Below are 56,808 nucleotides of genomic sequence, written 5' to 3'. Positions count from 1 at the left end.
CGCGCGACTCGCGAACGCGCTGGCCGAGACGAGCGACGCCGAACAAGCGTTCGAGCGGTTCGAGGCCGAGCATCGCCCGCTCGTGCGGTCCAAGCAGCGGATGGTGCGCCTGGCCGCCGGCCTCATCGTGCCCGGCACGCGACTCGGGATCGGCGCGCGCAATGCCGGCGTTCGGCTCTCGTCGCTCGGCGCCGCCTGGATGCGACGGCTCCCGTCGGGCGACGCCATCGCCGGCTGACACCGCTCACCCCGAGAGGACAGTGCAGCGGTGGGAGCGGCTACTCGCGGCCGCGGTTGCGGCGCCGGATGACGCGCGGAGCACGGCCGCCGAGGAACGACTGCCCCGGGTCGACCACGAAGCCCTGCCGCAGCGCCTCGCGGCCGATGAGCATGCGGAAGCCCATCTGATCGCGGTTGCTGAGGCTGGTCTCGGCCGTGATCGTGCGACCGAACAGCTCGACCTCCAGCAGCACCACGATGCGCTCCTCGCTGTGGCCCGACGAGCTGCGCACGAGCCGCCGGTCATGAATCGGCAACTCGACCTCGACCACGTCGGTGTCGGCCTTCTGCCACGGACGAACCCGGAACCGCACGCGGTCGCCGCCGCCCGTGCCGTCATCGCCGAGCTCCTCGATGTCGAAGGCGTGGAGCGCCGAACTGCGCGCCCCGGTGTCGAGCTTCGCCTTGATCCACGGAACCCCGAGCCCGGGGAGCGCCACCCATTCGCGCCAGCCTGCGATGGTGCTTGAATGGAGGTCGTCTATCACTCCACCATCTTTGCAGGGGCACACCCATGAAACTGGCGATTCTTTCGCGCGCCCCGCAGGCGTATTCCACGCAACGGTTGCGAGCGGCGGCGGTGCAGCGCGGCCATCGGGTGAAGGTGCTCGACACGCTGCGCTTCGCCATCGACCTCTCCGGCCCCGAGCCCGACCTGCAGTACCGCGGAAAGCTGCTCTCGGACTACGACGCCATCCTGCCCAGGGTCGGCAGCTCGATCACCTATTTCGGCACCGCCGTGGTGCGCCAGTTCGAGCAGATGGATGTCTACACGCCGAACACCGCGAACGGCATCACGAACTCGCGCGACAAGCTGCGGGCGACGCAGATCCTGTCGCGCCACAACATCGGGATGCCGGCCACGGCCTTCGTGCACAGCCGCGCCGACGTGCGGCTGGCGATCGAGCGCGTCGGCGGCGCCCCGGTCGTCATCAAGCTGCTCGAGGGCACCCAGGGCATCGGCGTGATCCTCGCGCCCGAGGTCAAGATCGCCGAGGCGATCATCGAGACCCTGCACTCGACCAAGCAGAACGTGCTCATCCAGAGCTTCATCTCCGAGAGCCGCGGTCGCGACATCCGGGCCCTGGTGGTGGGCGACCGTGTCGTCGCGGCGATGCGCCGGCGCGCGAGCGGCGACGAGTTCCGGTCGAACGTGCACCGCGGGGGCACCGTCGAGCCGGTCGAGCTGACGCCCGAGTACGAGCAGGCGGCCGTGCGCTCCGCCCAGATCATGGGGCTGCGCGTCGCGGGCGTCGACATGCTCGAGGGCAACGACGGCCCACTGGTGATGGAGGTCAACTCCTCCCCCGGCCTGGAGGGCATCGAGACCGCGACCGGTCTCGACGTCGCCGGCGCGATCATCGACTACATCGACAACCAGGTCGCCTTCCCCGAGATCGATGTGCGTCAGCGGCTCAGCGTCTCGACCGGTTACGGCGTGGCCGAGCTGGTCGTCTACGCCAACGCCGATCTGGTCGGCAAGAAGATGCGCGAATCCGGGCTCGGTGAACGCGACATCACCGTGCTGACCCTGCACCGCGGAACGACGGTCATCCCGAACCCGCGCGGCGGCGTGGAGCTCGAGGCGGGCGACCGGCTGCTCTGCTTCGGCAAGCTCGAGGAGATGCGCTCGATGATCCCCGAGCGTCGGCGGCGGCGCGCGAAGGTGCGCAAGCTGCCGAAGGAGCCGATCCCGGAAGTGTGACGCGGCGGGTGACGCGGCGGGGTGACCCGACGCGCGCGCTCAGCGCTCGTCGCGCGAGGCCCCGAGTCCCACCGCGGGCAGCACGACGCCGTCGATCAGCGACACGAGGAAGTCGCGGTCGACAGGCTTGCGCAGGATGAGCGACCGGTACGCCGCCATCGACGGCGAGATGAGCGCCAGTGTCTCCACGTCGCAGTCGCTCGAGATCTCGCCCCTTTCGATCGCGCGGCGCATCAAGAACCGGTTCGCGGATGCCCGGGGCTCGACGATCGCGGCCGTCACGGCGTCGGAGAGGTCGGGGTCGCGCTCGATCAGGGACATCAGCCCGGCCATGATCTTGAGCTTGCGCTGGCCGTCTTCGATGCTGTGCGGTTTGATCATCGCCAGCAGGTCCCCGCGCAGCGTGCCCGTGTCGGGGAGGTGCTCCGCGTCGAGGTCCCCGGCCTTCATGCAGGCCACGGCGTCGATGACCAGCTCCGCCTTCGACGACCAGCGACGGTAGACCGTCGCCTTGCCCGCCTTGGCGCGGGCGGCGACCATGTCGATGGTCATGCCGTCGTAGCCGGTCTCGGCGAGCACGTCGACGGCGGCCGCCAGGATCTCGGGGTCGCGCGTGAGGTCGCGCCGTCGGCCGAGCTTCGTCGGTGCTGCGGCGACGGCCGGTTCGGATTCGAGCTGCGTCATTGCGGCGTTCTCCGTCTCTGTGGGTGACATCCCGACCATTCTACGGTTAATTCTGGAACTGGGTATATCCGAAACTCATAAGTCTCGTATATGCTGGCGCTCATGTCTCAGGCCTCCCCCACTTCTCCCCCCACCGGCGCACCCGCAGCGTCGGGCGTATCCTCGCTGCGCTGGTGGACCCTCGTCACCGTCGCGCTGGCCCAGTTGATGGTCGTGCTCGACTCCACCGTGGTCAACATCGCCCTCCCGTCCGCACAGGCCGACCTCGGCTTCTCCAACGGTGATCGCCAGTGGATCGTCACCGCCTACTCCCTCGCCTTCGGCAGCCTGCTGCTGCTCGGCGGGCGCCTCTCCGACCTCATCGGGCGCAAGCGCACGTTCATCATCGGGCTCATCGGCTTCGCCGGGGCCTCCGCCCTGGGCGGCGCGGCCGGCAGCTTCGGGATGCTCGTGGGCGCGCGGGCCCTGCAGGGCGCGTTCGGCGCACTTCTCGCCCCGACCGCCCTGGCCGTGCTCACCACGACCTTCACGGTGCCCAAGGAGCGTGGGCGCGCGTTCGGCATCTTCGGTGCGATCGCGGGCGCCGGCGGCGCCGTGGGCCTCCTGCTCGGCGGGTACCTGACCGAGACGCTCAACTGGCGCTGGAACCTCTACATCAACGTCATCATCGCGATCATCGGCGTCATCGGGGCGATCTTCTTCGTGCGCACGGTCGCCCGCACCGGCCCGCGGCCGAAGCTCGACATCCCCGGCACGATCCTCGTCTCCGGCGCGCTCTTCGCGCTCGTCTTCGGGTTCTCGAACGCCGAGACCGATGGCTGGGACTCCCCGCTCACGTGGGGGATGCTCACGGCATCCGGTGTGCTGCTGGTCGCCTTCGTGCTCTGGCAGCGACGCGCGGCGCATCCGCTGCTGCCACTCAAGATCGTGCTCGACCGCAACCGCGGCGCCTCGTACAGCTCTGTGCTGATCGCCGGCATCGGGATGTTCGCGATCTTCCTGTTCGTCACGTACTACATGCAGACCACGCTGCACTTCACGCCCATTCAGACCGGGCTCGCGTTCCTGCCGATGATCCTCATGCTGGTCACGGCGGCGCAGCTGTCGAGCAATATCTTCCTGGCGCGGTTCGGGCCGAAGGTGATGGTGCCGATCGGCATGACCATCGCGGCGAGCGCCATGCTCTACCTGACGCACCTCGGCGTGACGAGCGACTACGCGACCGACATCCTGCCCGCGCTGCTGCTCATGGGCGCCGGCATGGGGACGATCATGCCCGCCTCGATCCAGACCGCGACCCTCGGTATCGACCGTCAGTTCGCGGGTGTCGCATCCGCGATGGTGAACACGAGCCAGCAGGTCGGCGGATCCATCGGCACGGCACTGCTCAACACGCTCGCCGCGACCGCGGCCACCGGCTACGCCGCCTCGCACCTGCCACCGACGGCGAGCGTCGCCGCCGAAGCGGCCGTGCACGGCTACACCGTGGCCTACTGGTGGGGCGCCGGATTCTTCGCCTTCGGCGCCGTGTTCTCGGCGCTGGTCTTCCGCCGCAAGGGTGACGGGATCTCGGTCACCAACCGCGAAGCGCCGGCCGCGCAGCCGCTGTCCGAGCCTCGCGAGCCGGTCGCCGTGGGCGCCACGGACTGAGCAGGCCTGGTCAACGACCCGAAGAGACCTCCGCCGGTATCCGGACCGTGAGGCTCTTCGGGTCGACCCACGTGCGGATCGACGTCGCCTGCCCGAAGCTGTCGCCGTCGAGTTCGATCTCCTCTGGGCGACTCAGCTTGAGCACGAGCTCCTTGCCCTTCAGGTAGTTGAGGGCGCGCACCTCCTTGGTGAGCCCCATCAGCTTGCGGCCGGCGCTGGTGCGGCGGAGCACGCCGTTCTCCCAGAAGATCTTGACCATGATCTGCACCCAGCCGATCACGCCTTCCGGGCGCAGCACGACGATGTCGAACTCGCCGTCGTCCACGGCGGCCTCCGGCAGCAACAGGATGTTGGCCGGCAGTGATCCGCAGTTGCCGATCATGATCGTGTGGGCGCGCACGGTGCGGGTTCCACCGCCGTCGAGCTGGTACTTGAGGTGGAGCACGTTCTTGTCGCGGAGGGCGGCGGCGACCGCCTTCACATATGCCAGCCAGCCCGCCTTGGCCTTGAGCTCGTCGTCGGTGTTGGCGAGCATCTTGGCGTCGAGCCCGAGACCCGCCATCACGAGGTAGGAGTGCCGCTTGGTCGCCGCCTCGCCGTCGCGGATCTCGATCACGCCCATGTCGATCGCCCGATCACCACCGCCGAACGCGGTCTGCAGCGCATGCCCTGCATCGTCGAGCGTGAGGTCGAGGTTGCGGGCGAGCAGGTTGCCCGTGCCGGCCGGCAGCAGTGCGAGCGGGATGCCCGAGCCGCGCAGCTCCTCGGCCACCACTCGCACGGTGCCGTCGCCGCCGGCCGCGATCACGAGGTCGACCTTCTCCTTCAGCGCGTCGCGGGTCTGACCGCCGCCCGGCTCGTCCTCGGTGGTCTCGAACCACAGGGTCTCGCCCCAGCCGTGCTCCTGCTCGGCGGTCGTGACGAGCTCCTTGAGCTCGTCCGCCTCGAGTTTGATCGGGTTGTAGATGAGCGCAGCTCGCTTCACGTGACTCCTTCAGTCGTGCCGTTCACCGTACAGGAACCCCCTCACCGAGCAACCCCTTGCGCATCCGGCCCGTCACTTTTCGTTGAGGGGTGGCAAATCGGGCCGCGCTCGGCGTGTTTAGGCCGATTTGCCGCCCCTCAACGAAATCTGACTTCGCCGGCAACGAGATCAGGCTGCGGCGAAGGGGACCGTGCCGGCGCCGAGCATCCGGCCGTCGTCGGCGAGCGCCAGCACACCGGATGCGCCGTACCCGAGCGCCCAGGCGACGCCGGGCTCCCCCAGCGCGTAGGCGGCCGTCGCGAGCACGTCGGCCGTCGTCAGATCATCGGCGACCACCGTCGCCGACCGGAGTCCGCGTGCGGGAGCGCCGGTTCGCCCGTCGATGACGTGCTCGCCGCGCTCGTACGCGCCCGACGTGGCGACCGCGGCATCCGTCACCGCGAGCACCGCCAGCATCCTGTTCGCGTCGGACGGCGATCGCACGCCGACGTTCCAGGCGACCCCGCCACCGGGCGACCCCGCCGCGATCACGTCGCCGCCGGCGTTGAGGCAGAAGTCCCGGATGCCGTGGGCACGGAGTTGCCGCCCCGCGCGTTCCGCCGCCCAGCCCTTCACGACGCCGTCCGTATCGAGCGTCCCGTCGCTCGCGCGCACCGTGAACGCGCCGCCGGATGCCGCAGCCGCGGCCTGGCCGATCGCGAGCACCTCGCGCAGGTCGGGGCTGTAGTCCTGCGGTGACAAGATGCGCCGGTTCACCGCCTGCACCTCGCTGTCGTCGCGGAACCGGCTGAACCGCCGCTCTGCCGCCCCGAGCACCTCGAATGCTGCCGCGGCCGCCTCGGCAGCGACAAGGGGATCCGCCTCCCTGATGTCGATCGACATCGGGATGCCCATCGCCGTCTGAACGAACCTCACCACCGCACCGCCGTCACCACCGCGCCGCCTTCACAGCTGGTCGATCGCCGACTGGAGCGATTGCGTGTACCCGTCGGATGTGTACGTGGCACCCGAGACGGTGTCGATCGAGGCCGACTGCGAGGCCAGAGCCTCCTGCGCAAGGATCGGCAGCGCGTAGTCGTTGATCTGCACGGAGCGTCCGTCGCCGGTCGGCGACTGCAGGGTCTTGACGGCGGTGATCTTCTTTCCGGCGAAGGTCACCTCGACCTGCACGGGCCCGTACCGCGTGTCCTCGGTCGCACCGTCGATCACCCTCGTCGCCGTCGACGTCGTGGCGGAGGCAGACGGTGCGGGCGTCGGCGTCGCCGACGCACTCGCCGTGTCCGACGGGGTCGGCGCCGCGGAAGCGGTCGGGCTCGCGCTCGCCGACGGAGCCGACGCGGTCGTCGCCTGCGTCGACGCGACCGTCTCTGTCCCGACCCCGTAGAGCTTGAGCCCGGCGGTCGCCCCCAGCACGGTCAGAATCACGACGAACAGGATCGTTCCCCGCCAGCGTGCGCGTCTCATGACATGCTCAATTCTTCTCGGTGCACGAACCGCTTCGGTACGTGCAGTTGCCTCAGGGAGTCCTCGACGGTGTCGGCCATTCCCTCGGGACCGCAGACGAAGACCTCCCAGTTGTGCAGGTCGGGGATGAACGTGCGCAGCACGTCGGCCGAGAGCGGGTCGTAGCCAAGGTCCGAACGCCGCCCGACCACCGGGACCACGGCGACGGCCGGCATCGCCTGCAATTCCCCGAGGAGTGCCAGGTGCGCGTCCGAGTGCGCCCGGTACAGCACGACCGGTTGCGCTCCGCGAGCTTGCAGCTCCTCGGCGAGCGCCCGGATCGGGCCGACCCCCGCACCGCCGGCCACCAGCAGGATGCGCTGGCGGCTGGCCCGATCGGCGGTGAAGTGACCGAATGGGCCCTCCGCGAACACCCGCGTGCCGGGCCGGATGTTCCGCAGCAGCCGGGAATGGTCACCGAGGCCGCCGACCGTGATGCGCATCAGTCCATCGCGGGGCACGAACGACACCGAGTACGGATGCGCGGTCAGCAGGTGACCCCAGGTGAGGAAGCGGAAGTTCAGGAAGTTGCCTGCACGCACGCCGAGTCGCTCGAGGTTCTTCCCACGGAACCAGACGCTCGCGGTGTCGGCTGTCTCGTGCACGACACCCTCGACGCGCATCCGGTAGCGCCACGCATCGAGCGTCGGGAGCACGAAGCGCCAGGTGATGATCGCGGCGGCCGTTCCGAGGTAGAGCAGCAACCACAGCGCGCGGTTCAGCGGGTTCGAGACGAAGTGCGCGCCGCCGCTCAACTGGTGGAAGAAGGTCAGGAAGATCCCGACGTAGGCGGTCAGGTGGATCCAGTACCAGACCTCGTAGGAGAGCGCCCGGCGCAGCAGGCGCGCGCTGGTGAGCCCGACGAGCAGGAACAGGATCGTCCCGATCAGGGCGGTGAGCATGTCGGGGTAGTCCTGCAGCATCACGATGAACTCGGTCCACGGCAGCGATTTGTCGAGGATCTCGGCGCCGAGCACCATGAACGCGATGTGCGCGAGAACGAGGAAGACGACGGTCGCGCCGAGCGAGCGATGCCAGGCGACCAGCTTGTCGAGCCCGACAGCACGCTCGAACCAGGGAACCCGGGCGATGAGCAGCAACTGAGCGCAGACGAGGTAGGCGCCGACGAGCCCGGCGAGCTCGCCGAGCGTCGTCGCGAGATCGGCGGGCGTCGCGGCGTACCCGACAGGCACGCTGGTCCACCACACCCCGAGCACGGCGACCATGCCGGCCGCAATCACCACGCGCACGAGACGGGAGTGCCGGCGGTGGGCGGCGACGGACGCGGCATCACCGGCGTGGCGGGGTGCTGTCACCGCGCTCATGCTCGTCGTCCCATGGTCGTCCTGCGCTTCCCGTTCGGCGGTTCTTGTTCGTTGGGTCTCGTTCGTCTTGTGACAACGATGACGCGGAATTCTTTTGCGGAAACTTACGTCGCCTCCGAGGAAGCCCGGAGAAACCTATGGATCGCCAATGGACGCAGCCTGTGGGACCCTTCACATCGTGTGAACTATCCCGGCGCCCGAAATGGGCCTACCGTAAAATGCAAGTTTGTGATCGCAAACGCGTCGCGGGCCCACCGCGATGCGAGAGGAGTATGAGACCGAGTGACGCTGGACATCCCCGCCCTTCCCGAGATCACCGCGCGATTCCGCGGTGATTCGGGAGAGTTGAGCATCGATGGCGTCCGCGAGTCCTTCGCGGCCGACAGCACGGAAGAGCTGCGCGAGTCGATCCTCGCCCGCGTGAGCGCCCTCGCCGGCGAGCTCGGGCGCCCTGTGCGCATGGTGACCGAAGACGACGAGGGCCAGTGGCTCCTCGTCGTGCAGACCAACGGCGAGATCGGCGACGAAGAGCGGATCGGCACTGATCCGGCCGTCGAATCGGTCGAGCATCCGGGTCACGCGCACCACTCGGCCGACCAGCCGTTCGAGCCGATCGCCATCGACGACATCGACCAGACCAGCGACGACGACCAGACCAGCGACGACGCTGACGGCGGCGGTGACACGATCGACGCCGGCACTCAGGATGACGTCCCGGTCTCCGCCTGGGAGGCCGGCGGGATCGCATCCCTGCTCCCGTTCACCGACGAAGCGGTCGACGACGACGATGACGCGGTCGATCCGATCGACATCGCCGGCACGACGCCCGACGCCGAGCACCGCCCCGGCTTCATCGGGCCGCCGCCGGTCTCGGTGCGGCCGTACGACGACGAGGACGACGTGTTCGACGAGTTCCCCGCGGGAGAGGCTCCGTTCGAGCCCGCCCGGGTGACGGCATTCGACGAGATCCTCGGGGTGACGCGCGTCGAGCCGATCGAGCAGCCCGACGACGCGCTCGCCGCCCTCGTGGCGCACTCCGACCCCGCGCAGTCGGATGTCGCGCAGTCCGACCCAGCACACTCCGATGTCGCGCAGTCGGATGTCGCGCAGTCCGAGCCGGCCCCGACCGCATCGGCCCTCCATCTGCCGCCAGCGCCGACGACGTCGCCGGTGCCGCATCCGATGACCGCCCCGAACCCCGCTCTGCACATCGAGACCGAACCCGAGCCCGAGCCGTCCGCCGGCCGCGCCTCCTTCCTCATCGACGAGCGCAAGCCCGACCGGGCCGCCACGGGTTGGCGGGGACTCCTCGCCAAGGCAGGGCTCCCGATCCAGGCGTCCGCGAAGGAGCGGGTCGAACGGCAGGAGACGCACCTGGTGAGCCAGCACTGGGCCGGGCCGCGCACCATCGCGATCGTGAACGGCAAGGGCGGTGCGAACAAAACGCCGACCACGGCCATGCTCGCCGCCGTCTTCGCGCGCAACGGCGGCTCCGGTGTGCTCGCCTGGGACAACAACGAGACCCGCGGAACCCTCGGCTGGCGCACCGAGCAGGGCCTGCACGAAGCGACCGTGCAGACGTTGCTTCCCAACACGGACCACCTGCTCTCGCCGGGCGCACAGTCGTCGGACCTGTCGCACTTCGTGCACCACCAGACGGGCGACAAGTACGACGTGCTGCGCTCGAACCCCACGATGCTGGCGACTCAGCAGCGCATCACCACCGACGACTTCGACCGGCTGCACTCCGTCGCTGCCAAGTACTTCCGCCTGATCTTCATCGACAGCGGCAACGACGAGTCGGCCGAGCGCTGGCTCCGGATGATCGACCACACCGATCAGCTCGTGATCGCCACCACCGCGCTGGGCGAGCACGCGGAGGCCGGTGCCCTTCTGCTGGAGGCGTTGGCCCAGCGCGACGAACGCTCGGCGCAGCTGGCCGCGCAGGCCGTGGTCGTCGTATCGCAGTCGGAGAAGTCGGGCAGCCCCGCGGACGCCCGTCGCGTCGCATCCGGTTTCGAGACGATCGCCCGCCGGGCGGTGTCGGTTCCGTTCGACCCGGCGATGCACGGCGGCAGGCTCGAGTACGACGCGCTCTCGCCCGCCTCGCGTCGGGCCTGGCTGCACGCCGCTGCCGCGGTCGCCGAAGGGCTCTGACACCGCCACGCGCTCGGCCCCGGCGACCCGCCTCAGCGACCGGCCTCAGCGGCCCGCCCAGTCGAGAACGCGCATCGCTCGAAGCGTGTTCCAGCGGCTCGGTCGGCCGTCGCCGTCGTCGAGCTCGAAGTGGACGTCGCCCGGATGCGTGTTCTCGAGCATCCAGCGCCCGTCGGCCGCGCGTCGGTTCTCGACCAAGTCGAGCGCCTCCGTCCACCGCTCATCCGGCTGAGCGCCGGCCGAACGAAGATAGTCGAGCCCGCGCAGCACGTCGTAGTACCACCGCGTCGGATACGAGAACTGCAACCAGGTCTCCACCGGGATCTCGCCCGTCGAGAGCCGTCGCATCAGGTGGCGGTCGAGCAGGTACGCCTGCCCCCGCTCTCTCGCCATGGTCACCTCCGGCGAGGGACCGTTCGCCTTCTCATACTCGAGCAGTCCTTCAAGCACGGCGATGGTGCTGTTGAACGAGCCGCGCGTCGAACCCTGCTCCATCTCGCAGTTCCAGCCGCCGTCCTCCAGTTGATCCGTCAGCAGCCGGTCCACGATCACCCGCACGTCCTCGCCGAAGTACGCGCCGATCGCCGTCGCCATTCCGTTGATGCAGGGTTCAACCTCACCGTCGAAGAACGGCAGGTCGTCGTACTCCCAGCGACTGCCCTCCCGCACGAGCGCGATGGCGTGCCTCACGCGCGCATCCGTCGGGTCGGCTCCGAACTCGCGCAGCTGCTGGAGCTGAAAGGCGGTGGCCGTCCAGGGCTGCCCTTCCGGTTCGTGGTCGAGGTCGGGAAAGTAGGTGCCTCCGGCCCACTGCCCGTCATCGCCCTGCAGCGCGAGGAGACGCGCACCCCACCCCTCGACCGCGACGCGTGCGCGCTCGGCGGCGACCGCATCCGGTGAGGCGTCGGTGAGGTCGCGCATGACCTGCCAGCGCACGGCAGGATCCGAGTCGAGAAGCCATTCGACGACCGTCATGCTGCGAGGGTACGCGGCAGCGCGCACCGCCTCTACCCCGCTTGCACCCGTCACCGTCGCAGAATTCACCCGCGGTTCACCTGCGCCCGGCGCAGACGGCGTACTCAGTACGACGAGGGCGCCGCCGGCGCCCCGCTCAACTGGGAGGGACGAGCGTATGGACATGCTTCTGACCGTGGTGATGGTGATCGTGATCGCGCTGATCTTCGACTTCACCAACGGATTCCACGACACAGCCAACGCCATGGCGACATCGGTCGCCACGGGAGCTCTGAAACCCAAGGTCGCCGTCGCCATCTCGGCGGTGCTCAACCTCGTGGGCGCATTCCTGTCGACCCAGGTCGCGCAGACGATCTCGAACGGCATCATCAACGAGGGCCCGAACGGAGTGGAGATCACGCCGACGATGATCTTCGCCGGGCTCGTGGGCGCCGTGCTGTGGAACCTGGCCACCTGGTACCTCGGGCTCCCGTCCAGCTCGACGCACGCGCTGCTCGGCGGCCTCATCGGGGCGGCGATCATCGGCTCGGGATTCGACGCCGTCAACTTCTCAGCCGTGCTCACGAAGGTGGTCGTTCCGGCCATCCTGTCGCCGCTGGTGGCGGGTGGCGTCGCGATGCTCGCGACGTTCGCGGCGTACCGCATCACCCAGAACGCGCGCTCGCACGGAGCCGAAGCAGGCTTCCGGCACGGCCAGACCGTCTCTGCGTCGCTGGTCTCCCTCGCGCACGGCACGAACGACGCCCAGAAGACGATGGGCGTGATCACCCTCACCCTGATCGCGGCCGGCTACCAGGCGAGCGGCTCTGCCCCGCAGTTCTGGGTGATCGCGTCATGCGGCCTCGCGATCGCGCTCGGCACCTACCTCGGAGGCTGGCGCATCATGCGCACGGTGGGCAAGCGGATCACCGACGTCAAGGCTCCGCAGGGCTTCGCCGCGGAGACCAGTTCGGCAGCGACCATCCTGGTGTCGTCGCACCTCGGGTTCGCACTGTCGACGACGCAGGTGACGTCGGGTGCCGTGGTCGGCTCCGGCCTCGGCAAGAAGCTCGCCTCCGTCCATTGGGGCATCGTCGGGCGGATCGGGATCGCCTGGGCGGTCACGCTGCCGGCCGCAGCACTGGTCGGAGGCCTCGCCGCGTGGGCCGCATCGACGAGCGTGATCGGCCTGATCGCCGTCGCGGTGGTCGCGCTGGTGTGCGGCCTCGGCTTCTACTTTCTCGCGCGCAAGCATCCGGTCACGCGCGACAATGTCAATGATGTCGGCGAGGCGGAGGAGCGCACCGCGCAACCCGTCGGCGCCGCGGGCGGGGAGAACTGATCATGAACACGCGCATCCACTCTCTCGCCCAGCTCGCGTCCTCCCCCGGCGACGGGCAGTTCCTCGGCGTCGACTGGGGCTCGTTCGTGGTCGTGACGTTGGTGGCGCTCACGGCGACCGTTGTCATCGTGGTCTTCTACGCGATCGGCCTGCGCCTGCTCGCGATCGGGTCGCCGGCCGACGGTTCCGACGAGCGCGGCGAGCACACGGATGTCGGTGACTCCGTTGCACGCCCCCGCCCGCCCCTCGCCACGGCAGGAGCCGTCGTCTGCTTCGCGATCGGCGTGGCCGCCGTGCTCTACGGGATCTGGCTGCTCGTGCCGCAGTTCCACTGACAGCGCGCCTCGGCACCCCGTAGGCCCCCGGCGTTCCGGTGCTTGACACCGGCCAGCGTGCGCGCGGTACCGTGGCCGGGTAGCCGAACACGTCCGCGCCTCTCGGGAACATCCGGTCCGCCGCCCCCGGGCGGCCGACCCGCCGGTTCGCGCCGATCGGCCGTCTGGCGGCCAGCCCATCGACGACGCAGTGACCGAGTCCGCCGCACACCGACTCGGCCACGATTTCAGCGGTGTGCGGGTCCATACCGATGCACGGGCGGCCGCTGCGGCCTCCGCCCTGTCGGCGTCCGCTTTCACCCTCGGCCGGCACATCACGTTCGCTGCCGGCGCGTACCAGCCCTCCACCGAGGCCGGCCGTCGCCTCATCGAACACGAGCTCGTGCACGTGCTTCAGCAACGGGATGCTTCGCCGGCCTCCGATCCCGTGGTCGGTGCGGCCGACACCGAAGCGGAACACGAGGCGAACGATCATGCCCGCGCGCTCGGTCAGGGCCTCGGCCGTCTCGCCGTCGGCCGACGGCTGCCCACTGTTCTCGTGCAGCGCCAGACCGCGGCCGATTCCGCCCGCGTCGGCGCACCCACTCGTCTCGACGAGGTGGCGATGCAGACGATACCCGACCTCGACCCGAAGACGGCCGGCGACCTCTTCGACGCGGTCTCGGCACGTTCGCCGACCCTCGCCCTGTTCGGTCCCCAGCGTGTGCTGCTCGACCTCCTCGCGGAGATCATCGACGACGGCGAGAGCGTCTCGCGGGCGGAACTCATCGCCCGCACCGAGTGGTATCGCGCCCTCGTGCTCGTGCGACCGGATGGCTACTTCGTGCGAGCCCTCTCCGGCGAGGCGATCGATCGCGCCCCGTCGATCGCCGAAGGAGCGGACGGACGGCTCATGGCTGGTCCGTACGAAGTCGGCCGGTTCTATCACTCGTCGACGGGAATCGTCCGTGCGGTCGACAGCGAGCACCAGCCCACCGGCCCCTCGATCGGCGAGCTGGGTCTGCAGCACAATCTTGCCGACAAGGCCCTCGACGGAGCTCAGGCTGCGCTCGGCGGCGTGCTCTCTTCGCTGCGACAGCTGATCACGCACCCTATCAAGACAGTGAGCGACCTCGCGAAGCTGCCTCGAGCGCTCGCCGATCTCATCCGGTACTCGCCCGAGTTCTGGGAGCAGTTCCAGGCGATGCCGCTCGGCGATCAGGTGCAGAAAGTGTCCGAGATCACGACCACGCTGCTCGTGACGTTCGGAACGGCCGGCGGCACGACCACCCGCATCGCGGCCGCGGGTGCGGACATTCCGACGGTCATGGTCAACGTGCTCCGCCTGCAGAGGAGCGGAGCGTTGGCGTACGCGCGGGTCGCCGTCCCTGTCGGGGCAACGGTCACGGCCTTGGCGGGCGGACCAGGCGGAGTGGTCGTTCTCGCGATGGCGAACAACGCGGCCGGCAGCGGGGGTGGCGGCGCCTACGCGGGAGTCGACCGACAGGCGCAGGCGCTGCTGCAGACCCGCGGCGAGCTGGTGGGCGCGATCGAGAAGCATCACATCTTCCCGAAGACGTTCAAATCGTTCTTCAAGCGCCTCAAGATCACGATCGACGACTCGACGCTACCGATGGACAGGGAACTGCACAAGATCCTGCACGGCAAGGGCGGCCATTTCACGGACTGGAACGCACGCTGGGAGCGATGGATCGCGGCCAACAAGAACACTGCGACCCAGGATGACGTGATCCGCTTCGCGGGCGGCCTGATGGACGAGTACGGCATCGAGCACTTCGACCTGTCGCGCTACCGTCGCTGAGCGCCCCCGTCACGACGCCGGTGTCGGCCCGGAGGGCCGGCGTCAGCCGGGCAGGCCCGCCCGCAGCTCCTCGAACACCTCACGCGCCGTTTCGTGCACGGCCAGCCGCGCCGTCTGACCGGCCCACAGCGACTGCAGCTCCCCGAGCTCCTTCGCCGTCGCCGACGCGCGGAAGCGCCCGGTGAGCCAGTTCTGCACCGGGAACGGCGCCCGCACGCCCGAGCTCTCGATCGCGCGGATCATGCGATTCGGGATGCCGCGGGCCAGCCGCCCGCTCGCCGCATCCGTCAGCACGGTCCCGTCGTCGGTGGCGGTGCGGATGGCGCGCCGGTGCGCGTCGTTGATCGCCGACTCGCGGGTCGCCAGGAACGCCGTGCCGACCTGAACACCGGATGCCCCCAGGGCGAAGGCCGCGCGCACGCCGCGTCGGTCGGCGACACCGCCCGCCGCGATCACCGGGACCTCCACCTCGTCGACCACCTGCGGAATGAGGGCGAACGTGCCGACGAGCGACTCCGCGGCCGGCCTCAGGAACGACACCCGGTGCCCGGCCGCCTCGAGCCCCGTTGCGACGATGGCGTCCACGCCTGCCGCTTCGAGCGCCCGTGCCTCGGCCACCGTCGTGGCCGTGCCGACCACGAGGATGCCGCGCGCCCTCGCCGCCTTCATCGTCGTCGCCGACGGAACGCCGAACACGACGCTGAGCACGGCGGGCTCCGCCTCCCACACCGCCTCCAGCTGCTCCTCCAGCGGCGGAAGGTACTGCGCCGGCTGCGGCGGCACCTCGATCCCCACCTCGTCGAAGAAAGGCTCGAGAGCCTTCGCGTAGCGGGCGTAGTCGGCGGGTGAGATGTCGGAGGGCTGCGCCTCGTCGAGCGGCAGCCAGAGGTTGAGCGCGAAGGGCTTCGACGTGAAGTCGCGGATCTCCGCGGCCGTCTCCAGGATGCGCTCGCCGCTGTAGCCGTAAAGGCCGTAGGAGCCGAGACCGCCGAGTTCGCTGACCGCCGCGGTCAGGGTGACCGACGATAGGCCGCCGAACGGTCCCAGCACGATCGGCGCGTCCACGCCGACGAGGTCAGTGATCGCGTCGCCCATCAGTCCCCTACCCAGAAGCCGCGGCCGCCGAACCACGTGTTGTAACCGCCGAGGTCGTCCATCGGCGTCGTGCCCCGGGTGCCCAGGTACGAGCCGACGACCGCCGCACCCAGATCGGCGAGCTCCGGCGCGACGACGCGGCCGTGCGCACGCCGGGCCATCGATTCCACGAAGCGCGCCAGCCCCGGGTCCTCGCCGAGACGGAAGAACGTGGTCTGCGCCCCGAGGCGCATCGAGTTGTCGAGCTCCTCGAGCGTCCGCAGGATCGTGCGCGGGTGCGGCGGGTACGAGAAGCTCACGACGCCGTCGGCCTCCAGGTGCGAGGTCGGCTCGCCGTCGGTGACGATGAGCAGCACGGGCTGGGCACTCGGATGCTTGCGGAAGTGCCGGTTGGCGAGCAGCAGGGCGTGGTGCAGGTTGGTGCCCTTGTCCCACACCGCGTCGAGCGCGGTGAGCTCCTCGATGTCCATGACCTCCGCGTGCCGCCCGAAGCCGATGAGCTGCAGCTGATCGCCGCGGAACCGCGAGGTGATGAGGGTGTGCAGGGCGAGCGCCGTGCGCTTCATCGGCACCCAGCGGTCGTCGAGCGCCATCGAGAACGAGGTGTCGACCAGCAGCGCGACTGCGGCCTGGGTGCGGGCCTCGGTTTCGGCCACCTCGATGTCGTCGACCGCGATCATCCGCCCGCCGGACCCGCCTGCGGGTTCGCCCGCCCGCCGGCGCACGCCGTTCAGGATGGTGCGCGGGATGTCCCACGGTTCGGTGTCGCCGAACTCCCAGGCCCGGGTGGCCCCCGAGCTCTCGCCCGCCGCGCCGGCAAGGGCCGCGTCGCGCTGGCCCTGGCGTCCCGACATCCGGGTGGCGATGTCCTTGAGCAACGACTTCCCCAGCTGCCGCATGGCCTTCGGCGTGAGCTTGAGCCGGCCGGAGGAATCCTTGCGCAGCGATCCGCTCTCCCGCAGGGTCTTCTCGAGGTCGCGCAGCGTGCGGGCGTCGACCGCCGCATCCTCGCCGAGCTGACGGGCGAGCCGATCGAGGTCGATGTCGTCCATCCTGGCGCCCCCGTACGACTGCGAGAGCTGCTCGCCGAGCTGGTCGAGGTCGGCGAGATCCTGCAGCACGCCCGTGCCGTCGCCGAGCCCGAGTGCGTCGTCGCCGTCGAAGCGCTCGGATCCGCCCCAGTTCTCTCCGGGGCGCAGCGCCTGCAGGTTCGAGTCGAGCTGGGCGAGGGAGTCCATGAGCTGGGGCGTCCCGAACGCCTGCGCCGAGAGCTGCATCAGCTCGTCGCGTTGTTCCTGGGTCATCGAGTTGAGCATCCGCTGCGCGGCCGCCGACCGTTTCGCGAGGGTGTCGATCAGCTCGTCCACGTTCTGCGGGTCTTCGGGGAAGAAGCCGCCGTGCTTGTCCATGAAGTCGTCGAAGTCCTGCTGCGTGTCCTCGCCGAGCCGGTGCTTCTCGAGCAGCGCGTTGAGGTCGGTGAGCATCTCGTTGATCGCTTCGCGGTCGTCGTCGGTCGCGTTCTCCATCGCCTGCTTCATGCCGGCGAAGCGCTGATCGAGCAGTTCGCGCCCGAGCAGATCCTTGATCTTCTCGTAGTCGGCACGCGCCTCGGCCGACTGCCACTGATAGTCCCCGAGCTCACTGACCGCCGCCGACGTGGATGGCGGCAGGCTGTCGAGTCGCATCTGGGAGAAGGCGCGGTCGCCGTCGTCCATCAGGGGGTCGCGGGCCAGCTGCTTGCGCTCCTCGAGCACCGCGTGGTCGAGGAGCTCTTTGACCTGCTTCAGGGTGCCGTCGAGGTTGTGGCGGCGCAGCAGGTCGCGCCGTCGCTCGGCGACCTTACGCGCCAGATCATCGAGTCCGGTCTGGTCGCGGCCACCGCGGCGCAGGAACTCGTTCATCGCGCGCTCCGGCGACGACCCGCCCATGACACTCTCACCGATCGCGTCGAGAGCCTCGACGATGTCGACCGGTGGAGCGAGCGGGTCGCCGCCGTCGTAGCGGCGGAATCGGGTGCGGTTTCTAGCCATAGACGGTTTCGGATCCGTCGGTGTCTTTGCCGACCTTGCGCGCCAGGTAGAGGCCCTCGAGCGCAAGCTCGATCGCGGCCGCCCTCTCCCCCGCGCTGACGGCGTCGAGGCGTTCCGCGATCTCGTCGTAGAGCTCCGACTCGCCCAGCACCGGCAGTCCGTCGAGGAACTGCCGCGCCGTCACCTGCTCGCCGGTCGTGACCATCGCGCCGCTCTCGATCGCGGCGACGAGGGGTCCGAAGTCGATCCCGCCGAAGTGCTGGCGCACGGTCTCGGCGGTCGCCGTGCGCAGCAGGTGGGTCAGCACCTCCGACTCGCGGCCCTCCTCGCCGGACTCGAACTCGATCTTGCCGCCCAGCACGTCGACCGCCGTCTCCAGGTCGGCGACGCGCGCCACCGCATCCTGCTCGCCCTGCGATGTCGCGCGATGCAGCGCCGCGGCCGCGATCGTCTCGGCTCCGGCGATGGCGAAGCGCGCGCTCACACCGCTGCGCTGGTCGACCGACGACGACTCCCGCAGATTGCGGGTGAAGCGGGCCAGGATCTCCACCAGATGATCCGGAACCTCGGCCACGAGGTCGGCCTCCTGCCGGATGACAGCGATCTCGGCCTCGAGCCTCGTCGGATAGTGGGTGCGGATCTCGGCGCCGAACCGGTCCTTCAGCGGCGTGATGATGCGGCCGCGGTTCGTGTAGTCCTCTGGGTTCGCGCTCGCGACGACGAGCACGTCGAGCGGCAGGCGCAGCACGTAGCCGCGCACCTGGATGTCGCGCTCCTCCATCACGTTCAGCATCGCCACCTGGATGCGCTCGGCGAGGTCGGGCAGTTCGTTGATCGCGACGATCCCCCGGTGACTGCGCGGGATGAGCCCGAAGTGGATGGTCTCCGGATCGCCGAGCGAGCGGCCCTCCGCGACCTTCATCGGGTCGACGTCTCCGATCAGGTCGGCCACCGAGGTGTCCGGCGTCGCGAGCTTCTCGACGTACCGCTCGTCGCGGTGCCGCCACGCGACGGGGAGCCGGTCACCCAGCTCGGTCGCGCGCCGCCGGGACTCGTGCGTGATCGGCTCGTAGGGATGCTCGCCGAGTTCGGAGCCGTCGATGACCGGCGTCCACTCGTCGAGGAGCCCCGCGAGCGTGCGGAGCAGACGCGTCTTGCCCTGGCCGCGCTCGCCGAGGAGCACGACGTCATGGCCGGCGATGAGCGCCCGTTCGAGCTGCGGGATGACAGTGGATTCGAAGCCGTGCAAGCCGGGCCACGGGTCGTCCCCGTTGCGGAGCTTGGCCAGAAGGTTCTCGCGGATCTCGATCCGGAGGGGCTTCTGGATGTGGCCGGAGGCGCGCAGCTCTCCGACAGTGCTGATGTGTGGAGCCTGGGTCACCGTGTTGGTCACCTCTCCAGGCTAACTCCGTAATCGCGCGACAGGGCCGGGTCTCGGCAAATGGAAACCTCCGGGTAACCTTCGCTGGCAGCGTCTGCGCCGCCTGAGCGTCGTTTGCCAGTTGCGGTGGTTTACGCGCCTGAATCACCGCATCAAGTGGCAAACGACCGCCGGCCGGGGCGAAACGAGCGCCGGCCGGGGCGAAACGAGCGTCGGCCGGCGCGGCGCCGAGCGCCGGATCTATGCAAAAGAGTGGACGAGACCGGTCCCGACGCAACAGAATGCAGTACATGAGGAGCGCTCATGTTATCCGCACGCCGGATCAGCGGCTGCGGATCTTCGTCAGTTCCACCCTTCAGGAGCTCGCCGCCGAGCGTCGAGCGACCCGGACCGCCATCGAGCGGTTGCACCTCGCGCCGGTCATGTTCGAGCTCGGCGCCCGCCCCCACCCACCGCGGGAGCTGTATCGCGCCTACCTGGAGCAGAGCGACGTGTTCCTCGGCCTGTACTGGGAGCGGTACGGCTGGGTCGCGCCCGACGAGGAGGTCTCGGGCCTCGAAGACGAGTACAACCTCTGCCCGGATGACCTCCCGCGCCTCCTCTATGTGAAGAGCCCGGCCGAGAACCGCGAGCCGAAGCTCACCGGGCTGCTCAACCGCATCCGCGACGATGATCGCGCCGCCTACAAGTACTTCGAGACGCCCAAAGAGCTCGCACGACTGGTCGAGGCCGATCTGGCGACCCTGCTGGCCGAACGTTTCGAGCAGAGCCAGGCCCTGCTGCACGCCGACGTGCTCAGCGACGCCGACCGCGTCATCGAACCTGCACGGCTCCCCCGCCCCCTGACCGAGCTGGTCGGTCGCGACGACGACGTCGCCGAGATCGGCCGGATGCTCGACGCCGGCGGCCGCCTCATCACCCTGAACGGCCCGGGCGGCATCGGCAAGAGCCGGCTTGCGATCGCCGCCGCCAACGCCGCCTCCCCCGCCTTCGCAGACGGGGCCGTGTTCGTCGACCTCACCGCCGTCCACGACGCCGGCCGTGTGCCCAACGCCATCGCGCAGGCGCTGGGTGTGCGCGACACGGGCGACGCCCCCGTCATGGAGAACCTGGTAACCGCCCTCCACGACCGCCACCTCCTGATGGTGCTCGACAACTTCGAGCAGGTGCTGCCGGCCGGACCCGACCTCACGGCCCTGCTCACCGCCGCCCCCGGGCTGTCGATGATGGTCACGAGCCGGGTCCTGCTGCGGGTGACGGCGGAGCGCAGCTACGAGGTCGGCCCGCTGCCGGAACGGTCGTCCGTCGACCTGTTCGTCGAGCGCGCCCACGCGGTGAAGCCCGACTTCGAGATCACCCCGGACAACACGGATGCCGTAGCCGGGGTGTGCGCGGCGCTCGACGGCATGCCGCTGGCGATCGAGCTGGCGGCCGCGCGCATCCGGGTGCTGTCTCCGGCGGACCTGCTGGAGCGGCTCGACCGGCGGCTGACCGTGCTCGTCGGCGGCTCGCGCGACCTGCCGGAGCGGCAGCAGACCCTGCGCCGCACGATCGAGTGGAGCACCCAGCTGCTCGAAGAGGACCAGCGCCGGCTGCTCGCCCGCCTCGGCGTCTTCGAGGGCGGCTTCACGCTGGCGGCGGCGGAGTTCGTCGCGAGCGACGGCGGCGCCGACACCGACTCCGACGCCGACGCTGACAACGGCTACCCCGTCGACGCCGACATCCTGACCGACCTGGCCGCCCTGGTCGACAGCAGCCTCGTCAGCCAGCACGATCGCGGTGACCGCCCGCGATTCTCGATGCAGGCGATCGTGCGCGAGTACGCGCGCGAGCAGCTCTGGGATTCCGGCGACCTGCATCGCGTGCGGGACGCCCACGCCCGGTTCTACCTCGACCGGTCCGCGCATGTGGAGCAGGAGCTCAAAGGCGAACGGCAGCGCGAATGGCTGGGGCGCATCAGCGACGAGCGCGACAATCTGCGTGCGGCCGAACGCTACCTGCTCGGCAGCGGGGACTGGGATCGCGCCGCCACGCTCGCCTTCCGGCTCTACCTGTACTGGTGGGTCTCCGGCCTGCTCGGCGAGGTGCGCACCTGGATGGACGAGGCGCTCAACGCCGGCGAGCACCTCGATGATCACACCTGGGCGATCGCCGTCTACTTCACCCGCACGATCATGTTCTGGAAGGACCCGGACGGCAGCGTCGCCGCCGATCTCACCGAGGCCGCCGAGCTGTTCCATCGCACGAACGACCCGGAGGGCGAGGCACTCACCCGCATCTCGCTCGCCCTGGCCCTGCTCGCCGGCGAGACGCCGGACCTGGAGCGCGCCGAGGAGGTCATGCAGGTGAGCCGGCGGCTCTTCCACGAGACCGGGAACATCTGGGGCGAGTCGATGGCGCTCGTCATCCTGGGCCGGGTGTCGCTGCGGGAGCAGAAGCTCGAGCAGGCGCGGTCACGGTTCGAGGAGAGCCTCGCCTTCACACAGAGCCAAGGCGACGCGGTCGGCGAGCGTGTCGCCGCCTACCACCTGGGCTGGGCTCAGCTGATGCTGGGCGACGTCGACGACGCCCGTAAGGACTTCGCCCTCAGCGTCACCACCTCGGCCGGGCTCGGCCATCCGGAGGGCCTCGCGTACGGTCTCGAGGGGATGGTCGCCGTCGCGGCCCTCGCCGGCGACGTCGAGCGAGCCGGTCACCTCGCCGGGGCGGCGCGAGCGCTCCGCGAGCGCAGCGGCCTCCACAACGGCCCGACGTTCACGTTCCACCAGGCGTACCTCGACACGATCGCGGGCGGCAGCGACCACGAGCGACTGGATGCGGCGATCACGGCGGGACGCGAGCTCACGGTCGAGCAGGCGGTCGCCGAGGCACTCGAGGAGGCGGCCCGGACGCCCTCGACATCGGCGCAGCCCCAGGACGTCCCGCGCGCTCAGTAGTCCGCCGGCAGCTCCACCCTTCCGGATGCCGCCGCAGCGGCGAACGCCTCGTAGTCGCTCTCGTTCTGATCGGCATAGCCACGCGCGAACTCCGAGATCGCACGATCGAAGGTGTCACCAGCGCCGAGATAGCCCGCGATGGCGACCCGATCTCCCGAACGGGCGTGGGCGCGGGCCAGCGTCTCGCCGCAGATCTGCGCATAGAGCATCGCACCCTCCACCTGCAGCTGCTCGACGTCGATCGAGCCCTTCCAATCCCGGAACTGCCGAAGGTAGTAGTCGTGGTCCCGCCCGTCGATGCCCACCAGTCGCGTCCAGCCGAGGAAGATGTCGCTGGCGGCCTGCATCGCACGCTGACCGCGCACGACGCGCTCACCGTGCGTCGGGTACACGCTCGGCGGCAGGTGGGCTTCGAGCACGGAGGCCTCGGCTTCCTTCGCCTGCAGCAGCAACGGGTCCCTCTCGTCGCGGCCGGTGAGCAGCACCAGCCAGGCGCGGGTTCCGACGCTTCCGACGCCGACCACCTTTCGCGCGATGTGCTCGAACCGGAAGTCGTCGAGGGGCGAGTAGACGTCGCGCAGGCTGCGACGGTAGTCGCGGAGCAGGGCGAGCATCCACTCGTTGATGACGGCCGCCTCCGACTCGCTGACGAGCTCTTCGAGCGGCACGATCAGCGGCGGATCCGAGCGGATGCGGGGACCGCTGTCGGTCGCGTCGACGAGCGACTTGAAGACCTTGGCACTGTTCTGGGTGCGCGCCTTCGCCACGATGCGTTCGATCTGACGCACCTGGACCGACCGGGCGAAGCCCGCGTGCCGTTGCGCCCGTACCCAGTCGATCAGCTGGTCGGCAGTGAGGTGGCTGTACCAGGAGGCCAGCACGTCGTCCTCGGCTGACTCGCGCATCCGGTTGCGGTACCCGCGGGCCACCGCGATGGTCGATGCCCGCCGCTGACGGGCGCTGAACCCCCGGTGCCTGCCCGCGATCTCGAAGCTCGCCGCGAGGCGCTTGACGTCCCACTCCCACGGGCCGGGGAGCGTCTCATCGAAGTCGTTGATGTCGAACACCATCTCGCGCTCGGGCGTTCCGAACAGCCCGAAGTTGGAGAGGTGGGCATCGCCGCAGATCTGCGCCGTGAGGCCCGTGACTGGGGTGTCCGCGAGATCGGCCGCCATGATCGCGGCCGCCCCGCGGTAGAAGGCGAACGGCGACGCCATCATGCGGGCGTGCCGGAGGGGCACGAGTTCCGGCACCCGCGTCGTCGCCTGGGCGAGCAGGATGTCGACGGGGTCGCGACGGCCGGCCGGCGTCTCCCACTCCGCGTGCGACGAGCGCGGCGTCGTCGCACGCGCGGCCCGCCCCAGGGCGCGGCGGTCTGCGAACGACAGCGAGCCCTCATGCGGCCCCGAGAGGCCCTCGGCGACGCGGCGCACGAACTCGTCCGCGACGGGCCGTGGTTCCTCCTGCTGTTCCGGTGTCATTCCGGGTTCCTCCCGTCCAATCGAGCGTTCAAGGTGATCGCGGCGTCGATCAGCGCCAGGTGGGTGAAGGCCTGCGGAAAGTTGCCGAGCTGCTCACCGGTCGCCGAGATCTCCTCGGCGAAGAGCCCGACGTGGTTGGCGTAGGTCAGCATCTTCTCGAACGTGAGCCGCGCATCTTCGACGCGACCGGTCCGCGCGAGCGCATCGACGTAGAGGAAGGTGCAGAGCGAGAACGTCCCTTCCGAGCCCTGCAGCCCGTCCGGCGAGGCGCTCGGGTTGTAGCGATAGACGAGGTTGTCGGAGACCAGCTCCTCCTCCATCGCGCGGAGGGTGTCGATCCAGAGCGTGTCGTGAGGCGAGATGAACCCGACCTGCGGCATCTTCAACAGCGACGCATCCAGAACGGTGTCGCCGTACTGCTGCACGAAGGCGCGACGATCCTCGCTCCATCCCTTCTCCATGATCTCGTCGTAGACGGCGTCGCGGGCCTCTGTCCACCGGTCTACGGGCGCCGGCCTTCCATGCGTGGCTGCCAGCCGGATGCCGCGATCGAAGGCCACCCACACCATCAGACGGCCGTAGGTGAAGTCCTTCCGTCCGCCACGGGTCTCCCAGATCCCCTCCTCCGGCTGCTGCCAATTCTCCGCGAGCCAGTCGAGCATCCGGCAGATCGCCGTCCAGCCGTCGTGGCCGATGACGTTGCCCGAGCGGTCGAGGTGATACACGGCGTCCAGGGCCTCACCGTAGATGTCGAGCTGGAGCTGATCGGCGGCCCCGTTGCCGATGCGCACCGGGTGCGACCCGCGGTAGCCTTCCCACTCCTCCACGACCTCCTCGCTCAGCTTCGGATCGCCGTCGACCCGGTACATGATGTTGAGCGGTCCGGTGTCGCTGTCGAGCGGTTCGACGACCCGATCCCTCAGCCACCTGCCGAAGGCGATGGCTTCGTCGACGAAGCCCAGTCTGACCAGCGTGTGCACCGAGAACGACGCGTCGCGCACCCACGTGTACCGATAGTCCCAGTTGCGCTCGCCGCCGATCTGCTCGGGCAGCCCGGCCGTCGGCGCGGCGACGAGGCCGCCCGTCGGTGCGTAGGTGAGCAGCTTGAGAGTGATGGCCGATCGCTGCACTTCCTCTCGCCAGCGCCCGGTGTACGTCGACTTCTCCACCCAGTCCTGCCAGTACTTGGTGGTGTCGTCGAGCAGGCGACGCCCCTCGGCGACGGGGATGGGCGCCGCTTCGACATCGGGCCCCGTCTCGAGCACGATGCCGCGCAACTCCCCCTCCCGCAGGCTCACGGTCGCGCGCAGGTCGCCGTCGTCGGTCTGCTCGACGTGGGCGAGCCTGGCGTCGTCGGGGTCGCGGATGACACTCAGCGCCAGGGTGAGTGCGTCGGTGACGAAGACCGCGCCGTCCTCCCCCACCGTGAGCCGGTGCGGCGTGCGCCCATAGTCGAAACGCGGGGCGATCTCGATGTCGAACTCCATCGCTCCGCGAACGCACCGGAGCACGCGCACCAGGCGGTGCCGCTCGCGGGCGACCTCATCAGTGGCCGGCATGAAGTCGATGAGTTCGCCGACCCCCGCCTCGGTCAGGAACCTGGTCACCAGCACCGCCGTGTCCGGCAGATAGAGCTGCTTCGTGTCGAATGTGGCGACGTGTGGTCGTGTCGTGAAGTGCCCGCCCTTCTCGCTGTCGAGCAGAGATGCGAACAGGCTGGGCGAGTCGAAGCGGGGACTGCAGAACCAGTCGATCGTTCCATCCGTCGCAACGAGGGCCGACGTCTGCAGGTCGCCGATCAGGCCGTGCTCGGCGATCGGGGGGTATTCGCTCATACTGCGTGCTCCTCTGCGACGTGGTGCTCGGTGGCCGGCTCGTTCGATCCGAGCGCTCTGGTGTTGCGCATGAAGATGATCAGCCAGCTGAAGATCATCAGAAACGCCACCAGCTCGACGGCGGTCAGCGTGTAGTACCCGGAGATGAAGAACGCCGCCAGCACCACGATCACGCCGACGAATGTGTAGCTCAGAATGGCGAACACACGCGGCAGCGTCGGGATGAACGACCGGATGCCGAGAGCGAGGGTCACGAACACGATGGCCATGCCGCTCGCGGAGATGTTGTGGATGGTGAGACTGCGGTCGAGAGGGAAGAGACCGACGCAGGCGAGCAGGATGCCGATCAGGGTGAGCGCTCCCCTCACCCAGCTGCGTCCGCGGAGTTCACGCGGCGTGCGCGCGGGCAGGTCCGCCGTCGAGTAGTGGGCGATGGCGGTCACGATGACGCCGGCGATGATCAGCGTCAGGTTGAAGGCCAGCGACGACACGTCGTCGGGCAGACCGAGCGTGCTCAGGTTCTTCTGCCACCAGAGCGGGTCGGACGCGCTCAGCATGCTCGCGAACGAACCGACGACCAGGAACACTGCGAGCACAAGCGAAAGCAGCGTCGGCGTCATGCTCACCGCGGACAGGAAGGCGACGTACGTCGAGGCCGCGATGGCGACCGCCGCGAGCAAGGCCGCGGACAAGGCGTAGACCTGCGCGCCGATGAAGCTCTTCTCGAGGAGGTCGGCGATGCCGATCCACCCGAGCAGGGCGATCACTCCGTGGGCCACGGCCACGGCGACCACGTCGTACCAGGGGAAGTCCGCGGCCATCGCGTTCGGACGCCGCGACGCGCTCAGAGCAGGGGCACCCGACCGGCCGATCAGCGCCCGGGCGGTCACAAAGGCGACCGTGGCCGCGATTCCGGACCAGATCGCGACGAACTGGCCGAGCGATCCAGGGCCCGAGATCGGCAGGAACATCCCCCAGAAGGTGATGACACCGATCACCGCCGCGACGATGAAGACGGCCGCGCTGACGAGCAGGGCTGCAGACTCCGCGGACTCCGCTGACGCCACCGGGTGACGAACGATCTCTGCGACCGACGGCTGTGCTTGCACGTGCCACTCCCTTCGCCGGTCCGATGCCGCGAGACCCTCTCTCCACATCGTCACCCGCGCCGAGCCTGCGCGGAATCATCCTCGTCGGGTGATGTTCGCGATCTCATTCCGCGGGGATGATGCGCTGCGCGGGCGGCGTGGCTAGTTTCGGGCCATAAGTTCGCGCGTGTCGCGGGCGGTACGAGCCGAAGGAGACAAGCTGATGACCACCGCTGACAGTGCGACCCTGTCGGGCTGGAGAGCGTTCGCCGCCCTCGTCGTTCTCATCTCGGGCCTTTTCAGCGTGCTCCAGGGCATCGTCGCCCTGTTCGCGCCCGACCCGTACTACGTGGTCGCGCACGGCTCCCTCTTCGTCTTCGACATCTCCGGGTGGGGCTGGTGGAACCTGATCATCGGGATCCTGGCCGTCCTCGCGTCGGGCGGCCTGTTCGCCGGTGCGCTCTGGGCGCGGATCGTCGTCGTGATCCTGGCGATTCTGAGCGCGATCGGTCAGCTCTTCCTCATCCCGGCGCAGCCATGGTGGTCCGCGATCCTCATCGCGCTCGACGTTCTCGTGATCTACGCCGTGACGGCCCACGGCGGGAGCGCGCCGCGCCGGCCGACGACCTCATGACGGACATCCTCGTGACGAAGGACACGGCATGACGAAGGACACGGCTCCACCGGCGCAGGCCGCCAAGTTCAACGGGATGCTGGCACTGCTTCTCGCGATGGCCATGTTCGTGCTGGTGGTCGACACGTCCATCATGAACGTGTCGATCTCGGCCGTCGTACGCGACCTCGATTCGACGGTCAGCAGCGTGCAGTCGGCGATCGCTCTCGAAGCGCTCGTCTCGGCCGCCTTCATCCTGATCGGCGGCAAGGTCGGCGACCTCATCGGGCGTAAACGCGCCTACGTGATCGGGCTCGTGGCCTACGCGATCGGGGCGATCGCGATGACGTTGGCCCAGAGCATCCTGGCCATCATCGTTTTCTGGGCGGTGATCGGCGGGCTGGGCGCGTCGCTGCTCCTGCCCTCGATGCAGTCGCTGATCCACGGCAACTTCGAGGGGTCCGCGCAGGCGCGGGTGTATGCGCTGGTCGGCGCCTCGGCCGCCATCGCCGCCGCCGTCGGGCCGCTCCTCGGCGGCGTGATCACCACGTTCCTCTCGTGGCGCATCGCGTTCCTCCTCGAGGCGGTGATCATCGCCGTCGTGCTGTCGGGCATCCGGCTGGTGCGCGACGTCCCGTACACGGGCTCCCGCAAAGTCGACGTGGTCGGCTCGCTCCTCTCGGTGGTCGGGATGGGCGGCATCGTTCTCGGCATCCTGGCCTGGCAGGAGGGCGCCGGCTACGTCGGCCTGCTGATCGCCGTCGGCATTGCGGGACTGTTCGGGCTGGTCTTCTGGCTCCTGCGCCGCAAACGCCGGCACCAGGCGGCCCTGCTCGATCCGGACCTGTTCACGCTCCCGCGGTTCCGGTTCGGCATCAGCCAGCAGATGCTGCAGCAGATCGCCCTCGGCGGCACGATGATCGTGCTGCCCCTGTACCTGCAGATGGTGTTCGAGTACAACGCGCTCGAGGCAGGGCTCTCGATCGCACCGCTGTCGCTCACCATGTTCGCCGTCGCCCTGGTCGCGGGGAGGCGCCTGACGAAGCGACGACCGGCGGGACTCGTTCGGTGGGGCTTCCTGCTGCTGGCGGTCGGACTGATCAGCCTGGTGTTCGTCATTCCCCGGGCGGACTCCGGCTGGTGGCTGCTGGTGCCGTTGATCATCTGCGGCGGCGGGCTGGGGCTGCTCGTCTCCCAGCTCAACAACTACACGTTGTCGCCGATCTCGAACGAACGCGTGAGCGAGGCGGCCGGTGTCAACTCCGCCGCCGGATCGTTCGGACTGTCGTTCGGGCTCGCGGTAGCCGGCGCGGTGTTGCTCGCGGCTCTGGCACCGTTGTTCACGAATCTCGCGAACTCCAGCGAGGTGCTTCCCGCCGCCGAGAAGCAGCAGGTGGCACAGGCGCTGGATGAGGACGCCCAGCTGCTGAGCAACACCCAGCTGACGAAACAGCTGGCCGATCAGCCGCAGAAGATCCAGGACGAGATCGTGCGCATCAACACCGAGGCGCGGCCGATCGCCCTGCAGATCGCGCTGATCGCACCGATCCTGGCGGCCCTCATCGGCTTCATCCTGTCGTTCCGGATGGTGCGCCTCCCCGATCCGGAGCAATCGGACGCTCCGCCGGGAGAGACCATCGTTTGAGCGGAATTGTGAAAGCATGTGCGGATGCCCGTACTTTTCATCATCCTCATCGTTCTCGCCATCATCTTCTTCGGTCTCGGCATCTTCGTGACCGCACTGAAGTGGTTGCTCTACATCGCGATCATCCTGCTGCTCGTCGGCGTGATCGGCTGGATCATCCGGTCGATCCGGGGCCGCAGCAACTCCTGACCGCAGTCGTAACTCTGTAACTCCGTAACTCCGGAATCTCGCGGCCGAACAGGTCGCGAGTTCCGGAGTTACGCGTATCGTGGCGGCGTGTCTCTCTCCACTTCCGGAACTGTGAACGCCGCTCCCCTGACTGTGCTGGTCGTCGGCGCAACCGGCAGCATCGGCCGGCTCGCCGTCGCCGAGGCCATCCGCAGGGGCCACACGACCCGCGCGCTCGTACGGGATGCCGCCAAGGCGGACGCCCTGCCGGCCGAGGCGCAACTCGTCGTCGGCGACCTCACCCGCGCCGAGACGCTCGGCGAAGCAGTCGACGGCGTCGACGCCGTGATCTTCACGCACGGCTCGCACGGCGACAATCCGGCCGACGCCGAGGCCGTCGATTACGGCGCGGTGCGCAATGTGCTGACAGCGCTCGGCGACCGTCCAGCACGCATCGCCCTGATGACGATGATCGGCGTCACCGACCGCGGTGGCGCCTTCAACCGTGAGAGCGAGTCGCCCGACTGGAAGCGGCGGGGCGAACGGCTCGTGCGCGCGAGCGGGCGGCCGTACGCGATCGTGCGCCCGGGATGGTTCGACTACAACGAGCCGGACGAGCTCCGGCTCGTGCTGCTGCAGGGAGACACGCACCGCGCGGGCGACTCCAGCGACGGCGTCATCTCCCGCCGGCAGATCGCGGAGGTGCTCGTCGGCAGCCTCACCACGGACGCCGCCGACCGCAAGACCTTCGAGCTCGTCGCCGAGAAGGGACCGGCGCAGACCGATCTCACCCCGCTGTTCGCCGCCCTGCTCCCGGATGCCCCCGGCGCACTCGACGGTGTGGTGGACACCCTCGACATGCCCATCGACGCCGAGCCGCAGCGCGTGCGAGACGACCTGGAGGCCCTCGCCCGCTGAGGCCCGCCCACCTGTGGGCCGCACACCTGAGGGACCGTGATGTCCCTTCCGCAAATCCGGTGAAAGCCGGAATAGCGCACGACCGCCGCAAGTTGGCCCCAGGGGCCGCGCTCCGACTGCGAGGCGGCATCGCAATCGAAAGGCATCCCCTCTATGGATCTGTTCTCCCCCGTCGCGCTCGGCGATCTGCAGCTGCCCAACCGCGTCGTCATGGCGCCGCTGACCCGCACACGTTCCAGCGAGACCGGCGTTCCCGGCCCGCTCGTGGCAGAGCATTACGCACAGCGCGCGAGCATCGGACTGATCATCTCCGAGGGGACCTACCCGAGCCACGAGTCGCGCGCCTACCCGGGCCAGCCGGGCATCGTGACCGCCGAACAGATCGAGGGCTGGCGCGCCGTCGCCGACGCCGTGCACGCCGCGGGCGGGCGCATCGTGATGCAGCTCATGCACAGCGGACGCGTGTCGCACCCCGCCGTGACCGGGACCGACCGGATCGTCGCACCGAGCGCCATCGCGATCGACGGCGAGACCCGCACCGCCACCGGGAAGGTGCGGTACGCCCTGCCTCACGCGCTCACCACCGATGAGCTCACCGACGTCAAGGCCGAGTTCGTCGCGGCTGCCGGCAACGCGATCGCCGCCGGCTTCGACGGGGTCGAACTGCACGGAGCCAACGGCTACCTGCTCCACCAGTTCCTCTCCCCGGTGTCCAACCAGCGGGACGACGACTACGGCCAGTCCCCGGATGCCCGCGCCCGCTTCGTCGTCGAGGTCGCGACCGCGGTCAGTGAGGCCATCGGTGCCGGCCGGGTCGGCATCCGGCTCTCGCCGATGCACAACATCCAGGATGTCGTCGAGACCGATCTCGACGACGTCACCGCCACCTACCGGTCGGTCGTCGACGGCTTGGCGCCGCTCGGGATGGCCTACGTGAGCGTGCTGCACCGCGATCCGTCCGGCGCGCTGGTGCAGGACCTGCGCGAGCGGTTCGGCGGCGCGTTCATCGTCAACACCGGCTTCGGCACCGTCACGACCCGCGACGAGGCGATCGCGCTGGTGGAGAACTCCCACGCGGACGCCGTCGCCGTCGGTCGCCTCGCGATCGCCAACCCCGACCTCGTCGAGCGCTGGCAGGGCGCGCACCCGGAGAACGAGCCCAACCCGTCGACGTTCTACACCGCCGGCGCCGAGGGTTACACGGACTACCCGCGGCTCAGCGCCTAGCACCCACGCTGCGGACGCGGGCGGCGCGACCCGTCGTCGCGCGTCTGCAGCGTTGCATCGTCTCCGGCGGTGCGCACAGCGGGTCAGCGGGCATCCGGGCCGGCCTGCGTGGCGTCGCCGGGCTCGACCGGCGCGGCCTCCGTCTGCACGGTCTTGGTGTCGGCGGGGTCCTTCTGCCGCCGGCTGGCGAACAGGAACGGGATGCCGATCAGCTCGACGGCGCCCCCGATGACGAGCGACGTTCCGTAGCCCCAGAGGTCGGCCGCGCGCCCCAGTGCCGGCTGGATGAACACGCCGCCGAGGCTGCCGAACAGCGAATCGAACGACAGCACCGTCGCGCGCTGCTTCGACGGGATCATGTCGTTCAGGTACGCCTGACGAACCGGCCCGGCGACCGCGAACACGAAGCCCCAGATCACGAGGAAGACGATCGCGAGCCAGAAGAGGCTCGTCACCCCCAGCACCACGAGCACCACGATGCTCACCAGGGAGGCCCCGATCACCGTGGTCGTGCGCTTCGCGAAGAGTCCCCGGATGCGATGTGCGAGGATCCCGCCGGCGACCTGCGCCAACGACAGGATGGCCGCGGCCAGTCCGGCGATCGAGTACGCGGTCTCGTCGCCGTAGAGCTGGAGCAGGTAGGGCTGCAAGGCGTAGAAGGCGTAGATGCCGACACCGGAGGCGAACGGCGCCGACAGGATCACCCAGCGCACCGAGCGCTTGCGCAGGCCGTGGTCGATCGACTGTTTCAGCACGTTCCTCGTCGCGGCGATCGGCCCCATCGAGTGATCGGGCGTGAAGCCCATGTCTTTCATCACGATGGCGGCGAACACCAGCATGACCACCAGCACCCCGGCTCTCAGCAGGAACGGCACCCCGAGGTTGGTCGCCTGGGCGATGATGCCGCCGAGCACCGATCCGGCGAACATCGAGATGCCCGTCACGACGAGGCCCCGGCCGAAGACGGCCTCGAGGCTCCCGGTGTACTTGGCGAACGCGAGGGCGTCGACGAGCCACGCATCGACCGCACCGGAGAAGAACGTGAAGCCCAGGCCGAGGAGCGCCGACACGATCGCCCACCAGACGAACGGCGCGTGCCAGAGCCAGAGCATCCAGTACAGGCCGGTGGTCACCGACAGGGTGACCGTGCCCAGCAGGTACGAGGCCTTGCGCCCGACGGTGTCGGCGACGACGCCGGTCGGGATCTCGAAGATCACCATGCCGGCGGTGAAGAACGCATTCGCGGCGAACGCCTCGAAATTGGTGAGCCCGGCGTCGAGCAGGAACAGGGTGTTGATGCCCCAGATGAACGAGGCGGCCAGCGTGTTGCCGAGCATCAGGGTCAGGTAGACGCGCTGCACGCGGCGAGCCGCCGGATTCATGATCCGCGACCGATCGGCTCATCCCGACTCGTCACCCAGCCATCATGGACCCGTCGGGCGCTGTGTGGCTACGGCTGATGCGGGTGCATCGAGCGTTGGTCTCCGAGACTCCAGACGCGCCCGACGATCATGCCCTCCGGTCCGTCGCCCGTCGTCACGAAGTGGTCGACGTACGGTCCGATGAACGCCTGCCAGCGTTCGTTCGCGGGGTCGGTGTCGAGGGCGGTCATCGCAGCGGCGAAATCGTCGCAGTCCACGAGATGGAAGAGGTCCCGTCCGCTGCGCCAGATCGTCCAGTCGTGGATGCCCACCCGATCGAACGAGTCCACCAGATCGTCGGGGATGACGGCATGCGCCTCCTCATAGCCGGCCTCCCGGCCGTCGCGGACGATCGAATGCAGGGCAACGCGCATCGAGTGCTCCTTTCGTTGAAATGCTATAGGAAATAGTAATAGGCTGGAGCCCACGAGCGAAAGGACTCTCGATGCCGACCCACCCGATGCGATTCCAGCGGCTCGGTGAGCCGGGATTCGAGATCCCCGTCGTCAGTGACGGCGAGACCAGCTGGGATCTGCGCCCGCTGACCGCCGACATCGATGGGGCATTCCTCGCCGCCGACGGGCTGGCGGCCGCCGAGCGCGCGGCGCTGGCGGGCGAACTGCCCGTCATCGACAGCACCGGGATGCGCATCGGCGCCCCGATCGCCCGCCCCTCGGCCGTCATCTGCATCGGAATGAACTACGCGGCGCACGCCCGCGAGTCAGGCTCGGAGCCGCCGACGGACATCGTCGTCTTCTACAAGCACCCGAACACCGTCGTCGGGCCGAACGACACCGTGCTGGTGCCGCCCGGATCGGTCACGACCGACTGGGAGGTGGAGCTCGCGGCCGTCATCGGCCGTCGCGCCCGCTATCTCGCCTCGCCGGCGGAGGCGCTCGCCCACATCGCGGGCTTCACCGTCGCCAACGACGTCTCCGAGCGCGAATACCAGCTGCAGCGATCGCTCGGCCAGTGGAGCAAGGGCAAGAGCTTCGAGACCTTCAACCCCCTCGGCCCCTGGCTGGTGCCGACGGCGCAGGTCGGCGACGGCTCGGGGCTCGGCATCTGGTCGCGCGTGAACGGCGAGCCCCGGCAGTCGTCGACCACCTCCGACCTGATCTTCGGTGTCGCCGAGATCGTCTACCGCCTCAGCCAGTTCATGGTGCTCGAGCCCGGCGATCTCATCAACACCGGAACCCCGGAGGGCGTCGGCCTGTCGGGACGGTTCCCCTACCTCGCTCCCGGGGACGTCGTGGAGCTGGGCATCGACGGACTCGGCGAGCAGCGCACGACCGTGCGCGCGGCCGACTGATCACAACGGAACAGAAGGAGAGACACAGGTGTCCCAGAATTTCGAAGGGCTCGTCGCTGCGGTCACCGGCGGCGCCTCCGGACTCGGCAAGGCCATCGCCGACGAGCTCGCCGCGCGCGGCGCCACGGTCTACTGCCTCGACCTCGACGCGGCGGCGGTCGGGCACCCGCACACGGGCATCCGGTGCGACATCGGCGACGACGACAGCGTGCGTGCCGCGATCGCCGAGGTCGTGGCCGGCGCCGGCCGCCTCGACGTGGTGGTCGCGAACGCGGGCATCGGGGCACAGGGCGACGTCTCCGCCAACGACGACGCCGAGTGGATGCGCGTGCTCAACGTGAACGTCATCGGCTCGGCCCGCACCGTGCGTCACGCGCTGCCCCACCTCGAGAAGTCGCCGGCCGCCGCGGTCGTGCTCACCAGCTCGATCGCCGCGTGGGCCGGCCTTCCGCAGCGGGTGCTCTACTCGGCGTCGAAGGGTGCGGTGTCGGCGATGACCCTGGCGATGGCCACCGACTTCCTCCCCCGCGGCATCCGTGTGAACGCGGTCGCTCCCGGCACCGCCGACACCCCGTGGGTGGGGCGTCTGCTCGACACCGCCGCCGATCCGAATGCGGAACGCGCCGCCCTCGAATCGCGTCAGCCGAGCGGCCGCCTCGTGCAGCCGCAGGAGGTCGCGGAGGCCGTCGCCTACCTCGCCTCCCCCACCTCGACGTCGACCAACGGTGTGATCCTCGCGGTCGACGGCGGCATGTACTCCCTGCGCCCACGCCGCTGAAAAGAGACACAGCTGAGGAGAGACACATGAGAAGAGACACAGCGGAAACGCGACGGCGATAGCCTTCTCTGGTGCCCTCCACACTCATCATCGAACGCGCCGACTTCACCGATCCCGCTCTGCACGCCTTCCTCCAAGCGCACCTCGACGATCTCGAGCCGACCGCTCCGGCGGAGAGCAGGCACGCACTCGATCTCACGGGTCTCCAGCAACCGCGAGTGCGCCTGTGGGTCGCCCGTGACGGCTCGGCGATCGTCGGCACGGTGGCGCTCGCCGCCCTGGTGCTTCCCGATGAGCCCGGTCACGAGGAGCTCAAGAGCATGCGAACCGATCCGGAACGGCGCGGGGAGGGGATCGCGGCCGCGATGCTCGAATTCGCGATCGCCGACGCCCGCTCGCGCGGCGTGCGCCGACTGTCGCTGGAGACGGGCTCGATGGAGTTCTTCGAGCCTGCTCGCCGCCTCTACGCGCGCGCAGGGTTCGCGCCGTGCGACCCGTTCGGCTCGTATTCGGCCGACCCGAACAGCTACTTCATGACGCTCGGCCTCTAAGACTCTCGGCCTCTAAGCGGTCGCGCGCACCCCGAACTCGTTCTCGGCCAGCGACGACGCGAGCATCTCCATGCCGATGCCCGGCGCGAGCGGGGCACAGTAGCGGCCGCCCACCAGCTCGACCGGCGCGACGAAGTGCTCGTGCAAGTGCTTGGTGTACTCGATCATCCGGCCGTCCTGGCTGCCGGAGACGGCCACGAAGTCGAACATCGAGAAGTGCTGCACGGCCTCGCAGAGTCCGACTCCGCCGGCGTGCGGGCAGACGGGGATCCCGAACTTCGCCGCGAGCAGCAGGATGGCGATGTTCTCGTTGACCCCGGCGACGCGGGTCGAGTCGATCTGCACGATCGATGCGGCCTCGGCCTGGAGCAGCTGCTTGAACAGCACCCGGCTCATCCCGTGCTCGCCCGTCGCGATGCGCACGGGGGCGACGGCACGCGCGATGGCGGCATGGGCGAGGATGTCGTCGGGGCTGGTCGGCTCCTCGACCCAGGCCAGGTCGAACGGTTCCAGAGCGCGGATCCAGTCGATCGCCTGATCGCGGTCCCAGCGCTGGTTGGCGTCGATCGCGATCCGGATGTCGGGACCGACCGTCTCGCGGGCGATCCGGAGCCGGCGCACGTCGTCGTCGAGCCGGTCCCCCACCTTGAGCTTGATCTGCTGGAAGCCCTCGTCGACGGCCTCGCGCGCCAGGCGGCGGAGCTTGTCGTCGGAGTAGCCGAGCCATCCCGGAGTCGTGGTGTACGCCGGATAGCCGAGCGCCAACAGCGCGGCCTCGCGCTCGGCACGCCCCGGCAGGGCGGCACGCAGGATGCCCAGCGCGTCGTCTTCAGTGAGGGCGTCGCTCAGGTAGCGGAAGTCGACGAGGGCGACGATCTCCTCCGGGCTCATGCGGGCGAGCAGCTGCCACAGCGGCAGGCCGGCGCGTTTCGCCTTGAGGTCCCAGAACGCATTGACGACCGCGCCGATCGCCATGTGCATCACGCCCTTCTCCGGGCCGAGCCAGCGCAGCTGCGAGTCGTAGACGAACTCGCGCCAGAAACCGCCGAGGTCGTCGAGGATCGCCTCGACGTCGCGCCCGAGCACGCGGTGGGCGACGGCGTCGATCGCCGCCACCTGCACGTCGTTCCCGCGGCCGATGGTGAAGACGAACGCGTGCCCCTCGTGACCGTCGGCGGCGTCCGTGGTGACCCGCAGGTAGGCGGCCGAGTAGTCGGGGTCGGGGTTCATGGCGTCGGAGCCGTCGAGCATCGCCGACGTCTCGAATCGGACGTCGACTGTTTCGAATCCCGTGATGGTGCTCACGCGCTGCCCTCTTTCCCTTCGCCGCCCGCGCGTCGTCGCGTCGAGCAGGTAACCAACATCCTATTGGATATAGGTGAGTTGCGCCACCGACAAAAAGAGGCGCCCCGCCGTGGCGGGGCGCCTCAGGGTCAGGAAGCGCGTCTAACCGACCTCTTCGGCCGACTCGAGGCTGGCGGAGATGCGCTTGTACGACTTCGTGATGTGGTCGAGCATCGCCTTCTCGGCCTCGGCCGGGCGCCCGGCACGCAGGGCCTCCAGCACCGCCTCGTGCTCGCCGGACGTCTCCTCGACGACGCCGTGCTTGAAGTAGATGCGGTACTGGTGCATGTGCGACCGCAGCCGCGCGATCGCATCCGACAGCAGGGCATTGCCCGAGTGCTCGGCGATGATGCGGTGGAAGGCCGCATCCTGATCGGCGAAGTCCTTGTAGTCCTCGAACCGGTCGTCGCCGCTCTGGGCCGCTTGGCCGCTCGCGTGCATCGCCGCGCAGAGCTCGGCGAGTTCGGAGAGCGTCTCGGGGGTGAGTTCACCGACCGCGTTCCTCGTGGCGTACGGCTCCATCAGCCGGCGCATCTCGAACAGCTGACGCAGCCCCTCGCTGTCGAGCAGCGGCGCCGCCGTGTAGCCCTTGAGCGCCTGCTTGACCACCAGCCCCTCCGACTCGAGTCGGGCGAGCGCCTCGCGCACGGGAGTCGGTGACACGTTGAGCTGTCGCGCGATGCCGTCGATGCTGGCCCGGCTGCCCGGCTCGATCACCTGGTCCATGAGCAGGGCGAGAACCGCGTCGTAGACGTCGTCGGCGAGCGCTCTCCTCGCGGGGAGGAAGCGTGCGCCGGGTACGGGTTCGATGCTCATGCAGACATCGTAGATCTTGCGTGAATGAAAAGAGAGGATAGAGGATGCAGGATTCTCATGAGATGAGCGCCGCCTCCTCGAGCTCCTGCCACAGCTCAGGGGGCACGACCACGTCTCCCAGTGCGGCGTTCCTGGTGATCTGCGTCGCGGATTCCGCGCCGAGTACGACGGTCGCCACCGTCGGATGGCGCAGCGGGAACTGCACCGCCAGTTGGGGCACTGTGACGCCATACGGGGCGGCGATGTCGGCGATGCGCTCCACCCGGGCGCGCAGACCGTCCGGCGCCGCCGCATAGTCGAAGCGCGCGTCGGCCGGTGGGCGGTCGGTGGCGAGGATCCCCGAGTTGAAGACTGCGGCGACGGCGACCGAGACACCCCGCTCTGCCGCTGCAGGCAGCAGATCGAGGGCCGCGCCCTGATCGAGCAGCGTGTAGCGAGCGGCGCACATCACGATGTCGAGGTCGGTCTCGCGGATGAATCGGCTGAGCATGGCCGACTGATTCATGCCGGCGCCGTACGACCGGATGACGCCCTGCGACCGCAGCTCGTCGAGCGCAGGGAAGGCTCCCTCGAGGGCCTCGCGCTCGTGGTCGTCGGGGTCGTGCACGAAGAGCACGTCGATGCGATCCACTCCGAGCCGGTCCAGCGAGTCCTCGACCGACCGCAGCACGCCGTCGCGCGAATAGTCGAAGCGCCTGCGCCGCGTCGACGGAACGGCGAACAGGTTCTCGATGTCGGTGTCGCCGTCGCGGTAGTCCGGGTTGGGGTCGAGCACGCGCCCGACCTTGGTCGACAGCACGTACTCGTCTCGGGGCAGCTCCCGCAGACCGATGCCGAGACGCTCCTCCGAGAGACCGAGCCCGTAGTGCGGAGCCGTGTCGAAGTACCGGATGCCGGCGTCCCAGGCCGCCGGCACGCACTGCGGCCAGACGCTGTCGTCGCGAGCGGCGTAGAGATTGCCGAGGGCGGCGACGCCGTACCCGACGGGTCCGACCGTGAGGCCGCCGCGTCCGTACGGCCTCGCCGCATCGAGCGTGTGCACGGAGTCCATTGTCGCCATTCCGCCCTCCCTCAGGAGACCCGCAGGTCGTCGATGGCGTCGAGATCCCATTCGATTCCCAGGCCGGGCGTCGTCGGAGCCACCCCGGCCCCCTCGCTGATCGTCATCTCGCTGCAGGTGACGGCACGCAGCTGCGGGATGTGCTCGAGGTACAGGGCGTTCGGGATGGCGCAGCACAGCGAGACGTGCAGCTCCATCAAGAAGTGCGGAGCCACCGCGACGTTGAACGCCTCCGCCAGGTGCGCGACCTTGAGCCACGGCGTGATGCCGCCGACCCGGGCGACGTCCACCTGCACGATCGACGCGGCCTTCGCCTGCAGGTACTCGCGGAACTGCCCCACGGAGTAGATGGACTCCCCCACCGCGACCGGGAGACTGGTCGCCTCGGCCAGCCGGCGGTGACCGGCCACGTCCTCCGCCGGCAGGGGCTCCTCGAACCAGAAGATGTCGAGCTTCTCGAACAGTGCCGCCCGCCGGATGGCCTCGGCCGCCGTCATCGACTGATTGGCGTCGACCATGATGTCCATGCCGGGCCCGACCGCGTCGCGCACCGCTGCGAGCCGCTCGTAGTCCTCGTGACCGCGCGGCTTGCCGACCTTGATCTTGACCCCGTGCATCCCGCGCGCCTTCGACTCGACGGCCTGCGCCACCAGCTCGTCGGTGCTGAAATGCAGCCAGCCGCCCTCGGTGTCGTACAACGGGATGCTCGGCCGTGCGCCACCCGCCGCGACCCAGAGCGGAAGGCCGGCGGCCTTGCACCGCGCATCCCAGACAGCCGTATCGATCGCGGCGAGCGCGAGCGAGGTGATCGCGCCCACCGTCGTCGCGCGGGTCGAGGAGAACAGCGCGCGCCAGACGGCCTCCGGGCGGTGGGCGTCCATGCCCACGAGCACATCGAGGAGTCCCGTGCGCAACAGGCTGAGCACCGCTCCCCCGCCCGTGCCGATGGTGTAGCTGTAGCCCAACCCCTCCACGCCGCCCGCGGTGCGGATGCGCACGAAGATGGTCTCCTGCTTGACGAACGACTGCACCGCGTCGGTGCGCACGGTCTCGACTTCGAGGTCGCTCAGCCACGCCTCCGCGCTGACGATCGTGCCGTCGAGGGCGGTGCGGTCGGTGCCGGTGGCCGGTGCGAGGGTCATCTGAACTGCTTTCGTTGTGTCGAGGTCCATCACCGGCCGCCGAAGCCACCGAGCGCGACACCCTTGATGAGCTGACGCTGGAGCACGGCGACGATGATGAGTGACGGGATGATCGCGAGCGTCGACGCCGCCATCATCAGGCTCCATTGGGTCCCGTGCTCGCCGGTGAACATCGACAGGCCGAGCGGCACGGTCGCCAGCTCCTGGCTGTTGATGATGATCAGCGGCCACAGGTACGAGTTGTAGTAGCCGACGAACGAGAAGACGGCCAGCACCGACAACGGCGCGGTCAGCTGCGGCAGCAGCACCGACCAGAGGGTGCGGAACCGCGACGCACCGTCGATCAGCGCCGCCTCCTCGAACTCGATCGGGATCGTGAGGAAGAACTGCCGCAGCAGGAACGTGCCGAACGCGGTGAACGCGAACGGGATGATCAGCGCCACGTAGCTGTCGACGAGGCCGAGCTGATTCATCATGATGAACAGCGGGACGACGAGCACTTCCTGAGGCAGCACGAGCGTGAACACGTAGAGCAGGAAGATCTTGTCGCGGTACTTGAAGCGCAGCCGCGAGAACGCGTACGCCGAGAGCACGGCCACGATGACCGACAGCAGCGCGCCCATGATCGACACGAAGAAGCCGTTGAAGATGAACCGGCCGAAGGGCACCAGCGTCCAGGCGTCGACGAAGTTCGACCATTTCACCTCGGATCCGATGAAGGTGGGCTTCGCGGCGAACACCTCCGACTCGGGCTTGAGAGCCGAGAAGAACATCCAGATGAAGGGGAAGGTGAAGACGAGGGCCACGATCGCCATCACGAGGGTGTTCAACCAGGTCTTGGTCGCGTTGACCTTCTGAGCGCGACGGAGCCGCGGCTTGCGGTGCGGAGCGGTTTCGCGCACGAGGGTGTCACTTGTCATAGTTGACCCACTTCTTCTGCCCGGCGAACTGCAGGGCGGTGATGAGCATCACGACGATGAACAGGATCCAGGCGAGCGCGGAGGCATAGCCGAGCCGGTCGAACACGAACCCGTTGCGATAGAGGTAGAGCACGAACGTGTTCGTCGACTCACCGGGGCCGCCCTGGGTGAGGATCTGCGGCTGCACGAACACCTGGAACGCGCCGATCATCGTCATGGTCATGGTGAAGAACAGCGACGGCGAGATCATCGGCAGGATGATCGAGCGCAACCGCTGCCAGGCGCTCGTGCCGTCCATCCTGGAGGCCTCGAGGATCTCCTTCGGGATGCCGCCGAGGCCGGCGGAGAGCACGATGACGTTGTAGCCGAACGACTGCCACACCGACATCGCGATCACCGAGAACAGGGCGAACGACGCATCGGAGAGCCAGCTCGGACCCTGGATGCCCACCGAGGCGAGCGCCGAGTTCACGAGCCCGTTGTCGCTGAGCAGGAGCCGCCAGACGAGCGCGTTGGCGACCATCGGCGTGATGGCGGGCAGGAAGAAGATGACCCGCCAGAAGCCGGCGAACTTGATGCGCGTGTTCAGCCACAGCGAGACGGCCAGCGCGAGCACCAGGTTGAGGGCGGTGTAGACGAAGGCGAAGATCACCGTGTTGATCAGCACCGTGTAGAAGGTGGGATCGGAGAACAGCTTCTGGTAGTTCGCGAACCCGATGAAGGTCGGGGCGCCGAACAGCGGCCACTCGAAGAGGCTGATCACCAGGGAGCCGATCAGCGGCACCAGGATGAAGAAGGTGAAGCCGGCGAGCCCGGGCGACAGGTAGGCGAGTGCGACGAGTCCGTCGCCCTTGCGCTTCCTCCCCGTGCGGCCGGGCTGCGGCGGAGTGGGGTGCGGCACGCCGAACGGGCGGGTCGGGGGCGCGGCGGGCGCCGCCGTCTCCTTCGAGACGACGGCGCCCGTGATCAGCGGGGAAGCCATCCGGCTACTGCCCCACCGAGTTCTGGATGGTGTTCATCACGTCCTTGGCGCTCTTGTCACCGCGGTACCCTTCGACGCCGTACTGGGTGAAGAGCGTCTCCACCTGGTTCCAGGTCGGCGTGGTCAGCTGCGCGGTGGCGTTGCCCAGGAGCGCCGTCACTGCGGCCGCGGCCTCCGGGGTCTTGCCCTCGGCCCAGGCCGACTGGGCGTCGGCGCGGGACGGGACGATGCCGCGCTTGACGGCCTGTGCCTTGAGCACGCTGGTGTCGGTCATCGCCTGGATGGCCTTGAACGCGCCATCCGGGTCTTTGCAGTTCTTGGCGATGCCGAAGCCCGAGCCCGCCGTCATGCCGTGCGCCTCGCCGGAGGTGCTCGGAACGATGGTCACGCCCATCTGGAACTTGGCGGCACTGGCGAACGTCCCGTACATCCAGGGACCCTCGATCAGCATGTCGGTGTTGCCGCCCGTGAACGCCGCCTGGGCGACATCCGAACCGTCTGCCGCGTTGGGCGCGGCCGCGATGCCCTCCTTGTGGACCAGGTCGAAGTACGACTGCACCTGGTCGACGAGGTCGGAGTTCGTCAGGTCGAGCTTGCCCTTCTTCACGGCCTCGGCGCCGTCGGCGATCGCCCACGCGTTCGGGATGAAGAAGCCGGGCTCGATCGCCAGCGCCTTGTGGGTTCCCGTGGTCAGCTTCTTGGCGTCGGCGAGGAACTGGTCGCGCGTGTACGTGGTGCTCGGCAGGGCCAGTCCCGCCTTCTTGAAGTTGTCGGCGTTGTAGTAGAGCACGATCGGCTCGGCGTCGTACGGGATGGCCCGGATGGTGCCGTCGACGGTCATGCCCTTGAGCATCGATGCGTCGAACGCCGAGGTGTCGAGCTTGTACTTCTTGATCAGATCGTCGAGCGGCATGAGCAGTCCGCCGAGCTCCTGGGCGCGCGCCGCCTGCGTGGTGAGCAGGCAGGGCGGGTTCGAGCCGCTGAGACGCGTCTTGACCTTCGTCCAGTAGTCGTTGAAGCTCGGACCGTCGATGGTCACGTCGAGCTTCGGGTCCACTTTCTTGCCCAGGTCGATGAAGCCCTGCCACTGGTCGCGGTCGCTCTGACTGCTGACCCAGGTGTACATCGAGATGGGGCCGCCGGCCGCGCTGCCGCCGCCACCCGCGCATCCTGCGAGCGCCGTGAGCGCTCCGGCGAGTACGATGGCAGTTCCGATCCGGCCTGCCGCACGCTTGCTTCGTGGTGTCACTTGCTGTGCCTCCTCCATTGGATTCATCAAATGTGATCGCCTACTGAGCCTGCTGTTTCGTAGATCCCGCCTCGGTGTCGCACCGGCTGGTGGGGAATCACGATCCTATAGGGTCTTTGATATAGGTTATTGGGGAGCATAAGCGGATGCGCCCGACGGGTCAAGTAGGAGATCCGGTCTGCCGTCCGGGTCGGCGGATCAGGCGAAGTCGATCGCGATGACGTCGATTACAGCCCCCGACGGGGTCGGAGCAGCGATCAGCAGCTCCCCCAGCGGGTCCTGGCCAGGCGCCGGCTGCTCGTGCACCTCGTAGTTGACCTCGTAGTCGAGTGCCTCCCCGGTCGCGAGCAGGCGAACGCCGCTCACTCGGCCGACCGGGATGCCGCGCACGATGACCTGCTCGATCGGGCGCATCACCAGATGCAGGTAGACCGTGCCCGGGCGCGCTGTGGAGGGACCGTAGTAGTCGACGCCCACCGTCGGTGACACGCCGACCACGCTCTCGCCGTGCGCATCCATCCAGCCGCCGATCTCCTCCAGGGTGCGCACCTGCGAGTCGTTCAGACTGCCGTCGCCCTTCGGCCCGATGTTGAGCAGGAGGTTGCCGCCGCGCGAGGCGACCTCGATCAGCGTGGTCACGAGAGAGGTCGTGCTCTTGCTCTTGGTGTCGCCTGGCCGCCACGCCCACATCTGGCCGATGGTGAGACAGAGCTCCCACGGGCCGTGCGGAGCGGTGACGGGGAAGCCCTGCTCCGGCGTCTTGTAGTCGCCCTGGCCGAGCAAGCGGTCGTTGATGACGACGTCCGGCTGCAGCGATTTGATGTGCGCTCGCAGGCCGGCGCTGTCCCACTCCGCCTCCGATCGCTCCCACTCCCCGTCGAACCACAGCAGGTCGATGGTGCCGTAGTTCGTGAGGATCTCGGTCAGCTGACCGCGCAGGTACTCCTGGTAGCGCGCCCATGCCTCGGGCGACGACCGGCGGTGCTTGTCGTCGGCGACCGGCGTCCCGGCGTTCTGCGGGTCGCCGGCGGCCGGCCAGTGCTCCAGCGCATACGGGCGGTCGCTCATCTCGAAGGCCGGATAATCGGGGTGGTTCCAGTCCGGGAGGCTGTAGTAGATGCCGACCCGGATGCCCTCGGCGCGGATCGCCTCGACGAACTCGCGGGTGATGTCGCGGCCGAAGGGGGACTGCTCGATGCCGAACTCGGAGTGGGCGGTGTGGAACATCGAGTATCCGGCGTGGTGGCGGGCCGTGAACACGACGTACCGCGCGCCGGCCTTCTTCGCGAGCCGCGCGAGGGCGACCGCGTCCCACTCGACCGGGTCGAAGGTGGGCGCTGTCGATTGGTACTGCTCCACCGACACCGTGTCCTCGACGGCGTCGGAGCCCGGGATGATCGATCGGCCGACCAGCGGCCACGAGATCTCGATCCCCTGCTGACTGGCGTGATCCCAGTGCACGAAGAGGCCGAAGCCGGCGCCGACGAACCACTCGCCGCCGGGCAATTGGAAGTCGGTCGGGCGCACGAACGCGTCGGGAAGGGCGGTGATGGTCGAATCCACGGTCAGAACTCTCCTTTGAGGTGGGATGCTATTGCCTATAGGATATGGACTCGGGATGCGTCCCACAATCCGTTCGACGAAGAAGGAGAATCTCAGCGTGGCCATGTTCAAAGACGACCCCGTCCGCCCCGAGAACTACCAGCGGTTCGAGCGCGAGCTCCCCCGCTGGTTCAGCGATGCGAAGCTCGGCATCTTCGTCCATTGGGGTCCGTACTCCGTTCCTGCCTGGGCCGAACCGATCGGCGAGCTCGGCACCATCGAGAAGGAGTACTGGTTCGCGCACAACCCCTACGCCGAGTGGTATTACAACACGATCCGCATCGAGGACAGCCCGGCGGCCCAGCACCAGCGCGACGCGTTCGGCGGTGCGCCGTACGACGACTTCATCGACCAGTGGAACCCGGAGGACTTCGACCCCGATGACTTCCTGGCCCTGGTGAAGAGCACGGGCGCCGGGTACTTCGTGCCCACCACCAAGCACCACGACGGGGTGACCCTGTGGGATGCGCCCGGCACGGATGGGCGCAACACCGTCGCCCGCGGCCCCCGCCGCGACCTGGTGGGCGCGTTCGAGAAGGCGACGCGGGATGCCGGGCTGAGGTTCGGCGTCTACTACTCCGGCGGCCTCGACTGGCACTTCTCCGACCTCCCGCCGATCACCGGTGACGACCAGCAGTTCGGCCGTCCGGTCGACGCTGCCTACGCCGAGTACGCGTACACGCACGTGGACGACCTCATCGAGCGCTACTCCCCCGACGTCCTGTGGGGCGACATCGAATGGCCGGATGCCGGCAAGCCGTCGGGCCCGTTCTCGATGGAGCGGTTGTTCGACAAGTTCTACGCCGCGCGGCCCGACGGCGTCGCCAACGACCGCTGGGGCGAGACGCACTGGGACTTCCGCACCAGCGAATACCAGAACGGTCTCAGCGTCGAAGGCGACGGCGGCTGGGAGAACTGCCGCGGCATCGGCTATTCGTTCGGGCACAACACGCTCGAAGACGAGACCCACCTGCTGAGCGGCCCGGATGCCGTGAAGACCTTCGTCGACATCGTCTCGCGCGGCGGCAACCTGCTCCTGAATGTCGGGCTCACGGCCCGCGGCACCGTTCCCGATCTGCAGCGACGCACCCTCGAGCACCTCGCCGCCTGGAACGCCGTCAACGGGGAGGCGGTGTTCGGCTCCGCGACGCTCGACCACGGGATGGCCGCGCCGTCCGACGAACCCTGGCTGCGCTGGACGCGCACCGATGACACCGCGAACGCCTTCGTCGACGCGACCGACGTCGTCACCCTGGCCGGGGTCTCCGACTCGGTCGATGCCGGCTCGGCGCGCCTCGCCGACGGCACGCCGATCGAGGTCGCCCGCGACGGCGGTGCGCTCACGCTGACACTCCCTCAGCCGGAGGTCGCCGGGCCCACGCTCATCCGCTTCGACCTCACCGCCTGATCATGACGGTCGACGCCCACCTGCACCTCTGGGATCTCGAGCGGGTCGAGTATCCCTGGCTCACGGAGGCCGCCGGACCGATCTTCCGGACGTTCGCGTTCACCGAGATCGAACCGCAGCTGCACGCGGAGGGCGTCGACCGGGTCGTGCTCGTGCAGGCCGCGAACTCGCTCGCGGATTCAGCGTCGATGTTCGACGTCGCCGCTGCATCCCCGCTCGTCGCGGGTGTGGTGGCCTGGGTCGACCTGCTCGACCCGGCGGCGGCCGCCCGGCAGCTCGACGGCTGGGCCGCGCATCCGGAGTTCGTGGGGGTGCGGCACCTCATCCACGACGAGCCGGATGCCGACTGGCTGGCACGGGCGTCGGTGCAGGAGTCGCTCGGCCTGGTCGCGGCGCGTGGCGCGACGTTCGACGTGATCGGGGTCCTACCCCGGCACCTGGAGCACGCGCTCGCGCTGGCGGAGGCGCAGCCCGCCCTTCGCCTGGTGATCGACCACGTGGGCACACCGCCCGTCGGCACGGACGATCACGGACGGTGGGCGTCTCTCCTGTCGCGACTGGCCGGGCATCCGCAGGTCTTCGCGAAGCTCTCGGGCCTCACGACCCTCGGGCCCGCCGGTCACGCAACGGCATCGGAGCTGCGCCCCTTCGCCGAGCACGTGCTCGACGCCTTCGGCCCGGACCGGGTGCTGTTCGGCGGCGACTGGCCGGTCTCCACCCTCGCGGGCGACTACGCGCAGACGACGGCCGTCGCGCGCGAGCTGGCCTCGGGACTGAGCGATGCCGAGCAGAGCGCCGTGTTCGGCGGAACGGCTGCGCGGGTCTACCGCCTCTGACAGGCTGGTGAGATGGTCGCCAGCACCATTCCACCTCGCCGGGCCGTCGAGCTCGCCCTGCCGTTCACCGGCCGGTGGCTGACGCAGAACAGTCCCGCCCGGCGGGTGCCCAGCCACGGGGTCGATCTGTGGGGCGAGACCTATGCGATCGACTTCGTCGGCGTGGACGATCGTGGCCGTACGGCCGTCGGCAGCGACTGGCGCACGGCGCTCGCGACGGAGCCGCCGGAGCGTTTCGTGTCGTTCGGGCGCGCCATCCTGGCTCCGGCGGACGGTGTGGTCGTGGATGCGCACGACGGCGAGCCGGATCACCGCGCGCGCCGATCGCAGGCCGCGCTGCTCCCCTACGCGCTCGGTCAGGCGAACCGCGTGCGCCGGGGCGTCGCCGCGGTGGCCGGCAACCGCCTCACCATCGCGCTCGCCGGTGACACGGGATTCGTCGCGCTCGCCCATCTTCGTGAAGGGTCGCTCCGCGTGAGGGTGGGAGCCACCGTCACGACGGGTCAATGGCTCGCCGACTGTGGCAACTCGGGCAACTCCACCCAGCCGCACCTGCATCTGCAGGTGATGGACGACCCCGACTGGACGGTGGCGCGAGGCATCCCGGTGCTGTTCCGGCGGTACCGGGAGTGGGCCGGGCGGTCCGCGGCACCGGCGGTGCGCGCATCCGGTGTGCCCGGCGAGGGGGCGGTCGTCGAACCGCTCCCCTCGCCGGGTGCGCCGTTGTTCAGCTGACGGTCTCGAACCAGCCGCGGGCGGGATTGGTCACGTCGGGCAGCCGCGGGGACCCGTGCGCCGGACGCGCCCAGCGCACGGCGTTCGCCAGCACGAGCCGCACCTGGTCGTGGAAGTACACCGGGTAGTCCTGGTCGCCGGGGCTGAAATAGAAGACCTTGCCGTTTCCGCGCCGGAAGGTGACACCCGACCGGAACACCTCGCCACCCTCGAACGAGCTGACGAACACGAGCTCGTCCGGGGTGGGGATGTCGAAGAACTCCCCGTACATCTCCTGGTGGTCGATGACGATCGGCATCTGCACACCCTCGGCGATCGGATGCGTCGGCGCCACCGTCCACACCAGCTCGCGCTCGGCCTCGTTGCGCCAGGCCAGCGAGCAGGTCGTCCCCATCAGCGAACGGAAGATCTTCGAGAAGTGCCCGGAATGCAGCACGAGCAGCCCCATGCCTTCGAGCACCCGGCGATGCACGCGGGCCACTACGGCGTCGTCGACGTCGTCATGGGCCACGTGCCCCCACCAGAGCAGCACGTCGGTCTCCGCGAGCACCGCCTCGGAGAGGCCGTGCTCGTCATCGGCGAGGATCGCCGTGCGGATCACGGAGTCCGCCGGCAACCGCTCCCGCAGCCCCTCGGCGATCGCACCGTGAATGCCCGCCGGATAGAGCTCGGCGACGTGCGCATCGACGACCTCGTGCACGCCTTCGTTCCAGACGGTGACCCGAAGCGGGGCCGCGTCACGCGATCCCATCCGGTCAGCCCTGCCGCTTGAGCAGGCGCGCCACACCGGGCAGCACGTCGGCAGAGGGGCCGCTCAGGCCGCACTCCATCGCGAGCCAGCCGTCGTAGCCGATCTCCTCGAGGGTGTCGAGGGTCTCATCCCAGTCGTAGTGGCCGGCGCCCGGCTCGAGGCGGTTGCTGTCGCCGAGCTGCACATGCTTGATGAGGTCGCCGTGCTCACGCAGCGACGCTGCGATATCGGCCTCCTCGATCGACATGTGGAACGTGTCCGCGATGACCGCGAGCCCGGGAGAGTCGATCTGCTTCACGTACCAGGCGGAGTCGGCCAGGGTGTTCACCACGAAGTCCTCGAAGCGGTTGAGCGGCTCCAGGTAGGCGACAGCGCCGACGGATGCGGCATGGTCGGCTACCTCGCTGAGCGCGGCGAGGAAGTCGTCGCGCGTCTTCTCGTCCGACTGCGGTGGCGTGAACGGCGGCAGAGCGCGGGAGAACAGCCCGAACGCGTGTGGCGTCACGATGCCGTTGCCCCCGGCCTCCACGATCGTCGAGAGCAGCACCTTGAGCTGACCGACGGCGTCGTTGCGGCGCTCGTTGTCGAAGTCGCCGATGAAGTGGTCCATGTGCACCACCGCGCTCGGCATCACGACGCCCGCCGCGCGTGCGCGGCGCAGTTCGTCGACCCGCGCCCCGAACACGCCGTCTCCCTGGCCGGAGAGCTCGATACCGTCGAAGCCGACCGACTGCGCGAACGCGAACTTCTCCTCCAGAGTGTCGCCGACGAGGGTCGACTCCTGGGCCGCGATCTTGAAGGTCATCAGTTCTCCTCGAAGGTCAGCACGACCTGAAGCGCCTCCTGGGGCTTCGTGTCGAGCATGGTGAAGGCGAATCCGGCCTCGGCGACCGGCAGTTCGTGCGAGATGAGGTCGGCGAGCTTCAGCTTGCCCTCCTCGGCGAGCCGCATGGCGGTCGATGCCAGCCGGTACTCGTTCCAGCGGTGCTGCAGCGCGGGCGCGACACCCGAGATCTGCGACGCGATCACGGCGACGCGGTTGTGGTGGAACTCCTCGCCCAGACGCAGACCGGTGCCCTCGCCCTGCATGAAACCTGCGACGCAGACCCGCGAGCTGTACGCGACGGTGCGGATCGCCTCGTGCATGGCGTGGTAATTGCCGGTGACCTCGAGGCAGACGTCCGCGCCTCGTCCGCCGGTCTTGGCTCGCACGCGCTCGGCGACCTCGCCGTCGGACGGGTCGAGGACCTCATGGATGCCGAGCTCGAGCGCCAGCTCGCGACGCGCGGCGATGCCGTCGACGCCGATGACGTGCGCACCGTTGAGGCGAGCCAGCTGCGCGACGATCTGCCCGGGTACGCCCAGTCCGAACACGACGACCGTCTCGCCGACGTGGATGTCGGCGTCGAGGATCACGTTCAGCGCGATGGCGCCGATCTGGGAGAAGATGCCGATGCGCGGGTCGACTGTGGGCGACAGGATGCGGTCGGCAGCGCGCGCCTCGGTCTGGATGGTCTCCGACCGGTGGCCCCAGGTGCCCCAGATGCGGTCACCGACCTTCACGCGCGTGACGTCGGAGCCGATCTCCACCACTTCGCCGACCTCCTCGTAACCCCAGCCGTTCACGGGGTACTCGAAGCTCGTCGAACCGTCGACGAACAGGCGGCGGTCCTCGTCCCACCGCTTGTTGAGGTACGGGTTGCTGCCGCGATAGGCGGTCAGCTCCGTGCCGGCCGAGATGCCGGAGAAGAGGGTGTGGATGCGTACCTGGTCCGCGCCGAGCGGCTGGCGGTCCTCCTGCACGACTTCGGCGACGCGGGAGGAGGTGAAACTCACCATGGAGCCCATAGTTCTACTTTCCTTTTGTTGGGTGGGTGTTGTGGTCGGTGGAAGTGGATCGGTCACGAGCGGTCGTCGGTCGACGGGTCAGCCCTTCACGGCTCCGGAGATGAAGCCCTGTGCCACCTGCTTCTGCATCACGACGAAGAGCACGAGCACCGGAAGGATCGTGATCAGCGTCGCTGCGGCGAGCGGCCCGATGTCGAGCTCACGGCCGCTGGTGAACTGGTACAGGCCGGTGGTGAGCGGCCGGAAGTCCCCGCCCGGCAGGTAGAGCAGGGGCACCAGGAAGTTGTTCCAGGTCTGCAGGAAGGTGAACACGGCGAGTGCCGAGATGCCCGACCCCACCAGCGGGAGCATCACCCGGTAGAAGATCTGCCACTCGGATGCCCCGTCGATGCGCGCGGCCTGCTCCAGCTCATTGGGCAGATCGGTGAAGAACGCCCGCATGAAGAAGGTGCCGAACGAGACGCCGGTCGAGGTCAGCACGAGGATGACGCCCGCGAGCGTGTCGAGCAGCCCGATCGATCGCAACTGGAAGAACAGCGGGATCATGTAGGTGAAGAAAGGCACGAGCAGGCCGAGCACGACCGTGTAGAACGCGAGCGTCCGTCCACGGAAGGGCAGCCGAGCGAACGCGTAGCCCGCCATCGTCGACAGCACGATCACGAGGAGCGTGCTCGGCACCGACAGCAGCACGCTGTTCAGCACATAGTCGCTGAAGTGCCCGTCGGTCCACGCCTTGGCGATGTTCTCGAACGAGAAGGACGTGAACAGCCCGAACGGGTTGACCTTGACGTCGGTCCCGGTTTTGAACGTGGTCGAGAGCAGCAGCACGATCGGTGCGAGCGTGAGCAACGACAGCACGATGAGCAGCGTGTGCTTTCCGGTGAGCCCGAGGCGTTTGCGCGGCGACATCTTGTTGAGTTCGCGCGGTGCAGGCACGACGTCGAGGCTCCTCGCCAGTCCGAGGCGGTCCTCTTCCGAGGCGGTGATGTCGCTCATGCGGTTGTCCCTTGGATCGAGAGCCGGCGCTGCAGCCGGTTGAGGAACACAGCGCACGGAATGGAGAGAACGGTGATCAGCATGGCGAGCGTCGTGCCGTAGCTGATCGCGTTGAGCTGGAATGCGTTCGTGTATGCGTACGTGCCGAGCACGTTGGTGGCGTTCGCCGGCCCGCCGCCGGTCATGATGAAGATGATGTCGAACACGCTGAACCCGCCGACCAGCGTGATCGTGGTCACCATGATGAACACCGGCATGATCTGCGGCAGGATGATGTGCCACAGCCGCTGCGCCGCGTTCGCCCGGTCGAGGCGCGCAGCCTCGACCAGTTCGGTGTCGACGTTGCGCAGAGCCGACAGGAAGATGATCATCACGAACCCGGTGCTCGCCCAGATCGCCGTCGCCAGCACCGCGTAGAGCGCGGTGTCCGGGTTGCCGAGCCATCCGGTCGTCAGGCTCTCGAGGCCGATCGCCCGCAGCGCGACATTCAGCCAGCCGTTCAACGGGTCGTAGATCCAGCTCCACACGATGCCGATCGCGATGCCCGGCAGCACATACGGAAAGAAGAATGCGAGCCGGTAGAACGCGCTCCCCCTCCGCACGTTCCAGAGCAGCAGTGCGTAGAGGAGTCCGATGACGAGCGGCGAGATGGTGCCGATCACAATCCAGATGAGGTTGTTCGACAGCGCGTGCCACATCTCCGGATCGGTGAACATCCGCACGTAGTTGTCGATGCCCACGAACGGCGGCGACGGGTTGATGCCGTCGAAGTCGACGAACGAGTAGTAGATCGCCGAGCCGAGCGGGAAGAGGAAGAAGACGATGACGAGCACCATGAGGGGTGCGACCATCAGGATGCCCAGGCGGGACTGCGCCCGCCTGGTCACCCGCGGTACTGCTGAGGATCGTGTCGTCATCACTTGGTCTTCGCGGTGGCTGCCGTCTGGAGGTTCTTCGCGACCTGCTCCGGGGTGAGCTTGCCGGCGAGTACGCCCTGCATGCCGTCCCACATGGCCTTGTTGAACACGTCGGTCGAGCTGACGTCGATGTTCTGCCCGACGCCGCCGGTTCCCTTGGCGTAGTCGGCCGTGTCCTTGATCACCTGCTGGAACAGCGGCGACGTCTTCACGTTCCTCGTGTCCACCGGGTAGGCCGGGATGAGGTACTGGTTGACCTCCCACTGGCCGTGCTCGGGGCTCACCAGGTAGTCCATGAACTTGAGGGCAGCGGACTTGTCCTTCGCCTTGGCCGACATGAAGATGCCGTTGCCGAGTCCGCCGATCGCGACGCCCTTGTCATCCGGCCCGGGGAAGGGGATGAAGCCGATGTCCGACTTGGTGCTCGAACCGAGATCCTGCACCAGCCACGTGCCCGTGGGGTTCATGGCCGCCTTGCCCGAGTAGAAGAGGGCGTTCGCGTTGTTGTACGTGATCGCGCCGGCCGACGGCGGGATCCAGCCCTTGTCCTTGAATTCCTTCCACGTGTTGACCGCCGAGACGACCCCGTCGCTGTTCCAGTTGCTGTCACCGGCGATGAGCTTCTTCTCCTCGTCGGCGCCCACCCGGCTCGCGAGCGACATGCTCAGCATGTGTCCGCCCTCCCAGCCCTCTTTGTCGCCGAGGGTGAACGGGATGATCCCCTTCGACTTCAGCGTGGCCGCCGTCGCCTCGAGGTCCGAGAGGTTGGTCGGCACGTCGAGGCCGTATTTGGCGAAGATGTCTTTGTTGTAGAAGAGTCCGACCTCTTCGATCTGGTCGGGGATGCCCGACACCTTGCCGTCGAAGGTCACGGTGTCCTTCGCCCAGGTGTAGACGGGGTAGTTCTGCTTGGCGTACTGATCGGTCATGTCGTACAGCAGGCCGGCCTTCGCCAGAACGCCCGCGAAGCCGGGGCCGGTGTCGTAGCTGAAGACGTCGGGGCCGTTGCCGGAGCGCAGCTGGGTCTGCAACAGCGTGCGGATGCTGTCGCCCGGGGACACGTTGAGCTTCACCGTGACGCCCGACTTCTTCTCGAAGTCGGCGATGTCCTTCTTGATCGCGGTCAGGGTCTCGGGGGTGTCGGGCTGGCCGATCAGGTAGGTGATGTGGTTCTTCTCGCCGGTGCCACCCGAGCCCGGCGCGCCGCCCGTGCATCCGGTCATGGCCAGTGCGGCGGCCGCGAACGCGGCCACGGCCCCGAACAGGGAAACCTTCTTCATGTCGACTCCTTCGTCGCTGTGTGATCTCAGAACGCGCTTGACGGGTCATCCCGCCCGTTAGAAATTTAACGTAAACCAATTTTGGCAATGCTGTCAAAGCTTTTGTTTCCGCACTATCAGGCGAATAGTAACAACATACCGAAACGAAGGTTATGAGGTATCAAACTTTCGAGAGTGCTGTTAGCCTGACTGCCATGGCGGAACGAGGCCCGTACTCCAAGGGCAGAGAACGACGCGAGGCGATCCTCGAGAGCACGTTGACCGTGTTCTCGCAGCTCGGCTCGCGCAGAGCGTCGATGCGCGCGATCGCCGACGACGTCGGCATCAGCCCTGCGCTGCTGCAGTACTACTTCTCGAGCCGGGAGGAGCTCCTGCTCGAGGTCATCCACCAGTGGGACGTCACGAACGCCCAGCGCGGAACGGGCATGACCCATTTCGCGGACTGGCTCGCGGCAATACGGCACAACGCCGTGGTGCCGGGAATCGTGCACCTCTACATGACGTGCGTGATCGAGGCGACCGACCCCGATCATCCCGGTCGCCCGTTCTACAAGGAGCGCTACGCCACGCTCACCCGCAAGATCGTCGGCGAGCTGCTGGTGCAGCAGCGCAACGGCACCCTGCCGGCGGACGCGGAACCGGAGCGGATCGCCCGCATGCTGCTGGCCGCGAGCGAGGGCATGCAGATCCGCTGGCTCCACGAGCCCGACTTCGACATGTTCGACGAGTTCCTGTTCCTCCTGCGGCAGTTCGGGATCGTCATCCCCGAACTCGAGGGCGCAGACGACCCGGCAGCGGTGCTCACCACGCGCGCCTGAGCGTCAGCCGAACCGGTCCGGCGGACTACACGACGTACTTCAGCCCGACCGCCGATTCGAGCGTCTGGCCGGCGGCGTGCAGCGGTACGCTCCACGTCTGGTCGCCGACGATCCCGTCGACCGCGACATGCGCCCAGCGCTGGAACGCCTCGACGGACGCCTTGGTGTGCGGCCCGAACACGCCGTCGATGCCCTGCGGCGTGACCCCGCCCCACTGGGCGGCGCCGTTGGTCAGCACCGTCTGCAGGCTCGAGACGACCGCGCCGTGCGATCCGACCTGCAGCACGGGCATCGGTCCCCCGTTCGGCAGCGCGGCCCAGGTGTGCGGGCCGACGATGCCGTCAGCGGTGAGGCCGTTCGCCTGCTGGAAGGAGACGACAGCCGCCTTCGTGTGCGGCCCGAAGACCCCGTCGACGACCACGTCGAGGTCGGGCGTTCGGCGCAGCGCCCGCTGAGCGCGCCTGACCACGTCTCCCGTGTCACCCTGCCGGATGGTCGGTTGTCCCGGATTCGCCATGCTGTTTCCCTCCTGCCCGATCGAGAACGACTCGCTCCCGGGGCCAGCTTCCTCCATCCCGGCCCGGCGCGCGACCCGCGAAGGACTACCGTTGAGGGATGACCGAATCCGATACGCCGCAGAGCGAGGCAGAGACTGCCGGCGACGCGAAGACCTTCTCCGACCTCGGACTCGACGGCGCAGTCCTGAAGGCCCTGAAGGATGTCGGCTACGAGACCCCGTCCGCCATCCAGGCCGCGACCATCCCCCTGCTGCTCGAGGGCCGCGACGTGGTCGGCCTCGCGCAGACGGGTACGGGCAAGACGGCGGCGTTCGCGCTGCCCATCCTGTCGCGGCTCGACATCTCGCAGAAGAACCCGCAGGCGCTGGTGCTCGCGCCGACCCGCGAACTCGCCCTGCAGGTCGCCGAAGCGTTCGAGAGCTACGCCGCCCACATGCGCGGCGTGCATCTGCTCCCGGTGTACGGCGGCCAGGGCTACGGCGTGCAGCTCTCGGCCCTGCGGCGCGGCGTGCACATCGTCGTCGGCACGCCCGGCCGCATCATGGACCACCTCGACAAGGGCACCCTCGATCTCTCCGAGCTCAAGTACCTGGTGCTCGACGAGGCCGACGAGATGCTCAAGATGGGCTTCGCAGAAGACGTCGAGACGATCCTCGCCGACACCCCCGACGACAAGCAGGTCGCCCTCTTCTCCGCGACGATGCCCGCGCAGATCCGCCGGATCTCGAAGAAGTACCTGCACGACCCCGAAGAGATCACGGTCAAGAACAAGACCACGACCTCGGCGAACACGACGCAGCGCTACCTGATGGTGTCGTACCCTCAGAAGGTCGACGCGCTCACGCGCATCCTCGAGGTGGAGAACTTCGAGGGGATGATCATCTTCGTCCGCACCAAGAACGAGACGGAGACGCTCGCCGAGAAGCTGCGAGCACGCGGATACTCCGCTGCCGCCATCAACGGCGACGTCGCCCAGGCCCAGCGCGAGCGCACCGTCGAGCAGCTCAAGTCGGGCAAGCTCGACATCCTGGTGGCCACGGATGTCGCCGCCCGCGGTCTCGATGTCGAACGCATCAGCCACGTGGTCAACTTCGACATCCCGATCGACACCGAGTCGTACGTGCACCGCATCGGCCGCACCGGACGAGCCGGCCGCAGCGGTGCCGCGATCAGCTTCGTCACGCCGCGCGAGCGCCGCCTGCTCACGGCCATCGAGAAGGCGACCCGGCAGCCCCTCACCCAGATGCAGCTACCGAGCGTCGAAGACATCAACGTCACCCGGCTCGCACGCTTCGACGACGCGATCACTGCGGCACTGGCGCAGGAGGACCGCATCTCGCGTTTCCGCGACATCATCGGTCACTTCGTGGAGCACCACGACGTGCCGGAGGCCGACGTGGCCGCCGCACTCGCCGTCGTCGCGCAGGGCGACGAGCCGCTGCTGCTCTCCCCCGAGGACGAACTGGCGCGCCGCGTCGAACGGGATGCCCGCGCGCGCGACGAGCGCGACAGCCGCCCCGACCGCGGTGGCCGCGACGCGCGCGCCACGCGGGGCGAGCGGCCGGAACGCCGCTCCCGCCCCACGAGCGGACCGATGTCGCAGTACCGCATCGAGGTCGGCAAGCGCCAGAAGGTGGAGCCGCGCCAGATCGTCGGCGCGCTCGCCAACGAGGGCGGCCTGAGCCGCGAGGACTTCGGCGCGATCCAGATCCTTCCGGCGTTCTCGCTGGTCGAGCTGCCCGCCGACCTCTCGAACGAGGTGTTCGACAAACTCCGCGGCACCCGGATCGGCGGCAAGCTCATCGAGCTGCGTCCGGATCGCGGCGGCCCGAGCCGGCGCACCGACCGCGGTGACCGCGGTGACCGTCCCGACCGCGCCGACCGCGCCGACCGTCCTGCTCGTGACGACCGGGACGACCGGCCGGCACGCAAGCCGCGCCACCGCTGAGCCACCCCTGCATGGACGCCTGTTCCGAACTCGTCGACGTCGCCAACCGCCTCGCGTCGGCGTCTTCCACACCGCGCCGCTTTCTGATCGACCTCGGCGTGCACGCCGGCGGAGTGCGCCGAGGACCGCTGTGGATGCTCGACGCCGCATCCGGCGGCCGCAACCGCATCTCGGGACGCAACTTCCGGCGCGAGCTCGATGACGGAACGGATGGCCAGGCACGGCACTTCGCCGGAACCGTGGCGGTCGCGGCGCGAATCGGCGCGCCGCTCACCCGCTGGCTCTCGATCCACGTCGGCCGCGATGCCCCGGACACGGCCGACGGGCGCCTCACCGACAAGGCGCTCGACTTCGCGCGCCTCGTCCGGAGCGGTGAGCTGCCGCCGACCGCCTCAGGCGACTGGATCCGCGCCCACCTCTGTCGCTCCTGACGGCCCTA

General features: G+C 68.7%; 52 protein-coding genes (1 of these 52 running past the window's edge). 22 read left to right on the top strand and 30 right to left on the bottom strand.

What is annotated here, in order from left to right; translation table 11 throughout:
- Nucleotides 1-238 carry the 3' end of an FAD-dependent monooxygenase gene (locus PKE84_RS13805; protein ID WP_271177835.1) on the top strand. It extends 923 nt beyond the left edge of the window, so only the last 238 of its 1,161 coding nucleotides appear in the window; the start codon falls outside the window, past its left edge; its stop codon occupies nt 236-238.
- 40 nt (nt 239-278) lie between these two features.
- On the opposite strand, the gene PKE84_RS13800 is transcribed toward PKE84_RS13805, so the two are convergent.
- Nucleotides 279-764 carry an ATP-dependent zinc protease family protein gene (locus tag PKE84_RS13800; RefSeq protein ID WP_271177944.1) on the bottom strand — a complete coding sequence of 162 codons (486 nt, stop codon included), beginning with the start codon at nt 762-764 and terminating at the stop codon, nt 279-281.
- Nucleotides 765-793: 29 nt separating this feature from the next.
- Between PKE84_RS13800 and rimK the strand changes: the two genes are divergently transcribed.
- A complete protein-coding gene (gene rimK / locus PKE84_RS13795; RefSeq protein WP_271177834.1) occupies nt 794-1,984 on the top strand; it encodes a 30S ribosomal protein S6--L-glutamate ligase in 1,191 nt (396 codons plus the stop codon).
- A gap of 39 nt (nt 1,985-2,023) precedes the next feature.
- On the opposite strand, the gene PKE84_RS13790 is transcribed toward rimK, so the two are convergent.
- Nucleotides 2,024-2,698, bottom strand: coding sequence for a TetR/AcrR family transcriptional regulator (locus tag PKE84_RS13790; RefSeq protein ID WP_271177833.1), 675 nt, complete (start codon nt 2,696-2,698; stop codon nt 2,024-2,026).
- Nucleotides 2,699-2,770: 72 nt separating this feature from the next.
- Between PKE84_RS13790 and PKE84_RS13785 the strand changes: the two genes are divergently transcribed.
- Entirely contained in the window at nt 2,771-4,318 is a 1,548-nt protein-coding gene (locus tag PKE84_RS13785) for an MFS transporter (protein WP_271177832.1), read from the top strand.
- A 10-nt stretch (nt 4,319-4,328) separates the two neighbouring features.
- Here the strand turns inward: PKE84_RS13785 and PKE84_RS13780 are convergent, their stop codons facing one another.
- The 4 genes from PKE84_RS13780 to PKE84_RS13765 form a co-directional block, all read right to left on the bottom strand.
- Nucleotides 4,329-5,303: a diacylglycerol/lipid kinase family protein gene (locus PKE84_RS13780; protein ID WP_271177831.1), complete on the bottom strand. Its 975-nt coding sequence runs from the start codon at nt 5,301-5,303 to the stop codon at nt 4,329-4,331.
- Between the two features lie 168 nt (nt 5,304-5,471).
- On the bottom strand, nt 5,472-6,221 hold the full coding sequence (locus PKE84_RS13775; RefSeq protein ID WP_271177830.1) for an FAD:protein FMN transferase: 750 nt from the start codon (nt 6,219-6,221) through the stop codon (nt 5,472-5,474).
- Between the two features lie 27 nt (nt 6,222-6,248).
- On the bottom strand, nt 6,249-6,767 hold the full coding sequence (locus PKE84_RS13770; protein ID WP_271177829.1) for an FMN-binding protein: 519 nt from the start codon (nt 6,765-6,767) through the stop codon (nt 6,249-6,251).
- Nucleotides 6,764-8,131: a ferredoxin reductase family protein gene (locus tag PKE84_RS13765; protein ID WP_373877146.1), complete on the bottom strand. Its 1,368-nt coding sequence runs from the start codon at nt 8,129-8,131 to the stop codon at nt 6,764-6,766. Before PKE84_RS13765 ends, PKE84_RS13770 begins: the two co-directional genes overlap by 4 nt.
- 282 nt (nt 8,132-8,413) lie before the next feature.
- Between PKE84_RS13765 and PKE84_RS13760 the strand changes: the two genes are divergently transcribed.
- Nucleotides 8,414-10,288: a MinD/ParA family ATP-binding protein gene (locus PKE84_RS13760; RefSeq protein ID WP_271177827.1), complete on the top strand. Its 1,875-nt coding sequence runs from the start codon at nt 8,414-8,416 to the stop codon at nt 10,286-10,288.
- A gap of 45 nt (nt 10,289-10,333) precedes the next feature.
- On the opposite strand, the gene PKE84_RS13755 is transcribed toward PKE84_RS13760, so the two are convergent.
- Nucleotides 10,334-11,263, bottom strand: a complete 930-nt coding sequence (locus PKE84_RS13755) for a prenyltransferase/squalene oxidase repeat-containing protein (RefSeq protein WP_271177826.1) — start codon at nt 11,261-11,263, stop codon at nt 10,334-10,336.
- A gap of 157 nt (nt 11,264-11,420) precedes the next feature.
- On the opposite strand from PKE84_RS13755, the gene PKE84_RS13750 reads away from it, so the two are divergent.
- From PKE84_RS13750 to PKE84_RS13740, 3 genes are all read left to right on the top strand, one after another.
- Nucleotides 11,421-12,584, top strand: coding sequence for an inorganic phosphate transporter (locus PKE84_RS13750; RefSeq protein ID WP_271177825.1), 1,164 nt, complete (start codon nt 11,421-11,423; stop codon nt 12,582-12,584).
- Nucleotides 12,585-12,586: 2 nt separating this feature from the next.
- Complete coding sequence (locus PKE84_RS13745; protein ID WP_271177824.1) at nt 12,587-12,919, top strand: hypothetical protein; 333 nt, start codon at nt 12,587-12,589, stop codon at nt 12,917-12,919.
- Nucleotides 12,920-13,097: 178 nt separating this feature from the next.
- A complete protein-coding gene (locus PKE84_RS13740) occupies nt 13,098-14,720 on the top strand; it encodes an eCIS core domain-containing protein (RefSeq protein ID WP_271177943.1) in 1,623 nt (540 codons plus the stop codon).
- Between the two features lie 42 nt (nt 14,721-14,762).
- Here PKE84_RS13740 and PKE84_RS13735 read toward each other — a convergent pair whose 3' ends face one another.
- The 3 genes from PKE84_RS13735 to PKE84_RS13725 are packed head-to-tail and all read right to left on the bottom strand — an operon-like array spanning nt 14,763 to nt 19,226.
- On the bottom strand, nt 14,763-15,815 hold the full coding sequence (locus PKE84_RS13735) for an NAD(P)H-dependent flavin oxidoreductase (RefSeq protein WP_271177823.1): 1,053 nt from the start codon (nt 15,813-15,815) through the stop codon (nt 14,763-14,765).
- On the bottom strand, nt 15,815-17,845 hold the full coding sequence (locus tag PKE84_RS13730; protein WP_271177822.1) for a vWA domain-containing protein: 2,031 nt from the start codon (nt 17,843-17,845) through the stop codon (nt 15,815-15,817). Before PKE84_RS13730 ends, PKE84_RS13735 begins: the two co-directional genes overlap by 1 nt.
- Nucleotides 17,838-19,226, bottom strand: coding sequence for a sigma 54-interacting transcriptional regulator (locus PKE84_RS13725; RefSeq protein ID WP_271177942.1), 1,389 nt, complete (start codon nt 19,224-19,226; stop codon nt 17,838-17,840). Before PKE84_RS13725 ends, PKE84_RS13730 begins: the two co-directional genes overlap by 8 nt.
- 290 nt (nt 19,227-19,516) lie before the next feature.
- Here PKE84_RS13725 and PKE84_RS13720 point away from each other — a divergent pair, with 290 nt between their 5' ends.
- Nucleotides 19,517-22,162: an ATP-binding protein gene (locus PKE84_RS13720; protein ID WP_271177821.1), complete on the top strand. Its 2,646-nt coding sequence runs from the start codon at nt 19,517-19,519 to the stop codon at nt 22,160-22,162.
- Here the strand turns inward: PKE84_RS13720 and PKE84_RS13715 are convergent.
- From PKE84_RS13715 to PKE84_RS13705, 3 genes are read right to left on the bottom strand one after another with little or no spacing between them, the layout of a single operon-like run.
- The gene (locus tag PKE84_RS13715; protein WP_271177820.1) at nt 22,156-23,643 is read right to left on the bottom strand and encodes a DUF2252 domain-containing protein; all 1,488 of its coding nucleotides are present in this window, start codon (nt 23,641-23,643) and stop codon (nt 22,156-22,158) included. The genes PKE84_RS13720 and PKE84_RS13715 overlap by 7 nt on opposite strands.
- The gene (locus PKE84_RS13710) at nt 23,640-25,478 is read right to left on the bottom strand and encodes a glycoside hydrolase family 15 protein (protein ID WP_271177819.1); all 1,839 of its coding nucleotides are present in this window, start codon (nt 25,476-25,478) and stop codon (nt 23,640-23,642) included. Before PKE84_RS13710 ends, PKE84_RS13715 begins: the two co-directional genes overlap by 4 nt.
- Complete coding sequence (locus PKE84_RS13705; RefSeq protein WP_271177818.1) at nt 25,475-26,587, bottom strand: DUF998 domain-containing protein; 1,113 nt, start codon at nt 26,585-26,587, stop codon at nt 25,475-25,477. Before PKE84_RS13705 ends, PKE84_RS13710 begins: the two co-directional genes overlap by 4 nt.
- A 202-nt stretch (nt 26,588-26,789) precedes the next feature.
- Here PKE84_RS13705 and PKE84_RS13700 point away from each other — a divergent pair, with 202 nt between their 5' ends.
- The 5 genes from PKE84_RS13700 (at nt 26,790) to PKE84_RS13680 (ending at nt 31,137) form a co-directional block, all read left to right on the top strand.
- Nucleotides 26,790-27,200, top strand: a complete 411-nt coding sequence (locus tag PKE84_RS13700) for a DUF7144 family membrane protein (protein ID WP_271177817.1) — start codon at nt 26,790-26,792, stop codon at nt 27,198-27,200.
- 28 nt (nt 27,201-27,228) lie between these two features.
- Nucleotides 27,229-28,824 (top strand): MFS transporter, encoded by a 1,596-nt coding sequence (locus PKE84_RS13695; RefSeq protein WP_271177816.1) that lies wholly within the window; start codon nt 27,229-27,231, stop codon nt 28,822-28,824.
- Between the two features lie 24 nt (nt 28,825-28,848).
- Nucleotides 28,849-29,013: a hypothetical protein gene (locus tag PKE84_RS13690; protein ID WP_271177815.1), complete on the top strand. Its 165-nt coding sequence runs from the start codon at nt 28,849-28,851 to the stop codon at nt 29,011-29,013.
- An 87-nt stretch (nt 29,014-29,100) separates the two neighbouring features.
- On the top strand, nt 29,101-29,910 hold the full coding sequence (locus PKE84_RS13685) for an SDR family oxidoreductase (protein WP_271177814.1): 810 nt from the start codon (nt 29,101-29,103) through the stop codon (nt 29,908-29,910).
- A gap of 153 nt (nt 29,911-30,063) precedes the next feature.
- Entirely contained in the window at nt 30,064-31,137 is a 1,074-nt protein-coding gene (locus PKE84_RS13680) for an alkene reductase (RefSeq protein WP_271177813.1), read from the top strand.
- An 83-nt stretch (nt 31,138-31,220) separates the two neighbouring features.
- On the opposite strand, the gene PKE84_RS13675 is transcribed toward PKE84_RS13680, so the two are convergent.
- Together PKE84_RS13675 and PKE84_RS13670 are read right to left on the bottom strand one after the other, a co-directional pair.
- Nucleotides 31,221-32,519, bottom strand: coding sequence for an MFS transporter (locus PKE84_RS13675; RefSeq protein WP_271177812.1), 1,299 nt, complete (start codon nt 32,517-32,519; stop codon nt 31,221-31,223).
- Between the two features lie 68 nt (nt 32,520-32,587).
- Nucleotides 32,588-32,932 carry an L-rhamnose mutarotase gene (locus tag PKE84_RS13670; RefSeq protein ID WP_271177811.1) on the bottom strand — a complete coding sequence of 115 codons (345 nt, stop codon included), beginning with the start codon at nt 32,930-32,932 and terminating at the stop codon, nt 32,588-32,590.
- Between the two features lie 86 nt (nt 32,933-33,018).
- Between PKE84_RS13670 and PKE84_RS13665 the strand changes: the two genes are divergently transcribed.
- The 3 genes from PKE84_RS13665 to PKE84_RS13655 all read left to right on the top strand — a co-directional run bounded on the left by PKE84_RS13665 (nt 33,019) and on the right by PKE84_RS13655 (nt 35,199).
- Nucleotides 33,019-33,870, top strand: a complete 852-nt coding sequence (locus PKE84_RS13665) for a fumarylacetoacetate hydrolase family protein (RefSeq protein ID WP_271177941.1) — start codon at nt 33,019-33,021, stop codon at nt 33,868-33,870.
- A gap of 28 nt (nt 33,871-33,898) precedes the next feature.
- Nucleotides 33,899-34,648, top strand: a complete 750-nt coding sequence (locus tag PKE84_RS13660; protein WP_271177810.1) for an SDR family NAD(P)-dependent oxidoreductase — start codon at nt 33,899-33,901, stop codon at nt 34,646-34,648.
- 71 nt (nt 34,649-34,719) lie between these two features.
- Entirely contained in the window at nt 34,720-35,199 is a 480-nt protein-coding gene (locus tag PKE84_RS13655; protein WP_271177809.1) for a GNAT family N-acetyltransferase, read from the top strand.
- A 12-nt stretch (nt 35,200-35,211) separates the two neighbouring features.
- On the opposite strand, the gene PKE84_RS13650 is transcribed toward PKE84_RS13655, so the two are convergent.
- The 8 genes from PKE84_RS13650 to PKE84_RS13615 all read right to left on the bottom strand — a co-directional run bounded on the left by PKE84_RS13650 (nt 35,212) and on the right by PKE84_RS13615 (nt 44,275).
- Nucleotides 35,212-36,504, bottom strand: a complete 1,293-nt coding sequence (locus tag PKE84_RS13650) for an enolase C-terminal domain-like protein (RefSeq protein WP_271177808.1) — start codon at nt 36,502-36,504, stop codon at nt 35,212-35,214.
- A 141-nt stretch (nt 36,505-36,645) separates the two neighbouring features.
- A complete protein-coding gene (locus tag PKE84_RS13645) occupies nt 36,646-37,359 on the bottom strand; it encodes a GntR family transcriptional regulator (RefSeq protein WP_271177807.1) in 714 nt (237 codons plus the stop codon).
- 55 nt (nt 37,360-37,414) lie between these two features.
- Nucleotides 37,415-38,419: an aldo/keto reductase gene (locus tag PKE84_RS13640; protein WP_271177806.1), complete on the bottom strand. Its 1,005-nt coding sequence runs from the start codon at nt 38,417-38,419 to the stop codon at nt 37,415-37,417.
- Nucleotides 38,420-38,430: 11 nt separating this feature from the next.
- Nucleotides 38,431-39,561: a mandelate racemase/muconate lactonizing enzyme family protein gene (locus tag PKE84_RS13635; RefSeq protein WP_271177805.1), complete on the bottom strand. Its 1,131-nt coding sequence runs from the start codon at nt 39,559-39,561 to the stop codon at nt 38,431-38,433.
- Between the two features lie 29 nt (nt 39,562-39,590).
- Nucleotides 39,591-40,481, bottom strand: a complete 891-nt coding sequence (locus tag PKE84_RS13630) for a carbohydrate ABC transporter permease (protein ID WP_271177804.1) — start codon at nt 40,479-40,481, stop codon at nt 39,591-39,593.
- On the bottom strand, nt 40,471-41,463 hold the full coding sequence (locus tag PKE84_RS13625) for a carbohydrate ABC transporter permease (RefSeq protein WP_271177803.1): 993 nt from the start codon (nt 41,461-41,463) through the stop codon (nt 40,471-40,473). Before PKE84_RS13625 ends, PKE84_RS13630 begins: the two co-directional genes overlap by 11 nt.
- A 4-nt stretch (nt 41,464-41,467) precedes the next feature.
- The gene (locus PKE84_RS13620) at nt 41,468-42,712 is read right to left on the bottom strand and encodes an ABC transporter substrate-binding protein (RefSeq protein ID WP_271177802.1); all 1,245 of its coding nucleotides are present in this window, start codon (nt 42,710-42,712) and stop codon (nt 41,468-41,470) included.
- 198 nt (nt 42,713-42,910) lie between these two features.
- Nucleotides 42,911-44,275: an alpha-L-fucosidase gene (locus tag PKE84_RS13615; protein WP_271177801.1), complete on the bottom strand. Its 1,365-nt coding sequence runs from the start codon at nt 44,273-44,275 to the stop codon at nt 42,911-42,913.
- A gap of 55 nt (nt 44,276-44,330) precedes the next feature.
- Between PKE84_RS13615 and PKE84_RS13610 the strand changes: the two genes are divergently transcribed.
- The 3 genes from PKE84_RS13610 to PKE84_RS13600 are packed head-to-tail and all read left to right on the top strand — an operon-like array spanning nt 44,331 to nt 47,293.
- Nucleotides 44,331-45,722 (top strand): alpha-L-fucosidase, encoded by a 1,392-nt coding sequence (locus PKE84_RS13610; RefSeq protein WP_271177800.1) that lies wholly within the window; start codon nt 44,331-44,333, stop codon nt 45,720-45,722.
- A gap of 2 nt (nt 45,723-45,724) precedes the next feature.
- Nucleotides 45,725-46,558: an amidohydrolase family protein gene (locus PKE84_RS13605; RefSeq protein WP_271177799.1), complete on the top strand. Its 834-nt coding sequence runs from the start codon at nt 45,725-45,727 to the stop codon at nt 46,556-46,558.
- 12 nt (nt 46,559-46,570) lie between these two features.
- A complete protein-coding gene (locus PKE84_RS13600; protein ID WP_271177798.1) occupies nt 46,571-47,293 on the top strand; it encodes a M23 family metallopeptidase in 723 nt (240 codons plus the stop codon).
- Here PKE84_RS13600 and PKE84_RS13595 read toward each other — a convergent pair.
- From PKE84_RS13595 to PKE84_RS13570, 6 genes are all read right to left on the bottom strand, one after another.
- The gene (locus PKE84_RS13595) at nt 47,286-48,044 is read right to left on the bottom strand and encodes a ThuA domain-containing protein (RefSeq protein ID WP_271177797.1); all 759 of its coding nucleotides are present in this window, start codon (nt 48,042-48,044) and stop codon (nt 47,286-47,288) included. The two genes, PKE84_RS13600 and PKE84_RS13595, sit on opposite strands and share 8 nt — an antisense overlap.
- A 4-nt stretch (nt 48,045-48,048) precedes the next feature.
- Nucleotides 48,049-48,849, bottom strand: a complete 801-nt coding sequence (locus PKE84_RS13590) for a sugar phosphate isomerase/epimerase family protein (protein WP_271177796.1) — start codon at nt 48,847-48,849, stop codon at nt 48,049-48,051.
- Nucleotides 48,849-49,883: a zinc-dependent alcohol dehydrogenase gene (locus PKE84_RS13585; RefSeq protein WP_271177795.1), complete on the bottom strand. Its 1,035-nt coding sequence runs from the start codon at nt 49,881-49,883 to the stop codon at nt 48,849-48,851. Before PKE84_RS13585 ends, PKE84_RS13590 begins: the two co-directional genes overlap by 1 nt.
- An 87-nt stretch (nt 49,884-49,970) precedes the next feature.
- Nucleotides 49,971-50,888 (bottom strand): carbohydrate ABC transporter permease, encoded by a 918-nt coding sequence (locus PKE84_RS13580; protein WP_271177794.1) that lies wholly within the window; start codon nt 50,886-50,888, stop codon nt 49,971-49,973.
- Entirely contained in the window at nt 50,885-51,805 is a 921-nt protein-coding gene (locus tag PKE84_RS13575; protein ID WP_271177793.1) for a carbohydrate ABC transporter permease, read from the bottom strand. The genes PKE84_RS13580 and PKE84_RS13575 overlap by 4 nt, the downstream gene beginning before the upstream one ends.
- Nucleotides 51,805-53,085, bottom strand: a complete 1,281-nt coding sequence (locus PKE84_RS13570) for an ABC transporter substrate-binding protein (RefSeq protein WP_271177792.1) — start codon at nt 53,083-53,085, stop codon at nt 51,805-51,807. Before PKE84_RS13570 ends, PKE84_RS13575 begins: the two co-directional genes overlap by 1 nt.
- A 194-nt stretch (nt 53,086-53,279) precedes the next feature.
- On the opposite strand from PKE84_RS13570, the gene PKE84_RS13565 reads away from it, so the two are divergent.
- Complete coding sequence (locus PKE84_RS13565; RefSeq protein ID WP_271177791.1) at nt 53,280-53,903, top strand: TetR/AcrR family transcriptional regulator; 624 nt, start codon at nt 53,280-53,282, stop codon at nt 53,901-53,903.
- 25 nt (nt 53,904-53,928) lie between these two features.
- Here the strand turns inward: PKE84_RS13565 and PKE84_RS13560 are convergent, their stop codons facing one another.
- Complete coding sequence (locus tag PKE84_RS13560; protein WP_271177790.1) at nt 53,929-54,420, bottom strand: peptidoglycan-binding domain-containing protein; 492 nt, start codon at nt 54,418-54,420, stop codon at nt 53,929-53,931.
- Between the two features lie 98 nt (nt 54,421-54,518).
- Between PKE84_RS13560 and PKE84_RS13555 the strand changes: the two genes are divergently transcribed.
- Nucleotides 54,519-56,369: a DEAD/DEAH box helicase gene (locus tag PKE84_RS13555; protein ID WP_271177789.1), complete on the top strand. Its 1,851-nt coding sequence runs from the start codon at nt 54,519-54,521 to the stop codon at nt 56,367-56,369.
- An 11-nt stretch (nt 56,370-56,380) separates the two neighbouring features.
- The gene (locus tag PKE84_RS13550; RefSeq protein WP_271177788.1) at nt 56,381-56,800 is read left to right on the top strand and encodes a hypothetical protein; all 420 of its coding nucleotides are present in this window, start codon (nt 56,381-56,383) and stop codon (nt 56,798-56,800) included.
- Nucleotides 56,801-56,808 lie beyond the last annotated feature (8 nt).

This window comes from Leifsonia poae, assembly GCF_027921845.1.
GTDB classification, from domain to species: domain Bacteria; phylum Actinomycetota; class Actinomycetes; order Actinomycetales; family Microbacteriaceae; genus Leifsonia; species Leifsonia poae.
Note: the sequence above shows the minus strand (reverse complement) of the source record. Positions and strands in the feature narration are given on the sequence as shown.

Bases quoted from the DNA above. Each gene is read 5' to 3' on its own strand.
- PKE84_RS13750 (WP_271177825.1), top strand. From the start codon at position 11,421: ATGGACATGCTTCTGACCGTGGTGATGGTGATCGTGATCGCGCTGATC.
- PKE84_RS13745 (WP_271177824.1), top strand. From the start codon at position 12,587: ATGAACACGCGCATCCACTCTCTCGCCCAGCTCGCGTCCTCCCCCGGC.
- PKE84_RS13785 (WP_271177832.1), top strand. From the start codon at position 2,771: ATGTCTCAGGCCTCCCCCACTTCTCCCCCCACCGGCGCACCCGCAGCG.
- PKE84_RS13710 (WP_271177819.1), bottom strand. From the start codon at position 25,478: ATGAGCGAATACCCCCCGATCGCCGAGCACGGCCTGATCGGCGACCTG.
- PKE84_RS13590 (WP_271177796.1), bottom strand. From the start codon at position 48,849: ATGACCTTCAAGATCGCGGCCCAGGAGTCGACCCTCGTCGGCGACACT.
- PKE84_RS13755 (WP_271177826.1), bottom strand. From the start codon at position 11,263: ATGACGGTCGTCGAATGGCTTCTCGACTCGGATCCTGCCGTGCGCTGG.
- rimK (WP_271177834.1), top strand. From the start codon at position 794: ATGAAACTGGCGATTCTTTCGCGCGCCCCGCAGGCGTATTCCACGCAA.
- PKE84_RS13665 (WP_271177941.1), top strand. From the start codon at position 33,019: ATGCGATTCCAGCGGCTCGGTGAGCCGGGATTCGAGATCCCCGTCGTC.
- PKE84_RS13735 (WP_271177823.1), bottom strand. From the start codon at position 15,815: ATGGGCGACGCGATCACTGACCTCGTCGGCGTGGACGCGCCGATCGTG.
- PKE84_RS13610 (WP_271177800.1), top strand. From the start codon at position 44,331: ATGCGTCCCACAATCCGTTCGACGAAGAAGGAGAATCTCAGCGTGGCC.
- PKE84_RS13635 (WP_271177805.1), bottom strand. From the start codon at position 39,561: ATGACCCTCGCACCGGCCACCGGCACCGACCGCACCGCCCTCGACGGC.
- PKE84_RS13560 (WP_271177790.1), bottom strand. From the start codon at position 54,420: ATGGCGAATCCGGGACAACCGACCATCCGGCAGGGTGACACGGGAGAC.
- PKE84_RS13570 (WP_271177792.1), bottom strand. From the start codon at position 53,085: ATGAAGAAGGTTTCCCTGTTCGGGGCCGTGGCCGCGTTCGCGGCCGCC.
- PKE84_RS13695 (WP_271177816.1), top strand. From the start codon at position 27,229: ATGACGAAGGACACGGCTCCACCGGCGCAGGCCGCCAAGTTCAACGGG.
- PKE84_RS13575 (WP_271177793.1), bottom strand. From the start codon at position 51,805: ATGACGACACGATCCTCAGCAGTACCGCGGGTGACCAGGCGGGCGCAG.
- PKE84_RS13720 (WP_271177821.1), top strand. From the start codon at position 19,517: ATGAGGAGCGCTCATGTTATCCGCACGCCGGATCAGCGGCTGCGGATC.
- PKE84_RS13595 (WP_271177797.1), bottom strand. From the start codon at position 48,044: ATGGGATCGCGTGACGCGGCCCCGCTTCGGGTCACCGTCTGGAACGAA.
- PKE84_RS13640 (WP_271177806.1), bottom strand. From the start codon at position 38,419: ATGGCGACAATGGACTCCGTGCACACGCTCGATGCGGCGAGGCCGTAC.
- PKE84_RS13680 (WP_271177813.1), top strand. From the start codon at position 30,064: ATGGATCTGTTCTCCCCCGTCGCGCTCGGCGATCTGCAGCTGCCCAAC.
- PKE84_RS13630 (WP_271177804.1), bottom strand. From the start codon at position 40,481: ATGACAAGTGACACCCTCGTGCGCGAAACCGCTCCGCACCGCAAGCCG.
- PKE84_RS13625 (WP_271177803.1), bottom strand. From the start codon at position 41,463: ATGGCTTCCCCGCTGATCACGGGCGCCGTCGTCTCGAAGGAGACGGCG.
- PKE84_RS13715 (WP_271177820.1), bottom strand. From the start codon at position 23,643: ATGACACCGGAACAGCAGGAGGAACCACGGCCCGTCGCGGACGAGTTC.
- PKE84_RS13700 (WP_271177817.1), top strand. From the start codon at position 26,790: ATGACCACCGCTGACAGTGCGACCCTGTCGGGCTGGAGAGCGTTCGCC.
- PKE84_RS13580 (WP_271177794.1), bottom strand. From the start codon at position 50,888: ATGAGCGACATCACCGCCTCGGAAGAGGACCGCCTCGGACTGGCGAGG.
- PKE84_RS13670 (WP_271177811.1), bottom strand. From the start codon at position 32,932: ATGCGCGTTGCCCTGCATTCGATCGTCCGCGACGGCCGGGAGGCCGGC.
- PKE84_RS13550 (WP_271177788.1), top strand. From the start codon at position 56,381: ATGGACGCCTGTTCCGAACTCGTCGACGTCGCCAACCGCCTCGCGTCG.
- PKE84_RS13585 (WP_271177795.1), bottom strand. From the start codon at position 49,883: ATGGTGAGTTTCACCTCCTCCCGCGTCGCCGAAGTCGTGCAGGAGGAC.
- PKE84_RS13765 (WP_373877146.1), bottom strand. From the start codon at position 8,131: ATGAGCGCGGTGACAGCACCCCGCCACGCCGGTGATGCCGCGTCCGTC.
- PKE84_RS13690 (WP_271177815.1), top strand. From the start codon at position 28,849: ATGCCCGTACTTTTCATCATCCTCATCGTTCTCGCCATCATCTTCTTC.
- PKE84_RS13605 (WP_271177799.1), top strand. From the start codon at position 45,725: ATGACGGTCGACGCCCACCTGCACCTCTGGGATCTCGAGCGGGTCGAG.
- PKE84_RS13555 (WP_271177789.1), top strand. From the start codon at position 54,519: ATGACCGAATCCGATACGCCGCAGAGCGAGGCAGAGACTGCCGGCGAC.
- PKE84_RS13675 (WP_271177812.1), bottom strand. From the start codon at position 32,519: ATGAATCCGGCGGCTCGCCGCGTGCAGCGCGTCTACCTGACCCTGATG.
- PKE84_RS13565 (WP_271177791.1), top strand. From the start codon at position 53,280: ATGGCGGAACGAGGCCCGTACTCCAAGGGCAGAGAACGACGCGAGGCG.
- PKE84_RS13730 (WP_271177822.1), bottom strand. From the start codon at position 17,845: ATGGCTAGAAACCGCACCCGATTCCGCCGCTACGACGGCGGCGACCCG.
- PKE84_RS13600 (WP_271177798.1), top strand. From the start codon at position 46,571: ATGGTCGCCAGCACCATTCCACCTCGCCGGGCCGTCGAGCTCGCCCTG.
- PKE84_RS13645 (WP_271177807.1), bottom strand. From the start codon at position 37,359: ATGAGCATCGAACCCGTACCCGGCGCACGCTTCCTCCCCGCGAGGAGA.
- PKE84_RS13790 (WP_271177833.1), bottom strand. From the start codon at position 2,698: ATGTCACCCACAGAGACGGAGAACGCCGCAATGACGCAGCTCGAATCC.
- PKE84_RS13770 (WP_271177829.1), bottom strand. From the start codon at position 6,767: ATGAGACGCGCACGCTGGCGGGGAACGATCCTGTTCGTCGTGATTCTG.